General features: G+C 64.5%; 36 protein-coding genes and 2 pseudogenes. 25 read left to right on the plus strand and 13 right to left on the minus strand.

The window, feature by feature from the left end; all coding sequences use genetic code 11:
• The 6 genes and pseudogenes from GCT19_RS35380 to GCT19_RS35405 form a co-directional block, all read right to left on the minus strand.
• Window positions 1-225 (minus strand): annotated as a pseudogene (locus tag GCT19_RS35380) (ISL3 family transposase); the annotation flags it as partial.
• A gap of 60 nt (window positions 226-285) precedes the next feature.
• A pseudogene (locus GCT19_RS35385) lies at window positions 286-732 on the minus strand (ATP-binding cassette domain-containing protein); the annotation flags it as partial.
• Window positions 733-764: 32 nt separating this feature from the next.
• Window positions 765-1,478 (minus strand): ABC transporter permease, encoded by a 714-nt coding sequence (locus tag GCT19_RS35390; RefSeq protein WP_018434773.1) that lies wholly within the window; start codon window positions 1,476-1,478, stop codon window positions 765-767.
• Window positions 1,475-2,164 carry an ABC transporter permease gene (locus GCT19_RS35395; protein ID WP_018434772.1) on the minus strand — a complete coding sequence of 230 codons (690 nt, stop codon included), beginning with the start codon at window positions 2,162-2,164 and terminating at the stop codon, window positions 1,475-1,477. The genes GCT19_RS35390 and GCT19_RS35395 overlap by 4 nt, the downstream gene beginning before the upstream one ends.
• A gap of 87 nt (window positions 2,165-2,251) precedes the next feature.
• The gene (locus tag GCT19_RS35400; RefSeq protein ID WP_152854488.1) at window positions 2,252-3,025 is read right to left on the minus strand and encodes an ABC transporter substrate-binding protein; all 774 of its coding nucleotides are present in this window, start codon (window positions 3,023-3,025) and stop codon (window positions 2,252-2,254) included.
• Window positions 3,026-3,313: 288 nt separating this feature from the next.
• Window positions 3,314-4,231: a LysR family transcriptional regulator gene (locus tag GCT19_RS35405; RefSeq protein WP_018434770.1), complete on the minus strand. Its 918-nt coding sequence runs from the start codon at window positions 4,229-4,231 to the stop codon at window positions 3,314-3,316.
• Between the two features lie 449 nt (window positions 4,232-4,680).
• Between GCT19_RS35405 and benA the strand changes: the two genes are divergently transcribed.
• From benA to GCT19_RS35430, 5 genes are all read left to right on the plus strand, one after another.
• Window positions 4,681-6,048 (plus strand): benzoate 1,2-dioxygenase large subunit, encoded by a 1,368-nt coding sequence (gene benA / locus GCT19_RS35410; protein WP_018434769.1) that lies wholly within the window; start codon window positions 4,681-4,683, stop codon window positions 6,046-6,048.
• On the plus strand, window positions 6,045-6,536 hold the full coding sequence (gene benB, locus GCT19_RS35415; protein ID WP_152854489.1) for a benzoate 1,2-dioxygenase small subunit: 492 nt from the start codon (window positions 6,045-6,047) through the stop codon (window positions 6,534-6,536). The genes benA and benB overlap by 4 nt, the downstream gene beginning before the upstream one ends.
• 25 nt (window positions 6,537-6,561) lie before the next feature.
• Window positions 6,562-7,584, plus strand: coding sequence for a benzoate 1,2-dioxygenase electron transfer component BenC (gene benC / locus GCT19_RS35420; RefSeq protein ID WP_152854490.1), 1,023 nt, complete (start codon window positions 6,562-6,564; stop codon window positions 7,582-7,584).
• Window positions 7,581-8,372 carry a 1,6-dihydroxycyclohexa-2,4-diene-1-carboxylate dehydrogenase gene (locus GCT19_RS35425; RefSeq protein ID WP_013093827.1) on the plus strand — a complete coding sequence of 264 codons (792 nt, stop codon included), beginning with the start codon at window positions 7,581-7,583 and terminating at the stop codon, window positions 8,370-8,372. The genes benC and GCT19_RS35425 overlap by 4 nt, the downstream gene beginning before the upstream one ends.
• Window positions 8,373-8,512: 140 nt before the next feature.
• On the plus strand, window positions 8,513-9,733 hold the full coding sequence (locus GCT19_RS35430; RefSeq protein ID WP_152854491.1) for a benzoate/H(+) symporter BenE family transporter: 1,221 nt from the start codon (window positions 8,513-8,515) through the stop codon (window positions 9,731-9,733).
• A gap of 12 nt (window positions 9,734-9,745) precedes the next feature.
• Here GCT19_RS35430 and GCT19_RS35435 read toward each other — a convergent pair whose 3' ends face one another.
• Genes GCT19_RS35435 through GCT19_RS35455 form a run of 5 tightly spaced genes read right to left on the minus strand, consistent with a single transcriptional unit; the run spans window position 9,746 to window position 15,064 of the window.
• The gene (locus GCT19_RS35435; protein ID WP_152854492.1) at window positions 9,746-11,263 is read right to left on the minus strand and encodes an efflux transporter outer membrane subunit; all 1,518 of its coding nucleotides are present in this window, start codon (window positions 11,261-11,263) and stop codon (window positions 9,746-9,748) included.
• Window positions 11,264-11,275: 12 nt separating this feature from the next.
• Window positions 11,276-12,391: an ABC transporter permease gene (locus tag GCT19_RS35440; protein WP_018434763.1), complete on the minus strand. Its 1,116-nt coding sequence runs from the start codon at window positions 12,389-12,391 to the stop codon at window positions 11,276-11,278.
• Window positions 12,392-12,423: 32 nt separating this feature from the next.
• Window positions 12,424-13,410 (minus strand): ABC transporter ATP-binding protein, encoded by a 987-nt coding sequence (locus tag GCT19_RS35445; protein WP_018434762.1) that lies wholly within the window; start codon window positions 13,408-13,410, stop codon window positions 12,424-12,426.
• Entirely contained in the window at window positions 13,407-14,372 is a 966-nt protein-coding gene (locus tag GCT19_RS35450; protein WP_152854493.1) for an HlyD family secretion protein, read from the minus strand. Before GCT19_RS35450 ends, GCT19_RS35445 begins: the two co-directional genes overlap by 4 nt.
• Window positions 14,369-15,064, minus strand: coding sequence for a TetR/AcrR family transcriptional regulator (locus tag GCT19_RS35455; protein WP_018434760.1), 696 nt, complete (start codon window positions 15,062-15,064; stop codon window positions 14,369-14,371). The genes GCT19_RS35450 and GCT19_RS35455 overlap by 4 nt, the downstream gene beginning before the upstream one ends.
• A gap of 345 nt (window positions 15,065-15,409) precedes the next feature.
• Here GCT19_RS35455 and GCT19_RS35460 point away from each other — a divergent pair, with 345 nt between their 5' ends.
• From GCT19_RS35460 to GCT19_RS35510, 11 genes are all read left to right on the plus strand, one after another.
• A complete protein-coding gene (locus tag GCT19_RS35460; protein WP_152854494.1) occupies window positions 15,410-17,326 on the plus strand; it encodes a potassium transporter Kup in 1,917 nt (638 codons plus the stop codon).
• A 183-nt stretch (window positions 17,327-17,509) separates the two neighbouring features.
• Entirely contained in the window at window positions 17,510-19,003 is a 1,494-nt protein-coding gene (locus tag GCT19_RS35465; protein ID WP_152854495.1) for an alkaline phosphatase family protein, read from the plus strand.
• 338 nt (window positions 19,004-19,341) lie between these two features.
• A complete protein-coding gene (gene treA, locus GCT19_RS35470; RefSeq protein WP_321576923.1) occupies window positions 19,342-21,159 on the plus strand; it encodes an alpha,alpha-trehalase TreA in 1,818 nt (605 codons plus the stop codon).
• 115 nt (window positions 21,160-21,274) lie between these two features.
• Complete coding sequence (locus GCT19_RS35475; protein WP_018434756.1) at window positions 21,275-22,570, plus strand: MFS transporter; 1,296 nt, start codon at window positions 21,275-21,277, stop codon at window positions 22,568-22,570.
• A 261-nt stretch (window positions 22,571-22,831) separates the two neighbouring features.
• On the plus strand, window positions 22,832-23,695 hold the full coding sequence (locus tag GCT19_RS35480) for an ABC transporter permease (protein WP_018434755.1): 864 nt from the start codon (window positions 22,832-22,834) through the stop codon (window positions 23,693-23,695).
• Between the two features lie 2 nt (window positions 23,696-23,697).
• Entirely contained in the window at window positions 23,698-24,750 is a 1,053-nt protein-coding gene (locus tag GCT19_RS35485) for an ABC transporter ATP-binding protein (protein WP_018434754.1), read from the plus strand.
• Window positions 24,751-24,761: 11 nt separating this feature from the next.
• Entirely contained in the window at window positions 24,762-25,823 is a 1,062-nt protein-coding gene (locus GCT19_RS35490) for an extracellular solute-binding protein (protein WP_018434753.1), read from the plus strand.
• A gap of 3 nt (window positions 25,824-25,826) precedes the next feature.
• Window positions 25,827-26,714 (plus strand): ABC transporter permease, encoded by an 888-nt coding sequence (locus tag GCT19_RS35495; protein ID WP_152854497.1) that lies wholly within the window; start codon window positions 25,827-25,829, stop codon window positions 26,712-26,714.
• A 72-nt stretch (window positions 26,715-26,786) separates the two neighbouring features.
• Entirely contained in the window at window positions 26,787-27,977 is a 1,191-nt protein-coding gene (locus tag GCT19_RS35500; protein WP_018434751.1) for a M24 family metallopeptidase, read from the plus strand.
• Between the two features lie 66 nt (window positions 27,978-28,043).
• The gene (locus GCT19_RS35505) at window positions 28,044-29,291 is read left to right on the plus strand and encodes a metal-dependent hydrolase family protein (protein WP_018434750.1); all 1,248 of its coding nucleotides are present in this window, start codon (window positions 28,044-28,046) and stop codon (window positions 29,289-29,291) included.
• Window positions 29,292-29,365: 74 nt separating this feature from the next.
• A complete protein-coding gene (locus GCT19_RS35510) occupies window positions 29,366-30,286 on the plus strand; it encodes a LysR substrate-binding domain-containing protein (RefSeq protein ID WP_018434749.1) in 921 nt (306 codons plus the stop codon).
• A 256-nt stretch (window positions 30,287-30,542) separates the two neighbouring features.
• On the opposite strand, the gene GCT19_RS35520 is transcribed toward GCT19_RS35510, so the two are convergent.
• On the minus strand, window positions 30,543-31,253 hold the full coding sequence (locus tag GCT19_RS35520) for a FadR/GntR family transcriptional regulator (RefSeq protein WP_013093807.1): 711 nt from the start codon (window positions 31,251-31,253) through the stop codon (window positions 30,543-30,545).
• Window positions 31,254-31,524: 271 nt separating this feature from the next.
• On the opposite strand from GCT19_RS35520, the gene GCT19_RS35525 reads away from it, so the two are divergent.
• The 9 genes from GCT19_RS35525 (at window position 31,525) to GCT19_RS35565 (ending at window position 41,129) form a co-directional block, all read left to right on the plus strand.
• Complete coding sequence (locus tag GCT19_RS35525; RefSeq protein WP_176135021.1) at window positions 31,525-32,547, plus strand: zinc-binding alcohol dehydrogenase family protein; 1,023 nt, start codon at window positions 31,525-31,527, stop codon at window positions 32,545-32,547.
• 20 nt (window positions 32,548-32,567) lie between these two features.
• On the plus strand, window positions 32,568-33,701 hold the full coding sequence (locus GCT19_RS35530; RefSeq protein ID WP_152854500.1) for a mannitol dehydrogenase family protein: 1,134 nt from the start codon (window positions 32,568-32,570) through the stop codon (window positions 33,699-33,701).
• A gap of 117 nt (window positions 33,702-33,818) precedes the next feature.
• Window positions 33,819-35,105, plus strand: coding sequence for an MFS transporter (locus GCT19_RS35535; RefSeq protein WP_013093804.1), 1,287 nt, complete (start codon window positions 33,819-33,821; stop codon window positions 35,103-35,105).
• Window positions 35,106-35,153: 48 nt separating this feature from the next.
• On the plus strand, window positions 35,154-36,701 hold the full coding sequence (locus tag GCT19_RS35540; RefSeq protein WP_152854501.1) for a UxaA family hydrolase: 1,548 nt from the start codon (window positions 35,154-35,156) through the stop codon (window positions 36,699-36,701).
• A gap of 67 nt (window positions 36,702-36,768) precedes the next feature.
• Entirely contained in the window at window positions 36,769-38,028 is a 1,260-nt protein-coding gene (locus GCT19_RS35545; protein WP_018434743.1) for an alpha-hydroxy acid oxidase, read from the plus strand.
• 17 nt (window positions 38,029-38,045) lie between these two features.
• Window positions 38,046-39,464, plus strand: a complete 1,419-nt coding sequence (locus tag GCT19_RS35550) for an FAD-binding oxidoreductase (RefSeq protein ID WP_013093801.1) — start codon at window positions 38,046-38,048, stop codon at window positions 39,462-39,464.
• A gap of 132 nt (window positions 39,465-39,596) precedes the next feature.
• Window positions 39,597-40,133, plus strand: a complete 537-nt coding sequence (locus GCT19_RS35555) for a DUF4142 domain-containing protein (protein WP_018434741.1) — start codon at window positions 39,597-39,599, stop codon at window positions 40,131-40,133.
• Window position 40,134: 1 nt separating this feature from the next.
• On the plus strand, window positions 40,135-40,440 hold the full coding sequence (locus tag GCT19_RS35560; RefSeq protein WP_018434740.1) for a cupredoxin domain-containing protein: 306 nt from the start codon (window positions 40,135-40,137) through the stop codon (window positions 40,438-40,440).
• The gene (locus GCT19_RS35565; protein ID WP_152854502.1) at window positions 40,437-41,129 is read left to right on the plus strand and encodes an RNA polymerase sigma factor; all 693 of its coding nucleotides are present in this window, start codon (window positions 40,437-40,439) and stop codon (window positions 41,127-41,129) included. Before GCT19_RS35560 ends, GCT19_RS35565 begins: the two co-directional genes overlap by 4 nt.
• Here GCT19_RS35565 and GCT19_RS35570 read toward each other — a convergent pair.
• Entirely contained in the window at window positions 41,124-41,504 is a 381-nt protein-coding gene (locus GCT19_RS35570) for a sensor histidine kinase (protein ID WP_227749408.1), read from the minus strand. The genes GCT19_RS35565 and GCT19_RS35570 overlap by 6 nt on opposite strands.
• Window positions 41,505-41,822: the final 318 nt, after the last annotated feature.

Here is a 41,822-nt window from a genome sequence, read left to right on the forward strand (position 1 = left end):
CACTTCGAGGTAGCAGTCATGCTGGAAAAAGTTCAGGTGCCGGTAACGCTTGACGATAGTGTCATGCACGGGATGCGCGCCGGCCACCTCAGGATGCGCGAAGCGGCTTCCGGCAGTGAAGTCGATCTGGATCGTCAGCAGCTTGGTGGCCGCGTCGAAATCGACGCCGCTCACGAACCACGGATCACTTACACCCAATGCGGCTTCGAACAGCTTGCTGTGCATGACCTGCCTTCGTCTTGATTATGCAGAAACCGGGACGATACCACCCACTGGAAATTCAACAGAGGCATATTTTTTTTCCGTGCTGGCCGGCAAACCCACCTTGGTCAGATACTTGCGAGCGCGTTCTTCCGCTTCGGCGCGGCTCAATCCCAGCACGCTGATCGGCGCCTCGATGATGTTATCGAGCACCGTCATGTGCGCCCACAGATTGAAATGCTGGAACACCATCGCGAGACGCGTGCGCATCGCTTGCAACTGCTTCGGATGGGTCACGCGTAGCGAGCCGTTGCGATCCCTGCTCGTGTTGATTTCCTCGCCGTTCAGCGTGATGCGGCCGGAGCACGGCGATTCGAGAAAGTTGATGCAGCGCAGGAAGGTGCTTTTCCCGGAGCCGCTGGACCCGATGAGGCTAATCACGTCGCCCGCCTTCGCCTTCAGCGAGACGCCCTTCAGTACCTCGTTGTCGCCGAACTTCTTGTGCAGGTCGTCGACTGTCAGCTTGTACATGCTCGTATGCTCCATCATGGCGCGAATGCGCTTTAATGCCCTTGCGGTTTCAAATAAGCCAGCAAACGGATTTCCATCTTGCGGAAGCCCCAGATCAGCGCGAACACGATCGCCGCGTACAGAATCGCGGCGATGCCGTACGCCTGGAACGTCGCGTAGGTTGCTGAATTGACGTCGCGCGCCACTTTCAGAATGTCGGGGACGGTCGCCGTGAACGCGAGCGTGGTCGCGTGCAGCATCAGGATCACCTCGTTGCTGTACGAAGGCAGGGCCCGGCGCAGCGCCGAAGGCAGGATGATGCGCGTGTACAGCTTGAACTTCGACATGCCGTAAGCCTGGGCCGCCTCGATCTCGCCGTGCGAGGTCTCGCGGATCGCGCCTGCGAAGATCTCGGTGGCGTACGCGCATTCGTTCAGCGCGAACGCGAGCAGCGTGCAGTTCATCGCATTGCGAAAGAAGCTGTCGAGCATCGCATACGAATGGACGAAATGCAGACTGTAGAGCCCCGTGTAGATCAGCAGCAGCTGAACGTACAACGGCGTGCCGCGGAACACATAGGTGAATAGCCAGACGGGTCCGCAGATGTAGCGATTGCGCGACGCGCGCGCGATCGCGAGCGGCACGGCCAGCACGAAACCCAGCACGATCGACGCAACCAGCAGCCAGAGCGTGATGACGAGGCCGGTGTAGTTGAAGCCGTCCGTGAAAATGTAGTTCTGCCAGTATTGACGAATCAGTTCGATCACAGCGCGGCCCTCCGTACGCCGATCGAGTAGCGTTTCTCGAGGCGGATCAATACCAGGTTCGAAATGGTCGTGATGGCGAGGTAGATCGCCCCGGTCGCCAGCGTGAAGAAGAAGAACGACTGCGTGCTCTTGCCGGCATCCTGCGATGCCTTGACCACGTCCGCGAGACCGATGATCGACACGAGCGCGGTGGCCTTCACGAGCACCTGCCAGTTGTTGCCGATGCCGGGCAGCGCGAAGCGCATCATCTGCGGGAACAGAATGCGGGTGAACACGCGCCGCGCGCTCATGCCGTATGCGAAGCCCGCTTCGATCTGCCCGCGCGGCACCGACAGAAACGCGCCGCGGAAGGTTTCGGTGAAGTAAGCGCCGTAAATGAAGCCCAGCGTAATCACACCCGCGAGAAACGGATCGATGTCGATCTGCTCCATGCTGAACATGTCGGTCAGCTCATTGAGCCAGATCTGGATGCTGTAGAACAGCAGCAGCATCAGCACGAGGTCGGGCACGGCGCGGATCAGCGTCGTGTACATCGTGCCGATGCGCGAAAGCACGCGGTTGGTCGACAGCTTCGCGGCGGCGCCGAGAAGTCCCAGTGCGAACGACGCCGCGAGCGACAGCACCGCGAGTTTGATGGTTACCCACGTGCCCGCGAGGAGCAGCGGACCGAAGCCTTGAAACAGCATGGGAGTGTCCTTGTCGAAGGAGCGAACCGCGCATGCGCGCGGGGCCTGGCGATCGGGTGAAGCGGGCTCGTGGTGTTGCGCGCGGGCTTAGCCGCCGTACACGTCGAAGTCGAAGTACTTCTGCTCGATCTTCTTGTAGGTGCCGTCCTTGATCATGTCGGCGATCGCCTTGTCGACCTTGATCTTCAGATCTTCGTCTTCCTTGCGCATGCCGATGCCCGCGCCGTTGCCGAGGATCTGCGGATCATCGATGTTCTTGCCGACGAAGTCGAAGCCCGCGCCGCGCGGCGTCTTCAGGAAGCCCTGGTCAGCCTGCACCGCGTCTTGCAGCGCTGCGTCCAGACGGCCCGACTGCAGGTCGGTGTAGACCGCGTCCTGGTTCTGGTACGGCACGACCTTCACGCCCTTCGCCTCCCAATAGGTCTTCGCGTAGGTTTCCTGGATCGTGCCCTGTTCGACGCCCACCGTTTTGCCCTTCAGCGAGTCGGCGGTCGGCATGATGCCCGAGCCCTTCTTCGCGACGAGTCGTGTGGGCGTGTTGAACAGCTTCGACGAGAAAGCGATCTGTTCGGCACGTTTCGGCGTCATCGACATCGACGACAGCACGCCGTCGAACTTCTTTGCCTTCAATGCCGGAATCATGCTGTCGAAGTCCTGCTCGACCCACACGCACTTCGCATTCAGACGGCGGCAGATTTCGGTGCCGAGGTCGACGTCGAAGCCGACCAGCTTGCCATCGGTCGCTTTCGACTCGAACGGCGCATAGCTTGCATCCACACCGAAGCGGACCGTGGACCAATCTTTGGCGAAAGCGCCGGTGGCGGCGAGTGCGAGGGCGAGGGACAGGGCAAGTTTCTTCATGAAAGTCTCCGGGAGGGATGCTGCGAGGCGTGATGTTGTATAGACAAATTATCCCGTACGGCCGATGAGCGGCAATCAGGGTTAGTGCTTACGGGTACCGGGAAAGGAGAAGAAGAATAGGCGTAATAGCCTTGGTAGATAAGCCTTTTAAGGCTGATTGAAAGGCTGCCTGTGCAGCCAGATTTTTCGCGTATACCCGCGGTCTATACCGGTGCGGATATCTTGTCCATACAACTTCGTTACGGCGACGCCCGCCGGGGTGTCGAGCCGTGAACCGCCCGATCCGCGCTACTGATGCGAAGGCGGCAGATAGGTCATGTGCTGTTCGTCGTACAGCGCGTAGATCAGTTCGAGCATGCGCTGGATGTCGGCCGATTCGTCGAGCATGCGGATGCTCATGATGATCGGCGACACGAGGTTCTGATCGTCGAGGTCCTTGTAGGCGATGTCGCCGCGCTGCAAGCCATACACGCTGGCAGGCACGATCGAGATGCCTTCGCCCGCGGCAACGAGGCCGAGCGCGATCTGCAACTCGCGCGTCTCGTAGAGCCGCTGAGGCTTCAGGCCGCGATCGTGAAACGCGGCCAGCACCTGGTCCGCGTAACTGGGCCGCGGCGCCTTCGGGAAGATGATCAGCGTTTCGCTGGTCAGGTCGTGCAGCGACAGCACCGGCTTCGCGTCGCTCAGCGGATGGCCGAGCGGCAGCGCGACGATCATCCGTTCTTCGCGCAGCACCACGCGCTTGATGCTCGGGTCTTCGTGACGAATGCGGCCGAAGCCGACGTCGATGCGGCCTTCCTTGAGCGCCTTGATCTGATCCATCGTCGACATCTCGTGCAGGCTCAGCTCGACGGTGCTGTTCTCGGTGCGAAAGCGCCGGATGATTTTCGGCAGCATGCCGTACAGCGTCGAGCCGACGAAGCCCACCGACAAACTGCGCTCGATCTTGCCGACGCGCCGCGTCATCGCCTCGATTTCGGTCGTTTGCGCGAGCAGCTGAACCGCGTGCGAGTAGAAGAAGCGGCCGGCCTCGGTCAGCTTCAGCGGCCGCGAGTTGCGCTCGAACAGCTGCACGCCGAGCGTGTCTTCGAGCTGCTGGATCTGCCGGCTCAGCGGCGGCTGCGCAATATGCAGACGTTTGGCGGCCTTGGTGACGTTGCATTCCTCGGCAACGGCCACGAAGTAGCGCAGATGGCGCAATTCCATAAAAATACCTTTTAAGTATCGTCGCGATACTAAATCAGTGTTGGACGATCCAAATGGCGGACAACTATCCTTCAGTTACCGTAGACGCCCCGAAAAATTATACCTCCCGAGCATTGACGACTCGGCCCGGTCTGAAGCGTCGGTCGGCCCCACGGAGACGGCGCAGGCACATCCTCGCGCCTGGGATGATCCAAGACTTAGAAAGAGTTCAGGAGCAGCAATGAAACACGCTGAAATCGAAACCCTGTCGAAAGGGTTGCCCACCGATATCCCGCCTCTGGTGCCGAAGGTCCAGCCCTTGCGCGCCGCGACCTGACGCAACCGCGGAGGCCCACCGCCTCCACTCCCCGACGTGAAAGACCAACCGGCCAGCCGGCGTCCCGGCAGGCAGGCCGCTCCCTACACGCGTGCTTCGCACGCATATCGACAGTCCGTACCAGGAGACACGCATGATTCCGATCTACCCGGATCACACTCCACAACTGAAGAACATCGACGACTTTCTCGTCGAAGACCGCGAGCGCGGCGATTACCGCCTGCATCGCAGCGCGTTTACCGACGAGCGTCTGTTCGAACTCGAAATGCAGCATATTTTCGAGGGCAACTGGATTTATCTCGCGCACGAAAGCCAGATTCCGAACAACAACGATTACTTCACGACCTATATGGGTCGCCAGCCGGTCGTGATCGCGCGCAACCGTCAGGGCGAGTTGAACGCGTTCATCAATTCGTGCACGCACCGCGGCGCGATGCTGTGCCGTCACAAGCGCGGCAACAAGGCCACCTATACGTGCCCATTCCACGGCTGGACCTTCAACAACAGCGGCAAGCTGCTGAAGGTCAAAGACCCCTCGGACGCGGGCTATCCCGACTGCTTCAACAAGGAAGGCTCGCACGACCTGAAGAAGCTCGCGCGCTTCGGCAACTATCGCGGCTTCCTGTTCGGCAGCCTGAGCGATGACGTGCCGCCGCTCGAGACGTTCCTCGGCGAGGCGGCGCGCATCATCGACATGATCGTCGACCAGTCGGAAGACGGTCTCGAAGTGCTGCGCGGCTCGTCGACCTACACGTACGAAGGCAACTGGAAGCTGACCGCGGAAAACGGCGCGGACGGCTACCACGTGTCGGCCGTGCACTGGAACTATGCGGCGACGACCAATCATCGCAAGGAAGAGAACGCGCGCGAAGACAAGATCCGCGCGATGGATGCCGGCAGCTGGGGCCGCCAGGGCGGCGGCTTCTACGCGTTCGAGCACGGCCACATGCTGCTGTGGACGCGCTGGGCGAATCCCGAAGACCGTCCGAACTTCAGTCGCCGCGACGAATTCGCCGCGCGCTGCGGCGCCGAGCGCGCTGACTGGATGATCCAGAACTCGCGCAATCTGTGCCTCTACCCGAACGTGTATCTGATGGACCAGTTCGGCTCGCAGATTCGCGTGCTGCGGCCGCTGTCGGTCAACAAGACCGAGGTGACGATCTACTGCATCGCGCCGAAGGGCGAGTCCGACGAAGCGCGCTCGCGCCGCATCCGTCAATACGAGGACTTCTTCAACGTGAGCGGCATGGCCACGCCGGACGACCTCGAGGAATTCCGCGCCTGCCAGCTGGGTTACGCGGGCCGCGCGGTCGAATGGAACGACATGTGCCGCGGTTCGAAGCACTGGATCGACGGCGCGGACGAAGCCGCGCAGAAGATCGGCCTGAACCCCGTGATGAGCGGCGTGAAGACCGAGGACGAAGGCCTCTACACGGTGCAGCACCGCTACTGGATCGACACGATGAAAAAGGCGCTGAACGCGCCGGGGAGCCGCGCATGAGCAACATCGCCATCACCGATATTCAGGCTTTCCTGTTCCGCGAAAGCCGCCTGCTCGACGACGAGCAATGGGACGAGTGGCTCGCCTGCTATCACCCGGACGCGTCGTTCTGGATGCCTTCCTGGGACGACGAGGACAAGCTCATCACAGATCCGCAGCGCGAGATCTCGCTGATCTACTACCCGAACCGCCAGGGTCTCGAAGACCGCGTGTTCCGCATCAAGACCGAGCGCTCGAGCGCGACGATGCCCGATACGCGCACGAGCCACAACGTCGCCAACGTCGAAGTGGAGAGCGCTGAGAACGGCGTGTACACGGTGCGCTTCAACTGGCACACGCTGAGCCATCGCTACAAGACCAACTACAGCTACTTCGGCATGTCGCGCTACGTGATCGACTTCAACGGCGCCGAGCCGCAAATCCTGAGCAAGTACGTCGTGTTGAAGAACGACTACATCAATCAGGTCATCGACATCTACCACATCTAGCCGGTGCGGTTGCAGGAGACAGGTCATGGAACACACTATTGCACTTCAGTTCGAAGACGGCGTCACGCGCTTCATCAGCTGCCGTGAGAACGAAACGCTGTCGGATGCCGCGTACCGGCAGAAGATCAACATTCCGCTCGATTGCCGCGAAGGCGCGTGCGGCACCTGCCGCGGGCTGTGCGAATCGGGCGCGTACGACATGCCCGAGGAGAGCTACGTCGAAGATGCGTTGACCCCCGAAGAAGCGGGCAAGGGCTATATCCTCGCGTGCCAGACGCGGCCGCGCTCGGATCTGGTGATTCGCGTGCAGGCGTCGTCGGCGGCGTGCAAGACCGGCGTGTCGCGTTTCGAAGGCACGCTCGCGGCGGTCGAACGGCTGTCGGATTCGACGATCCATTTCTCGATCGATATCGACGGCGCGAGCGCGCCGAGCTTTCTCGCGGGTCAATATGTGAACGTCGAGATTCCGGGCGCGAGCGGCGAGAGCCGGTCGTACTCGTTCAGCTCGGCGCCGGGCGCGGCGCGCGCGGCGTTCGTCGTGCGCAACGTGCCGGACGGCAAGATGAGCGGCTTCTTGAGCCGCGATGCGCAGCCTGGTCAGCGGATCGGCTTCACGGGTCCGTATGGCAGCTTCTATCTGCGCGATCCGCAGCGTCCGGTGCTGTTCCTCGCGGGCGGCACCGGCATCGCGCCGTTCCTGTCGATGCTCGACGTGCTGAAGGCGGGCGGCAACACGCAGCCGGTGCGCCTCGTGTACGGCGTGACCCACGACATCGATCTGGTCGCGCTCGAACAACTCGAAGAAGCGCAGCGCACGCTGCCGAATTTCAGCTATCGCACCTGTGTCGTCGACGCCGCGAGCAGCCACGAGCGCAAAGGCTACGTGACCGCGCACGTCGACAGCGAATGGCTGAACGACGGCGACGTCGACGTCTACCTGTGCGGCCCGGTCGCGATGGTCGAAGCGGTGCAGGGCTGGCTGCGCGACAGCAGCGTCGAGCCCGCGAACTTCTACTACGAAAAATTTTCGGCGAGCAACGTAGCATGACTTCGACCTTTACCGATCGCTTCAAGGACAAGGTGCTCGTCGTGACCGGCGCGGGCCAGGGCATCGGCCGCGGCGTCGCGTTGCGCGCGGCGCGCGAGGGCGCCGCGGTGGTGCTGGTGGACCGTTCGCCGATCGTGCACGAGGTGACCGAAGAGATTACGCGCGCCGGCGGCGAGGCGCGCGCGTTCATCGCCGACCTCGAAACCTATGCGGGCGCGACGGCGATGACGGCCTTCGCGATCGAGGTGTTCGGCCGCATCGACGCGCTCGTCAACAATGTCGGCGGCACGATCTGGGCGAAGCCGTACGAGGAATATGAAGCCGAGCAAATCGAGGCCGAGGTGCGGCGTTCGCTGTTCCCGACGCTGTGGTGCTGCCACGCGGTGTTGCCCGCGATGCTGAAGCGCGCGAGCGGCGCGATCGTCAACGTGTCGTCGATCGCGACGCGCAGCATTTATCGCGTGCCGTATGCGGCGTCGAAGGGTGGCGTCAATGCGCTGACCGCGAGCCTCGCGTTCGAGCATGCGGAACACGGCATCCGCATCAACGCGGTCGCCACCGGCGGCACCGAAGCGCCGCCGCGCCGCGTGCCGCGCAACACCGCGCCGCAAAGCGAGCAGGAAGCGACGTGGTATCAGGGCATCGTCGATCAGACGATCGCGTCGAGCCTGATGCATCGCTACGGCACGATCGACGAACAGGTCGGCGCGATCCTGTTCCTCGCTTCCGATGAAGCGTCGTATATCACCGGCACCGTGCTGCCGGTCGGCGGCGGCGATCAGGGCTAACGGGCGGCGGGCCGAACGACGCCGATAGGCCGCGCGGCGATTGTCCTTCATACTATCGGCCCGGAATGACTCCGCTGCTGGGCGGTGACATGCGCCGCCAGGCGCGTGTCATCAACAGCGGGCCGCCACGACCCACATCGATGATGAATCCCACCCCTAGCCAGGCGCCGACCGCGCGCGCCATTGCGGCCGACTGGTCCGTGTCCGCCATCGTGGCCGGCTTTCTGGCCGTGCTGATCTCGTACGCGGGCCCCCTCGTGATCTTCTTCCAGGCGGCGCAAGCGGCCCACATGCCCAACGAGATGGTTGCGTCGTGGGTATGGGGCATCTCGATCGGCGCGGCCGTGTCCGGCATCTTCGCGAGCTGGAAGCTGAAAGTGCCGGTCGTGACCGCGTGGTCCGCGCCCGGTACCGCGCTGCTGGTCGGACTGTTTCCCGCGTTGACGCTGCATCAGGCGGTCGGCGCGTATCTGAGCGCTGCCGTGATCATTCTGCTGATCGGCATATCGGGCTATTTCGACCGCATGGTGCGCAGCATTCCGAAGGGCATCGCCTGCGGGATGATGGCCGGCATTCTGCTGCAGTTCGGCACGCATGCGTTCAAGGCGGCGGCATCGATGCCGGCGCTGGCGTTCGGCATGATCGGCGCGTACATCGTGTTCAGGCGCCTGCTGCCGCGCTATTGCATCGTGCTGGTGCTGCTGACCGGCACGGCGCTCGCCATCGCGCTCGGCGCCGCGCACCTGGGCCCGCTGCCGCTGCAAGTCACGCGGCCGATCTTCATCCAACCCGAATGGACGCTGAGTTCGACGCTGAGCCTTGCGTTGCCGCTCGTGGTCGTCAGTCTGACCGGGCAGTTTCTGCCGGGCATGGCGATTCTGCGCGTGTCCGGCTATCACACGCCGGCTCGGCCGATCATCACCGCGACGAGCATCGCGTCGATCGGCGTGGCGTTTTTCGGCGGCATCACGATCGTGATCGCCGCGATCACGGCGGCGCTGTGCACCGGCAAGGACGCGCACGACGACCCGGACAAGCGCTATATCGCCGGCATCGCCAACGGCGTGTTCTATCTGATCGGCGGCACCTTCGCCGGCGCGATCGTCGCGCTGTTCACGATGCTGCCGAAGGAATTCGTCGCGATTCTGGCGGGCCTCGCGTTGATCGGTGCGATCACGTCGAACGTGATGGGCGCGATCCAGGACGAAGACCATCGCGAGGCCTCGGTCATCACTTTTCTGGCGACCGCATCCGGTATGACCTTCCTCGGGCTCGGCTCCGCGTTCTGGGGCATCGTGATCGGCTCGTTCGCCTACCTCGTGCTGAACAAGGTGCGGCGCGAGACGTCGGCAAACCAATGATGAAGCAGTAAGTCAAGGCCGCGCACCGAGCGCCTGAAACAGCGCGGCGGTATCGGCATAACGCTGCGCCGCGGCTTTGGTGCGATCGAGTCCTGTCTGCAATTCCTGGCGCTGCGTATCGAGCAGCGTCAATTGACTGATGCCGCCCGCCGCATAACGCTGACTCGCGATACCGGCGCTGTGCTGCGCGCTGCGCTGCGCTGCATCGAGCGCCTGCAACGCGATTGCGTCCTGATCGAGCGCGCGCAGCGCGTCGGCGACCTGTTGCAGTCCCTGCAGCACGGTTTGCTTGTAGACGGCGAGCGCGGCCTGGTAGGCCGCCTCGGACGAATGTTTGCGCGCCAGCAGTTCACCGCCATGAAACAGCGGCTGCGTGAGACCCGCGCCGAAACTCCACACGTTGAATCCCGTCAGCAGATCGGACACGTTGACGCGTTCGGTCGCGGCGCTGCCCGACAGCGTGATGCGCGGATACAGGTTCGCGGTCGCGACGCCGATGTTCGCGCTCGCCTGATGCAACAGCGCTTCGGAGGCGCGAATGTCCGGCCGCTGCTGCGCGAGCGTCGACGGCAAGGTTACCGGCAGGTCGGCCGGCAGCACGAGCGTATCGAGGTCGAGCGCGGCAATGTCGTGTGCGGTGGTCAATTCCGCTGGCGCGCGTCCCAGATAGATCGCGAGCTGATGGTCGGTCTGTGCTAGCTGCGTGCGCAACGGCGGTAGCGTCGCACGGGTTTGTTGCACGAGCGTGCGCTGGCTCAGCAGATCGACCTCGGAGATGCCGCCCGCGCGAAAGCGGCGTTCGGCGATATCGAGTTGCTGCATCTGATTCGCGAGCAGCGCTTCTGTGAGCGCGATCTGCCGCGCCAGCGATGCACGCCGGATCGCCGCCGTCACCACATTGCCCGCGACCGTCAAACGTGCGGCTTCGAGTTCGTATTGCTGATAGTCGACCTGCGCGGCCACCGCTTCGAGCGCGCGGCGATTCGCGCCGAACAGATCGAGCGTGTACGACACGGTGACTTGCGCGCTGTACAGCGTGAATGGCGCGAACGCGCGGCCTTGCGTCAGCTGGCCGAAGCCGAGCGCCTCGGGATCGATCCTCTCGCGCGTGGTCGACAGGTTCGCATCGACCTGCGGCCACAGCGTGCCGCCCGCCTGCGCGCGATAGTCCTGCTGCGCCTGGTCGAGTTTCGCGCGGGCTTGCGCGAGGGTCGGGCTGTCGTCGAGCGCCTGCTGCACGAGCGCGTTCAGCGCCGGCGAGCCGAACGCGCGCCACCAGCCGTCGCGGGGTTGGTCAGTCGGCACGAAGTGTTGCGCGCCGCCGCCCGGACCATCGGCTGCGACGGTGCTTGCCGCAAGCGGCGCGGCGGTATAGCTCGACACGCTGGTCACGTCGGGTCGATGGAAATCCGGGCCAACCGTACACGCGCACATCGCCGCACTTGTGCAGAACGCGGCGAGCCGGCGCGTAGCGGATAAACAGGCCGCGCGATGAAAAGCCACGTCACGAAAGCGAGGAGCGGAACACATTGCAAGCCTTCCTCAATCGAGCGTGCGTCGATAGAACTTCACGGCGACACCCATCACGACGACCAGAAAGATCAGCAGCGGCCACACATGCGGCCACATGTCGGTCCAACCGACGCCCTTGAGCAGAATGCCGCGCACGAGCCGGTTGAAGTAGGTGAGCGGCAACAGATTGCCGATGTACTGCGCCCACTTCGGCATGCCCGCGAACGGGAACATGAAACCGGACAGCAGAATGTTGGGCAGAAAATAGAACATCGTCAGCTGCATGGCCTGCAACTGGTTCTGCGCGAGCGACGACAACGTAATGCCGATCGTCAGATTGGCGGCGACGAACAATAGCGCGGACAGATACAGCGCGATCAGACTGCCTTCGAACGGCACGTTGAACACGAAGCGCGCCGCCGCGACGATGATGCTGACCTGCACCAGACCGATTGCCACATACGGCACGATCTTGCCGGTCATCACTTCGAGCGGCAGCACGGGCGTAGCGAGCAGATTTTCCATCGTGCCGCGCTCGCGTTCGCGCGTGATTGCGAGGCCCGTCATCATCACCATCGTCATCGTCAGGATCACGCCCATCAGGCCCGGCACCACGTTGTACTGAGTGATGCTTTCGGGGTTGTAGAGCCGGTGCAATTGAACATCGAAAGCGGTGGGGCCGGCCGCGAGCGACGACAGCGGACCCGTGAGGTCCTTCTGCAATACCGACTGCGTGATCGACGGCAACGCGCCGAGCGCGGTGCCCACCGCCATCGGGTCCGTCGCGTCGGCTTCGACGAGCAGCGAGGGCCGCGCGCCCTTGGCCAGCTCGCGCGTGAAACCGACCGGAATATTCAGCACGAACAGCACCTTGCCTTGCGCGAGCGCGCGGCGGCCGGACTCTTCGTCGGGCAGCGTCGACACGATGTCGAAGTAATCGGAGTTGCGCATCGCCATCAGGAAGCTGCGCGTGAATTCGCTGTGGTCGGCGGCGATGACGGCGGTCGGCAGATGCTTCGGGTCGGTATTGATCGCGAAGCCGAACAGCGCCATCTGCATGATCGGCAGCACGATCATCATCGCAAACGTGATGCGGTCGCGCTTCAACTGCAAAAACTCCTTGCGCACGATGCTCCACCAACGCATCAGCGAAAAGCGCGGAAGTCGGCGCGCGGAATTCACGATGCTGTGCCCGCGGAAGGCGTTGCGTAATTGTCCGTCGAGCGGTTCATCATGAAGATGAACACGTCCTCGAGGCCGGTGTCCTGTCTTTCGATTCGCAGTGTCGGGTTCGAGCGTTCCAACTGGTCGATGCTCGCGTGGAGCTCGGGCGTGTCGGGCCCGCTCACGTGCAGCGACGAACCGAACGCCACCGTCTGCTCGACGCCGGGCGAGCTGCGCAGCCGGTCGCCGAGCTCGACGAGATTCTGGCCGTACACGGCCCACGTCACGAGCCCTTGAGAGTCGATGACCTGTTTCGACGTGCCCTGCGCGAGCAGCTTGCCGTACGCGATATAGGCGAGCTTGTGGCAGCGTTCCGCTTCGTCCATATAGTGCGTGCTGACGAGCACCGAGATACCACGCGCCGCGAGGCGGTGCAGCTCTTCCCAGAAGTCGCGGCGCGCGCTCGGGTCGACACCCGCGGTTGGTTCGTCGAGCAGCAGCAGCTGTGGCTCATGCAGCATGCACGCGGCCAGCGCGAGACGTTGCTTCCATCCGCCCGACAGTGCGCCGGCCAACTGCTTCGCACGGCTTTGCAGGCCAAGCTGTTCGAGCGCGCGATCCACCGCCTCGCGGCGGTTCTTCATCTCGTAGATGCGGGCGACGAAGTCGAGGTTTTCGCGGATCGACAGATCTTCCCAATAGGAAAAGCGCTGCGTCATATAGCCGGTGCGGCGTTTGATCTGCGCGCTGTCCTGCACGATGTCGTAACCGAGACAGGTGCCGCTGCCGGAGTCCGGCGTCAGCAGTCCGCACATCATGCGAATGCAGGTCGTCTTGCCGCTGCCGTTCGGGCCGAGAAAACCGAAAATCTCGCCGCGCTGCACCTGCATCGTCACATCGTTGACCACGTGCTTGGTGCCGAAATGCTTGTTCAGCCCGTGCACGTCGATCGCGTATACGGGATCGCTGGCGTTGGCGGGGGGCGGCGCGGGCGCACTCATTGCAGCGTGACCGTGACGGGCTGGCCGGGCCGCAGCTTCGGCGCATCGGCGGTCCGCGGTCTCGCCTCGACCATGAACACGAGCTTCGCGCGGCTTTCGTTGCTGAAGATCACCGGCGGCGTGTATTCCGCCTGGTCCGAGATAAAGCTGAGCACGGCCGGCACATCGGCGGCGCAGCCGTCGCAATGAATCGATACGCGACGGCCCGGCGCGAGCGAACCGACCACACCCTGGGGCACGAAGAAGCGCACCTTGACGTTCTCCGGCGGCAGCATGCGCACGACGGGGCTGCCCGCCGGCACCCATTCGCCACTCCGATACATCGTGTCGAACACGAGGCCCGCGTGCGGCGCGTGCACGCTTTTCTGATCGAGCTTCCATTGGGCCTGGCCGAGTTGGGCCTGCGCCGCATCGACTTGCGCCTGCTGCGCGCGAATCTGTTCGATCCGCCCAGGCAGACGCGCGACGGCAAGCTGACTTTGCAACTCGCGCACGTGCGCGGCGCTCGACAACGCGCTCGCGCGCGAGTCGTCGAGCTGGCCTTGCGCGATGCCGCCGGCGTCGAATTGCTGTTGGTCGCGGCGGAACTGGGTCGCGGCGCGCGCCGCATCGGCTTCGGCCTGTACGAGTTGCGCGCGTGTCACGTCGACTTCCGGCGGACGCTTGCCGGTTCCAAGGTCGGCGAGCTGGGCGCGGGCCGAGCGCAGCTGCTCGTTGGCCTGCGCCACGGCGTCGGTTTCGTTCTGCGCTTCGAGCGCGAACAGCGGCGTGTTCTGCGCGACGGTCTGCCCGCGCGAGACCGCGAGTTCGGTCAGCTGCCCCGCCTGCGACGACGCAAGGTAGAGGAACTCGCCTTCCACATAGCCTTGCCACGTGTTCGCCGGTTGTTGCGAACAGCTCGCGCACGCGATGCCCAGCGCGAGCGACGCGACACGTGTGGATGAGCGGGCGGACGGAATCATGACGGCTTTCCTTTCGCGCGGCGTGCGCTCGACGTCGCCCGGGTCCTGGTCTTGGCGCTGGTCTTGAGCGCCGTGGTTGCGCTCATGCCCTGCGTGAGCAGCGCGACGACGTGGCGTTCGAGCGTCGCGCGATCGAACGAGCTGCGCGGATTCAGGCGCTGCCAGATCCTGGCGGTTGCCTGCGGCAGCATCACGAGCGCGAGCACGGAGTTGAACAGCAGCAACGGTTCGAGCTGCGCGTTCAACTGACCCGACGCACAACCGCGTGCGATGTTCTGACCGAACGCGGCGACCTTTTGCACGGGGATATGCGCAAACGCGCGCTCGCGCAGCAGGCCGCCTTCGTTGATGATTTCGCGCAGCCATAGCGAAGGTAGCCACGGCATGGTTTCGGTGACGTCGAACATGCGTTTGACGATGCCTTGCGTCAGCGCGAGCGGATCGTCGTGTTCGGCATCGACCGGGTCCCAGATCGCGCCGAACGCCGCGACCAGCTTTTCCTCGAACAACGCGTCGAGCAGCTTTTCGCGGGTCTGGAACCAGTAGTGCACCATCGCGGACGTGACGCCGCTCGCTGCCGCGATCTGCGCCACCGTCGTGTTGGCGATGCCGCGCTCGGCGAACAGCGCCACCGCGACATCGAGCAGATGTTCGCGTGCGTCGAAGTCCTGCGGATGAGGACGGCGACCCATTCTGGAGCGGGCGACTTGTGGCATGGGAAACCCGACTAACTGATGAGTTAGTTAGTTTTAACTGCTTGATAGTAGGACAAGTTTTGATGTGCTGAAGGAGGGGAAACCCTGACCGCTATCGAATTCGATACTGAGCGTTATCGCGCGTCAAAAGCGAAGGCTCGGTTTCCGCGCATATCACACCGCGCGAAGCGCATTTTCGCCGGAAATTTCTATACTTCTGTAGCGCACCAGGCACGATCCAGACGAATTCAAGACGAATTAAAGTCAACCAAACGAAAGAATCGAAGCGAACCCGCGGCGCGGCCATCACGGCTCACGCGCGATTCGTATGAGGAGGGAGACATGGCACATTCCGCAACCGCCGGGTCGGCGAAGGAAGGCCACGGCGAAGCCTCACCGGCTCTTCCAGCGCTCGCGCTGGCCGCGCTCGGCGTGGTCTATGGCGACATCGGCACGAGCCCGCTCTATACGCTTGCCACCGTGTTCGATCCCGCCAACGGTCTCACGCTCAATGCTTTCAATATCGTCGGCATCGTTTCGCTGATCTTCTGGTCGCTGGTGATTGTGGTTTCGCTGAAGTACGTCGTGCTGATCCTGCGGGCGAATAATCACGGCGAAGGCGGGATCATGGCGCTGCTCGCGCTCGCGGCGTCGTCGATCGCGTCGCGGCCTCGTTTGCGGCGTGGGCTCCTCGTGGTGGGTGTGATGGGCGCGGCGCTGTTCTTCGGCGACAGCGTGATCACGCCGGCCATTTCCGTGCTGAGCGCCGTCGAAGGGCTCGAAGTCGTCGAGCCCGGGCTCAAGACCTATGTGGTTCCGGTGACGCTCGTCGCGCTGATCGTGCTGTTCGTCACGCAAAAGCACGGCACGGGCGGCATCGGCGCAGTGTTCGGGCCGGTGATGGTGCTCTGGTTCGTCGTGATCGCCGTGGCCGGCGTCGCGAACATCATGGCCACGCCGGTCGTGCTGTACGCGCTCAATCCGCTGGAAGGGCTCCGTATGGTCATGCATCACCGCTGGCTCGCCTTCGTCGCGCTCGGCGCGGTGGTGCTGTCGCTGACGGGCGCCGAGGCGCTCTACGCCGACATGGGCCATTTCGGCAAGCGACCCATTCGTCTTACGTGGTTCGGCGTCGTTTTTCCCGCGCTCGCGCTGAACTATCTGGGCCAGGGCGCGCTGCTGCTGGCGAACCCCGGCGCGGTGCAAAACCCGTTCTACCGGCTGTTCCCGCAGTGGGCCATCGTGCCGATGATCGTGCTGGCGACGATCGCCACCGTGATCGCGTCGCAAGCCGTTATTTCCGGTACCTATTCGATGACGATGCAGGCCATGCAGCTTTCCTTCCTGCCGCGCATGAACATCGTGCATACGTCGGAGCGCGAGATCGGGCAAATCTACGTGCCCGGCATCAACTGGATTCTGCTGATCGCGGTGGTCGCGGCGGTGTTGGGCTTCCGCTCGTCCACGGCGCTCGGGGCCGCGTATGGCATCGCCGTGACCGGCACGATGCTGATCACCACGTTCCTGACGTTCTTCGTCGTGCGTTACGCGTGGCGCTACAACTGGCTGCTGTGCGTGCTGTCCACCTCGTTCTTCTTCGTGATCGACGCGCTGTTCTTCTCGGCGAATCTGCTCAAGATCGTCGATGGCGGCTGGTTCCCGCTCGTGGTCGGCGCGATCGTGTTCACGATCATGGCGACGTGGGGACGCGGCTGGGAAATGATGCTGGCCGAAGCGCGCGTGCGCGCGGGAAAAACGCCGCTCAAGCCGTACCTCACCGCGCTGCTCGAAAGTTCGCCGACGCGCGTGGGCGGCACGGCGATCTTCCTGACGCCGGACGCCGAAGCGGTGCCGCACGCGCTCGTCAACAACCTGCGGCACAACCGTGTGCTGCATGAGCGCACGGTTTTCCTGAGCGTGATAACGAAGAACGTGCCGTGGGTGGCCGACAGCGAGCGCGTGCAGATCAGACCGCTGTGCACGGGCTGCTGGCATGCAACGGTGAGTTATGGATTCAAGGATGAAGTGGACTTGCCGCGCACGCTGGCCGCCTACAAGTCGCCGGAACTCACCTTCAACCTGGACGACACCTCCTGGTTCCTGAGCCGCGCGGCCGTCGTGCCCAAACGCGTGCACGGCATGGCGCTATGGCGTGAGCGGCTTTTCGCGGTAATGCTGCACAACGTGGGCAATATCGCGGCTTTCTTCAAACTGCCGGCCAATCGCGTGATCGAAGTCGGCGCGCGCGTGGAGATCTAGGCAGACCAAGCGTCATATACCTTTGAAGTAACGCGATAGACATACCAGTTCGCCACGACCCTCCACTCCGTCGGGTTCGAAACTTGCTGCCAACGACCGACCGCCGCTCCAATCGGCGCGCGCGTGTTGCTTCGCGGCAGGCATGGACCAATGCCCGCGCCGCATCCGATCAGGAGGCGTGTGATGGGCGACGAGACTCAAAAGAATCACGGATGCGATCGCCGCCGCTTTCTTGCTGGCGTCGCCGCGGTGGCCGGCAGCGTTGCGCTCTCGGGTTGCGGTGGCGGCGGATCGGGCGGAGACGACGCACCGGGCGCAGGGAACGGCGGCGACCCCGCGCCCTCGATTACCGACATCCCGTCGCCCAACGCCGCCGACCGCTATAGCTTGCCGCGCCCGGCGTTGCCCGCGCCGGCCAGCTCGGGCATCGACTTCATCGTGCTGGTCACGATGGAAAATCGTTCGTTCGACCATTTCCTCGGCTGGGTGCCGGGCGCCGAGGGCATGCCCGCGAACCAGCAATTCAAGGACGCCTTCGGCGCGACGCAAACGCCGTTTTCGCTCGTGGCGAATGCCGCGTACGGCTATCAGGCGTGCGCCTACATAGACCCCAATCACAGTTTCTCGGGGGGCCGCACGCAACTGGCATCGGGTGCGATGAATGGCTGGCTGCTCACGCCGGGCACGAGCCTGCACCCGGGTGACCTGCTGCCTATCGGCTTCTACACATCGGCCGACCTGCAATTTTTCAACGCCGTGGCCAGCAGTTACACGATCGGCGACTTCTACTTCAGCGGCATCCTGACCAGCACGTTTCCCAATCGGCTCTATCTGCATAGCGGTGCAACGGATCGGCTCGACGACAGCGCCGACACGTCGTCGCTCGCGACGATCTGGGACAAGCTGAGCGACGCCGATGTCGACGCTCGCTACTACTACCACGACGTGCCGGTCACGGCGCTTTATGGCACGCGGTATGTCGGCATTTCGCGCCCGTTTGCGGATTTCCTGGTGAATGCCGCGGCGGGGACGCTGCCGCCATTCTGCATGATCGATCCGTCTTTCACGGGCGAGCCCGAAGGCGTTTCGGCCGACGATCATCCGCATGCCGACATCCGCGACGGCGAGGCGTTTCTCGCGCGGGTCTACGAGGCGCTGCGCACCAGCCCGACGTGGAGCCGCACGCTGATGATCGTCGTCTACGACGAATGGGGTGGGTTTCTCGAGCACGTGGTGCCGCCCACCAGGCCGATCAGCAAGAGTGAGCTCACGCTCGGCAACGACGGCAAGCTCGGCTTTCGCGTGCCGCTCGCGCTGCTGGGCCCGCGCGTGCGCGCGGGTTCGATCACGCGCTATCCGTTCGATCCGAGCTCGATTCACGCGCTGCTGCAATGGCGCTTCGGCTTGCAGCCGCTCGGCGTGCGCGGCAGCGATCCGGCGACGTTCAATCTCGCCTACGCGCTCGATTTCAACGACGCGCCGCGCACTGACGCCCCCGCGTTCACGGTCGCCCAGGGGCCGTTCGGCGGAACCTGCCTGGGGGCGCTCGCGCCTTCGCCGTCAAACTCTTTGTCGGCGATCGATCAGTCGCAAAAGTGGGCGATCAACCCGACGGCGGATCGCTTCGCGGATCTGCGCGTGAAGGCGGCGTCCTTAGGATTCGCGATCGGAGGCTAACGCCGGTTTCCGCCTAGAATGAGCGGGCCGCAAGCCGGCGCCGGACCGGGCCGTGCGGCCTGATGGAGGCTCATGTCTCGAGCGCAGTTCGGTAAGCACCTGGTCAGCACCTGGTAAGGAGCGCTTGCGCGCGACATCGTTTTGCGAAGCGGGCCCCGCATTTGCTAGCGAGACCCTCTCGAAGCCCCGCGGCAGCGTGTGCAGATGATCGGCACGCGCGGCGGGCCGCCTACGTCGACGTCACCGCGTCGTCCTCAACGGGTCCGCCGATGCCATCTCGTTCCGATCTTCCCGTTTGGTCTTCCCGCGAGCGGCCGTACCGCTGCGTTGTAGCCTCCGTGGCCACCGCGCTGGCGCTCGCCGCCAGCACCAGCGTCATCGCGCAATCGGCGCCGACGGTCGCGCCGACCCTGCCGACTCTGCCGGCCGTTACGCTGCCCGCATCGGCCGCATCGGCCGCATCGGCGAATGCCGGCAGCAGCGCAGCGATCCGCCACGTCGACAACACGGATCACGCGCAGTCGTCGCCGGTCGTGCCGACGCCGCCGTCCGAGCTTTACGGCGAGCTGTATCGCGACGTCGAACTCGCGCATCTGTACCCGGACAGCAAGACGTTCGCCGACATGTCGCCAAACGAGCCGCCGCCGCAAGTCATCGCCGACTACGACAGCCAGCGCGCTCAGCCGCGCTTCGATCTGAAGCAATTCGTCGAACAGCGCTTCACATTGCCCCCGCGCGAGCCGAAGCGCTATGTGTCCGATCCGAACGAAAGCGTCACCGCGCATATCGATACGCTATGGAGCGTGCTGCGCCGCGAACCGGATTCGAGCGCCAGCCCGTACGCTTCGCTGTTGCCGCTGCCATCGTCGTACATCGTGCCGGGCGACCGCTTCGACGAGATCTACTACTGGGATTCGTACTTCATCCTGCTAGGGCTCGACGCGAGCGGCCAGCATGCGCTCGTCGCCGAGGAGCTGAACAATTTCTCGACGTTGATCGACCGCTATGGCCACATTCCCAACGGCAATCGCACGTATTACCTGAGCCGTTCGCAGCCGCCGTTTTTCGCGCAGATGGTGCAGCTCGTCGCGCGCAAAGAGGGTGATCAGGTCTACGCCCGCTATCTGCCCGAGCTGCGCCGTGAATACGCGTACTGGATGGCCGGCAGCGATCGTCTGTCGCCCGGCAACGCGGCGCGCCATCTGGTGCGCCTCGCCGACGGCACGCTGCTCAATCGCTACTGGGACGAGCGCGCGGCGCCGCGCGACGAGTCGTACCGTGAGGATGTGATGACGGCGCAGCAGATGCTGCAGCGCGACGCGCAGGATTTGTGGCGCAACCTGCGCGCGGGCGGCGAAACCGGCTGGGATTTCAGCTCGCGCTGGTTCGCCGACGGCAGGACGCTCGCGACCATCGACGTGACCTCGCTCGTGCCAGTGGACCTGAACTGCCTGATGGTGGAGCTCGAGCGCACGCTCGCGAAAGCCTACCGGGTGACCGGCGATGCAGGCCATGCGGAGAATCTCGAACTACGCGCCCGCGTGCGCGCCGATGCGATCCGCCGGATGCTGTGGGATCCGCAGCTGCACGCATTCGCCGACTACGACTTCGTGCACCGCACGCTTACGCACCGGCTCACTGCCGCGACCGTGTACCCGCTTTACACCGGCGTCGCGACACGCAACGACGCGCGCGAAGTGGCGCAGACGATCCGGCGCGATCTGCTGCGCCCGGGCGGTCTCGCGACGACTGAGGCCAACACCGGCCAGCAGTGGGACGAACCGAACGGCTGGGCGCCGCTGCAGTACCTCTCGGTGATCGGACTGCGCCGCTATAGCGAGCCGGAGCTCGCGCGCGATATCGCGACACGCTGGATTCGCACCAACGTCGCGTACTACCAGCGCACCGGCCGGCTGGTCGAGAAGTACGACGTCGACGCGAGCGACAAGTCGGCGGCCGGCGGCGAGTATCCGCTACAGGACGGCTTTGGCTGGACCAATGGTGTGCTGCGCGTGCTGATGCAGCTCTATCCGGATGCGGTGAGTTCGACGAAGCCGGCCGATCTGCCGGGCGGTGCGGTAGGGGTGTCGGACGCGGCGGCATCGGCGGCGGCCGCGCCGCAGACGTCGCACAGCACGTCGCCCGCGGGCCGCTAGCGGGAAGAGGTAGTAGCGATACCAGGATGATGGGTTGACTGCCTGACGGCGACGCAGCCCGTTAGCATGCTTCGGATAGCTCGAACGGCCCCTAGTCACCTGGAAAGTCTCGAAGATGAATCGCAAGCTCGACATCCCATCGGCCGAACCGGTGCCGCCACAGGCGCAGGCCACGGCGGCTGCCAAGCCCGCCCCGGCGGCCGGCGATGAAGCCGCCGCGCATTGGCAGCGCAACCTGTGCGTGTGCGTGTTCGGCTCGTTCACGACCATCGTCGCGATGACGCTGCTGCTGCCGTTCCTGCCGCTCTACGTCGAGCAGCTCGGCGTGAAGGATCATGCGGCGATCGTGCAGTGGTCCGGCGCCGCGTTCGGCGCGACCTTCTTCAGCGCCGCGCTCGTCGCGCCGCTGTGGGGCAAGCTCGCGGACCTCTACGGCCGCAAGCTGATGCTGATCCGCTCGAGCCTCGGCATGGCGGTCGCGATGTCGCTGATCGGCATGGCGCACTCGGCCTGGCAGCTGGTCGCGTTGCGGCTGCTCGCCGGGCTGCTCGGCGGCTATGCGTCGGGCTCGATGATCCTCGTCGCGACGCAGACGCCGAAGGCGCGCTCGGGCTGGGCGCTCGGCGTACTGTCGTCGGGGATCATGGCGGGCAATCTGGTCGGCCCGCTGATCGGCGGCTTCCTGCCGCCGCTGATCGGCATCCGCGCGACCTTCTGGGCCTCGGGCGCGGCGATCTTCGTGGCCTTTCTTGCGACCGCGTTTCTGATTCGCGAGCAGCCCGTCCGCAAGCGCGCGGACAACGCGTCGAAGAAGGGCGCGTGGGCCTCGGTCGACGACAAGCGGCCGGCCATCGCGATGCTTGCCACCGGCCTGCTGCTGATGGTCGCGAACATGTCGATCGAGCCGATCATCACCGTCTACGTCGCCCAGCTCACGAAGCCTCAAAGCGTGACGATGGTCGCGGGCTTCGTCATGTCGGGCGCGGCGCTCGGCAGCGTGATCTCGTCGTCGCGGCTCGGCAGGTTCGCCGATCGCGCCGGGCACTGGAACGTGATCGTCGGCTGCCTCGCGGTATCGGCGGTGTTGCTCGTGCCGCAGGCGTTCGTCACCGCGAGCTGGCAATTGATCGTGCTGCGTTTCCTGATGGGGATCGCACTCGGCGGCCTGTTGCCGTGCATCGCGAGCGTGATCCGCCACAACGTGCCGGCGAGCGTGACGGGCGCGATTCTCGGCTACTCGGTGTCGTCGCAGTACGCGGGGCAGGTGGCCGGTCCGCTGCTGGGCGGTTTCGTCGGCGGCCACGTCGGGATGCGCGCGGTGTTTCTCGGCACCAGCGTGCTGATGGCGCTCGGCGCGCTCGCAAACTGGCGCGTGAAGTCGCGCGGCGCACGGCCAGCGGTGGCGCGCTGATACAAGCCGCGTCGACGGTCGAGACGTTTCCCATTCCCGCGTAAACACCCTTCCTCTGGTCGGCCAGCGCCCGCGTAAACCCCAGCGCGCGTCTGGCCAGAACCCGCTTTGCGCCTTTTTTTATTCATGCTACTGTGAATCGCAGTTCCCAAGGCTATGCAAATTTACATTGCAGCCAGCCGAGGCGGAACTGGGATGGCCTGAGGTCGCCACCCCGCCGGACACACCCCAACGTGTAATCCTGAGCAAGGAGAAAGCGCGGTGACGCAGGTTCCGATCGACCGTAGCACCATCGTTGCCGCGCACGCTTTGTCCCGCCCTCGTCTGGCTCCGGCGAAATGGTTCGTCAGGGCGGGCGTCGCGCTCGTCTATCTGTTCATGCTGAGCCCGCTGATCTTCGTGATCTGGCTGAGCTTCTTCAAGGACGCGATCATCACGTTTCCGCCGTCCGGCTACACGCTGTCGTGGTACGTCAATGCATGGCGTAACGACGCGTTCGCGAATGGCTTCGTGCTGTCGCTGAAGCTCGCGGCCGGCGCGGCGCTCGGCGGCGTGGTGCTCGGCGTGGCCGCCTCGCTCGCACTGGCGCGCTACCGCTTTCCCGGGCGGCGCCTCGTCGCCAACACGCTGCTGCTCCCCTTGGTCGTGCCGGGCATCGTCGCCGGCATTGCGACCTATCTGTTTTATCTGCGCGCCGAGAACGCGCTCGACACCGACATCGTCGGCACGTTCGGCGGCCTGCTGCTCGCGCATATCTGCCTGACGATCCCATGGACGATCCGGCTCGTCACCGCGAGCCTGAGCCAGATCGATACCACCGTCGAGGAAGCGGCGCGCAATCTCGGCGCCGGCGCATGGCGCACGCTGTGGCGCGTCACGTTGCCGATGCTGCGGCCGGCAATCGTCGCGTCCACGCTGTTCGGCTTCATCGTGTCGTTCGAGAACCTCGAAATGACCTTGCCGCTCGTCGGCCCCGGCAAGACGACATTGCCGATCGCGATCATGCAGTACCTCGAATTCAATCTCGACCCAACCATCGCGGCGGTATCGGCCGCGCAGATCGTGCTGCTTGGCATCGTGATGCTGATCACCGATCGATTCGTGAAGCTCGGCAAGGTGATCTGAATATGGCTCAGGTATCCCTGCGCAATCTGCGCAAGCAGTACGGTGCGACGACCGCGGTCGCCGACGTGTCGTTCGATATCGCCGAGGGCGAGCTGGTCGCATTCCTCGGCCCGAGCGGCTGCGGCAAGACGACGACGCTGCGCATGGTGGCGGGCTTCGTCGAGCCGAGCGACGGCGAAATCTGGATTGGCAACACCGAGGTCACGCGGCTCGCGCCCGACAAGCGCAATACCGGCATGGTGTTTCAGCGCTATGCGCTGTTTCCGCACATGACCGTCGCGCAGAACGTCGCGTTCGGTCTGGAAATGCGGCGCGTGCCGAAGGGGGAGCGCGACACGCGCATTCGCGAGGCGCTCGACATGGTGCGGCTGACGTCGCTCGCCGAACGCTATCCGCGGCAGTTGTCGGGCGGGCAGCAACAGCGGGTGGCGATTGCGCGCGCGCTCGCGATCCGGCCCGACGTGTTTCTGCTCGACGAGCCGTTGTCGAACCTCGACGCGAAGCTGCGCGTCGAGGTCCGCGAAGAAATCCGCGCGCTCCAGCAACGCCTCGGTCTCACGACGATTTTCGTCACGCACGATCAGGAAGAAGCACTCGCGATGGCCGACCGCGTGGCCGTGATGCATGACGGACGCGTGCAGCAGATCGGCAGCGCCGACGAGTTGTACGAGCGGCCCGCGAATCCGTTCGTCGCGAGCTTCCTGGGGCGCATGAATTTCCTCGCGGGCCACGTCGACAACGGCCAATTCATCACGGCGAACGGCGAGAAGATCGCGCTCAACGCCGCCTCGCGCAATGCCAACACGCTCGGCATTCGCCCCGAGCGCCTGCGTCTCGCCGCGGCGCCCGAGCACAGCGAAGTATCGATTCCGGTCCGGCTCGCCGACCGCATCTATCTCGGCGCGACTGTCGAATTACGTCTCACGAGCGAGCGTGGCCAGAGCCTCGTCGCGCTCGTGCCGAACACCGCGCACGCGGGTGCCGGCGGATGGTCGCCGGGCGACACGCTGCACGCGTGCTTCAGAACCGAAGATTGCCTGCTTTTTTCCGCCTGAAGGACCATCAAATGAGCCATCCCATCACGCGCCGCACGTTTCTGAAAGCTGCATCCGGTCTGCTCGTCGCTCCGTCGCTCGGCTTCGATCCGCGCGCGGCATTGGCGGCCGACGCTTGTCCCAGTGTCGTCATCGGCACGTGGGGCGGCGATTATCTGAACCTGCTCGAACAGAACATCGGCAAGCCGATCATCGCGGCGGCCGGCGGTCGCGTCACCTACGACTCGGCGGATCAGATCGGCCGCATGACCAAGCTGCGCGCGGAAAAGATGTCGCGGCACGGTTCGCTCGACGTCGCCTGTCTGGCCGACATCGACATGTTCGACGTCAACCGTTCAGGCGTGCTCGAACCGCTCGACACCAAACTGGTGCCGAACTCGGCGCGCACGATCGAAGCGCTGCGCCGCCCGTATTCGATTCCGCACATCTTCAGTGCGATGGTGATCGTCTATAACCCGGAGAAGTTTCAGGCGAAGCCCGACTCGTTCGCGGTCGCGCTCGATCCGAAACTGAAGGGACGGGTGGGCTTTTCCGACATTCTGTACAACTTCAACGTGCTGCAATCCTCACTCGCGGCCGGTCAGCACAATTGCGACACGACGGCCGGCATTCAGTTTCTGCGCGAGGTGCGCAAGCAGCAGCCGAAGGTCTATCCGTCGAACGAAGCGGTCGCGGCGGCGCTGAAAAGCGGCGAAATCTGGATGACCTGCATGTGGAAGGCGCGCGCGTTGCAGTGGAAGAAAGGCGGCGTGCCGGTCGATTACGCATTCCCGAAAGAGGGCGGTGTGCCGGTCACGTTCGAAGCCGCCGTGGCGAAGAATGCCCCATCGCGCGCGTGCGGCTTCAATTATCTGAACGCGATGCTGGATGCGCGTGCGCAGATCGGCTTCGCTGAGACGATGGGCTATGCGCCGACCGTCACCGATGCGGCCTTGCCGCCGACGCTGCAACAGAGCGTCGGCTTCACCAATGCCGAACTCGATCGCCTCGTGAAAGTCGACTACGCGCGTTTCACCGCGGGAAAACCGGCGCTGCTCGATTTCTGGAACAAGGAATTCAAGCCGGGACTTTGAACCATGACGACGAGCGCACTGAATGCCGCGCCGCGGCGCCGCGATTACGCCGGGGGCCTGCTCGCAACGCCTGCCGTGTTGGTCGTGTTATTCGTGATCGTGCTGCCGGGCGTGCAACTGGTGCGCTACAGCTTCAATCATTTCGACTCGGTCCAGATGATGCAGGCGGCGTTCACGCTCGACAACTACGTCCAGTTTCTGACCGATCCGTACTACCACGCGGTGCTGTGGACCACGATCAAGGTGGCCGCGCTGTGCACGGCGCTGTCGCTCGTGCTCGGTTTTCCGGTCGCCTATGTGCTCGCTAAAACGCAGAGCCGCTACAAGAGCCAGCTGGTGATGCTGCTGGTGTTTCCGCTGCTGGTCGGCAACGTCGTGCGCGCGGCGGGTTGGATGGTCATGCTCGGCAACGCGGGTTTCGTCAATGCGACGCTGATCGCGCTCGGCGTCGTCGATCAACCGGTGCGGCTGCTGTATACGCCGTTCGCAGTGGTGGCCGGCACCACCGCCGTGGTGTTGCCGTACATGATCCTGACGTTACAGAGCGTGCTCGAAGGCCTCGATTTTTCGATCGAGGAAGCCGCACGCAATCTTGGCGCGAGCTTCGCTCAGACGCTCGCGCGCGTCGTGCTGCCGATCGCGGCGCCCGGCGTCGCGGCCGGCACGATGCTCGTGTTCATTCTGTGCATGAACGCATACGCGACGCCGGTTCTGCTCGGCGGCACCGGCATCACGATGATGACGCCGGCGATCTACGACCAGATCGCCAAGGCCAACAACTGGCCGTTCGGGGCCGTGCTGTCGCTCGTATCGATGGTCGTCACGTTTGCGCTGGCGCTGTTGTCGCACTGGATCATCCAGCGGCGCTACGCGAAGACGATGATGACCTGAACTGGCAGGGCGCGCCGCGGGCTCGTGTGTGGATGCGCCTCTCTTCAATTCTTTTTACTGAAGGAATCATAGATGCCGATCCTCACCGAAAAGACTCGCGCTTACCGTCATGACCTGATGCAAAAACTGATGCAACGTCAGCGGGTCGATGCGCTGATCTTCACGTCCGCCGACTTCTTCCAGTGGGCGACCAATTTCCATGTCGACGTGCAGACCTGGGAGCGGCCGATCGCGGTGTGCGTGCCGCTGTCCGGCGAGCCGTTTGCGATCATGAACGAGCTGTCGACACATCACGTGATGATGGCGCGCGAGCGCGGGCATCTGTGGCTCGACGATATCTCGTTCTATTCCGAGCATCCGCGCGTGGTCGAGCGGCAGCCGCTGCTCGCGGAAGTCCCGGAGCTGATCGCCGCGCGTTTGCGCGCCGCCGGGCTTGGCGCATCGCGAATCGGCGTCGAAGCCGCGGGTGGTCCGCTCGGCCGTGCGGCATCGCTGTTGCCGGACGCGAAATTCCTGCCGATGCTCGCCGAGCTGCGCTCGTTGCGCTGGGTCAAGCACCTGGAGGAGATCGCCGTGATGCGGGCCGCCGCGAGCCTCGCCGATTGGGTGCAGGAGCAATATCGCGAGAACATCCGCCCCGGACGGCTCGTGCAGGAACTCGACTATCAGATGGCCGCGCTGATGGTGACCGAAGGCGCGCGCCGCTTTCCCGGCGAGAACCTCGAAGTGATGCGTTGCTGGACCTTGTCGGGACCGGCATCGGCGTCGCCGCATGGCGACGGTGCGTCGTGCGGCGCGAAGATCAAGGCGGGCGACGGTCTCGTCAATATCGTGATTCCGCGTTTGAACGGTCTCGTGATCGAGAACGAGCGCACCTGGTTCTGCGGCAAGCCGAGCACCGAGCAGGCGCGTTTTCATGAGGTCGCGCGCGCGGCCAACGAGGCGGCCGTCGCGGCGGCCGTCACCGGTCAGCCGGTGTCGGGTATCGATGCGGCCGCGCAGGCGGTGATCGAGCAGGCCGGCTGCGCGAAGTACATCCGGCATCGCACCGGGCATGGCATGGGCATCATCGGTCACGAGTATCCGGACGACATGGCGTTCAATCACCGCGCGCTGCTCGACAACGAGGTCTACTCGGCGGAGCCCGGCATCTATGTGTACGGCCTCGGCGGCTTCCGGCTCGACGATTCGGTCGTAACCGGTCCTACGCCCGAGCTGCTGACGAAGACCCCGCGCACGCTCGCGCACGCGACCATCGATTGAGTCGCGCGGCTCGCGACACCCTTCAACGTTGCAGATGCCCCGGACCTGGAACCGGGAGGAGAGATGATGGAGTCGATTCTGTTCTCGCACTGCGCGCTGCTCGACCCGGTTGCCGGCGAGTTGCGCGACGACCACGCGGTGCTGGTGGAAAACGGACGCATCAAGGAAGTCTCGGATCGGCCGATCCGTACCGCGTCCGCGCGCGAAATCGACGTGCGCGGCAAGACGCTGATGCCTGGCCTGATCGATTTGCACGTGCATGTGCATGCGACGCAGCTCAATCTCGCGGCACAGGTGAACCTGCCGAACGTGCTGGTCACGCTGAAGTCGTTGCCGTTGTTGCAAGGCATGCTAAGACGTGGTTTCACGACGGTGCGCGATGCGGGCGGCGCGGGTTTCGCACTCAAACAGGCGTTGGAACAGGGGCTGGCGGAAGGTCCGCGGCTCTTCGTGTCGGGCCGCGCGATCAGCCAGACCGGCGGACACGGCGACATGCGCGGCCGCAGCGACTATATCGGCACCGATAGCCCATGCGCGTGTTGCGCGCGGGTCGGCGCGATATCGCGTGTCGCTGACGGCGTCGATGCGGTGCGTCGCGCGGTGCGTGAAGAACTGCAGATGGGCGCCGACCAGATCAAGATCATGGCGTCGGGCGGCGTCGCGTCGCCCACCGATCCCGTTGGTGCATGGGGCTATTCGGAAGACGAGATCAGGGCGATCGTCCACGAGGCGCGGGCGCGCGGCACCTACGTGCTCGCGCATGCGTACACGGCCGAGGCGATCGCGCGCGCGGTCCGCTGTGGGGTCCGTACGATCGAGCATGGCAACCTGGTCGACGAAACGGCCGCGCGCGTGATGGCCGAGCACGGCGCGTTCGCGGTGCCGACGCTCGTCACCTACGACGCGCTCGCGAACGAAGGCGAAGCGCTCGGTCTCCCCGCCGACAGCGTCGCGAAGATCGAGAGCGTGCGTCAGGCGGGCCTGCGTTCGCTCGAAATCTTCCGCGCGGCAGGGGTGCCGATGGGCTTCGGCAGCGATCTGCTGGGCGAATCGCAGCGTCTGCAAAGCGATGAATTCCGCTTACGCAGCGAAGTGCTGTCGCCGCTCGAGATCCTGCGCAGCGCGACGGTGGTCGGCGCGCAGGTGCTCGGTCAGGTCGGGCAGCTCGGGCAGATCACGGCAGGCGCGCACGCCGACATGCTGGTCGTCGACGGCAATCCGCTTGCGTCGCTCGACTGTCTGCTGGGGCAGGGTGAACGCATTCCGGTCGTGATGAAGGGCGGTAAAATCCACGCCTTTGATTTGCCGGCGTGACATGCGCAGCGCTGCCTTGCGAGCGAGGTTGACAGCGGGGGGCGCCGGCGGCCCATGGAATCCGGAGAGAACGGATGGACTTTCGGCACATCGACGCATTCAGGGCGCTGATGCTCACCCGCACGACGACCCGCGCCGCGCAGGTCATCGGCACTTCGCAGTCGGGCATCAGCCGTCTGATTACCGACCTGGAGCGCTTGACCAGTTTGACGCTGTTCGATCGCAGCCGCGGACGGCTCGAACCGACCGTCGAAGCGCTGGCGCTGTTCGAGGAAGTCGAGCGGCGTTATGCGGGGCTGAACAACATCCGCGAGTTCGCGCTGAGCTTGCGCAATCCGTCGACCGCGGTGATTCGCGTGGGTTCGGTCGTGTCGTTCGGGCTCGGCTACTTCGCGCGTGTCGTCGCGAACTTTCATCGGCGGCATCCGGCCGTGCAGATTGCGTTGACGACTGGCGCGTCGTCGCTGATTCGCGATCAGGTGGTGTCACGTCAACTCGCGCTCGGTCTCGTCACGAATACGGTCGACGTGACCGGCACCGATTCGACCGCGTTCGCGCAGCTCGACGCGATCTGCGCGTTGCCGGCCGGTCATCCGCTGGGCAAGCGCAAGGTCATCAAGGTGTCCGATCTGCGGAATCAGCCGATCGTGTCATACGATCTGCCCGACCTCGTGCGCTGGGGCATGGATCAGGTGTTCGCGACCGGTCAGTTGCAATCGCAAGTGGTGGCGATCGCGCCGTATTCGGTCAACATCGCGACGATGGTCAAGGAGGGGCTGGGCATCGGTTTGCTGCATCCGGTGTCGGCGTACGACTTTCTCGACTCGAATCTGATCCTGCGCCGCTTCGAGCACGCGATGCCTTTCTACACGCTGAAGATCACGCCGCATGGCGCCGCACCGGCTCCGCATCTCGACGAATTGTCGAAGGTGATGGAGCAGACGCTCGAAGAAGTGCTGGCGGCCGTGAATGCGCGTTTGACTGCCGCGAGTTGAACTCCGGTCGACTACGTGTTCCCGAAGGAGGGCGCATTGCCGGCCACGTTCGAGGCCGCCGTCACTGCTGGCAGCAAGTCGTCCGCGTGCGCGTTTCCGTATGGACGCCAGGCATGACGCAGCCGGAGCGCCATGCTTGCGAGCTGATCCAGATCTCGGAGCGCGCGCCGCAGAGCAAGCGGATCGCGATGCAGATTTATACCGACGTGTGAGGGTGACGAGCACCAATGCATCAGCCGTATCCCAGCAGCGCCGCCTAAGGCGTGCGCTGCCCGCCCGTAATCACCCGCTCCAACGACAGCTTCAAGTGGCGCTGCATCGCCGCCTGCGCCTGCAGCGGATCATGCGCTTCCAACGCTTCCAGAATCACCAGATGTTCTTCAGGCACGGCGCCCCAAGTCGTTTCGTTTTCGAAGTGGCCGCGAAGCTTTTCCGACAGCGGACTATGCCGCGCATCGAATAGCGAGCTGACGGTGCGCACCAGCACTTCGTTGCCGGACATCTGCGCGATTGCCAGATGGAACGCACGATCGGCCGCGACTGGAATTCTGCCGGCCTTCACTTCGCGCTCCATCTCGTTGTAGATCGCGCGCAGCATCTTCAGGTCCTTCGGTTTGCAGAACGGTGCGACGCTCGCGATGATCGAGCCTTCGATCAGGCAGCGCGCGCCGAGGATGTCGAGCAGGCTATCGCCGAGTTCGGCCTGCGACAGCGACGCATCACTCTGCGCGGACGGCGTCGCGCACAGATAGACGCCCGAGCCCATGCGAATCTCGACGAGCCCCTCCAGTTCCAGCGCGACCAGCGCCTCGCGCACCGACGGCCGCGATACGCCGAGCGTCTCCGCCAGCGCGCGCTCGGGCGGCAGGCGGCCGTTGGGCGCGAACTGCGGCTGAGCAATCAGAACGCGCAATTTTTCCGCGATCTGAAGATAGAGACGGCGCGTGTCGGCAGGTTTGGTGTTCACGAAACAAATTCCCGGCAATGGAGCTTGTGCAAGCCCGATAGGGCGAGCGCCGATTGTAGATCGAAGCGCCCGGTGCGCAAATCGCGCGCGTTCGGCGGCGCCCTGGCAGCATTCGGGGTTTCCCCCAACTCCGTGCAAATTGGCTTGACCAGTATCGCATGTGCCGTTACTTTTGCAAATTGGTAAGGCCAGATTGACGCCAAGTAGACGCCAGGCGAGCAGCCCTGCGGGCCGCTCCGCTCCCCGATACCCGATCAATTCCTCCATGACGATGAAGACAGTCATTTGCGAACAACCCGGCCAGCTCGCGCTCACCGAGCGCGCGATGCCGAACGCCGGCCCTGACGACGTGCTGATCCGCATCCGCCGAGTCGGCATCTGCGGCACCGACTTCCATATCTTCACCGGCAATCAGCCGTACCTGTCGTATCCGCGCGTGATGGGCCACGAGCTTGCCGGCATCGTCGAAGCGGCGCCGGCCGGCGCGCGCGTCGCGGCCGGCGACCAGGTGTACGTGATGCCGTATCTGTCGTGCGGGCGCTGCGTGGCCTGCCGCGCGGGCAAGGGCAACTGCTGCGTGAACATCCGCGTGCTCGGCGTCCATACCGACGGCGGCATGACCGAGTACCTTGCGGTACCGCAGGCGTTCGTCTTCAAGGCCGACGGCGTGACGCTCGACCAAGCCGCGATGCTCGAGTTCCTGGCGATCGGCGCACACGCGGTCGCGCGCGCCGACGTGCAGGCCGGGCAGCGCGTGCTGGTAGTTGGGGCCGGGCCGATCGGCATGGCCGCGACGATCTTCGCGAAACTGCGCGGCGCCGAGGTCAGCGTGCTCGATGGCCGCGCCGACCGCCTGTCCGTGTGCGCCGGCGCATTGCAGGCGGATCACACGGTGCTGCTCGACACCACGGAGGCCGCGACCGATGCCGCCCAACTCGCGGCACTGACCGACAACGAGTTTTTCGACGTGGTGTTCGACGCGACCGGCAACGTGAAGGCGATGGAGCGCGGGCTGCAGTTCGTCGCGCATGGCGGCAAGTACGTGCTGGTGTCGATCGTCAGCGAGCGCATTTCGTTTGCCGATCCCGAGTTCCACAAGCGCGAGACGACCTTGCTCGCGAGCCGCAACGCGACCGTCGCCGACTTCGAAACGGTGCTCGAAGCGATGCGCGCCGGCAAGATCCCGACGGCCGCGCTCAATACGCACGTGGTCGAACTCGCCAATCTGCCGGGCGAATTTCCCAAGCTGCTGAAACCGGATGCCGGCGTCATCAAGGCGCTGGTGGCCTGTTGAGCGAGCGGGGATAACGGACGATGGGTAACCCGATTCTTCAATTCGGCACGAGTCGCTTTCTGCAGGCGCACGCTGATCTGTTCGTGTCGGCGGCGCTCGATACGGGCCGCGCGCTGGGTCACGTGACCGTCGTGCAGACGACGGCCAACCCCGAGAGCCTCGCGCGCATCGACGCGTTACGCGCGCATCGGCAGTACGAGGTGCGCATTCGCGGTCTGCGCCGCGAAGCGGTGATCGATACGACCACGCAATGTCATGCGATCAGCGAGGCATTGAATGCGAATACCGATTGGCCAACGGTGGTGGAGCGCTTTGCGCGCGACGCGCGCGTCGTGATCTCGAACACCGGCGACCGAGGCTACGAGTGTTTCGCCGACGACACCGCCGAGCTATTGCGCGATGACACGAGCGTGCCGCGCGGATTCGCGGCGAAGCTCGTGGTGCTGCTGCATGCGCGCTTCAAGGCCGGCGCGGCACCGCTGACGCTGCTGCCATGCGAACTCGTGTCGGGCAACGGCGATACGCTGCGCGGTCTCGTCGTCGATATCGCGCGCGGCTGGGGTGCCGGGATCGAGTTCTTGCGCTACATCGAGCACACGTGCATCTGGGTCAATTCGCTGGTGGACCGCATCGTGTCCGAGCCGATCCGGCCGGCCGGCGCAGTTGCCGAACCCTATGCGTTGTGGGCGATCGAGCGGCGTGCCGGCATGGTGCTGCCATGCGAGCACGAAGCGATGATCGTCACCGACGATCTGTTGCACTACGAGCGCCTGAAGCTGCTGCTGCTGAATCTCGGGCATACGTGGCTTGCCGAGCGCTGGCAGACCGACGCGCGCGATCCCGACGAGAACGTGCTGCACGCGATGCGCGATCCGCTGCTACGTGCCGATCTCGAATCGCTGTGGCGCGACGAGGTACTGCCGGTCTTCGATGCGCTCGGTCAGGGCAGCGACGCGCGCGCCTACCTCGACGACGTGCGCGAGCGTTTCGAAAACCCGTTCCTCGATCATCGCCTCGCCGACATCGCTCGCAATCACGAGCAAAAGAAAGAGCGGCGCTTCAAACCGGTCATCGACCTTGCGCGCCAGCTCGGCGTGCGTGTCGAGCAACCGCGCCTGAATGCGGCGCTTGCCGCGTGCGCGCAACGCGGATAGCGGCGCGGGCCGCAAATCCGCAGTCAGTCTGTAGCAACCCCGGCAGCACACCAGCGGCCACGTGGCCGCATGATTCATCCAAATAGATCAGATGCCAGCCTTGGAGGAGACGTTTTTATGAAGAAGATGCGTTGGGTAGTGATTTTCCTGTGCTTTCTCGCGATCGCGGTGAACTACATCGACCGTGCGAATCTCGCGGTCGCCGCGCCGCAAATCGAAAAGGCGCTCGGCATCGGCCCCGCCGAGATGGGCTTCATCCTGAGCGGGTTCTTCTGGACCTACGCATTGATGCAGATGCCGTTCGGCTGGTTCGTCGACCGTGTCGGCGCGCGCATCGCGTTGCCGCTCGCGGTCGGCTGGTGGTCGTTGTTTACCGCGGCCACCGCGGTCACGAGCAGCGTCGCGGGCATGTTCGGCTGCCGGCTGTTGCTCGGCGTCGGCGAGGCCGGCGCGTATCCGTCCTGCACGAAGCTCGTCAGCCAATGGTTCCAGCCCAAGGAGCGCGCGCTCGCAACGAGCATCTTCGATAGCGGCTCGCGGGTCGGCTCCGCGCTGTCGATTCCGGTGGTCGCGCTGATCATCGGCACGCTCGGCTGGCAGGCGGCGTTTATCCTGACCGGCTTGCTCGGTGCGGTGTGGATCGTCGGCTGGTTCGTGATCTATCGGAATCCCGTGCAGGACGCGATGGAGACCGCGCACAAAGCCGCGCCGGCGGTTCGAGCACGTGGCGGTCAGGACAACGTGACCTGGGCATCGCTGTTTCGCCACCGCACGCTGTGGGGCATGATGCTCGGCTTCTTCTGCCTGAACTTCGTGATCTATTTCTTCATTACGTGGTTTCCGAGCTACCTCGTGCAGACGCGTGGATTCTCGCTGAAATCGCTCGGCACGCTCGGCATGATTCCGGCGCTGATCGCGATTCCGGGCGGCTGGCTCGGCGGCTATGTGTCCGACGCGCTGTTCCGTCGCGGCTGGAGCCTGACGGCCGCGCGCAAGACCTGCATGGTCGGCGGCATGCTGCTGTCGTCGGTGATCACGCTGTCGGCGTTCACGGAAAACACGTATCTGATGCTCGCGTTCTTCGGCATCGCCTACGGCAGCCTCGCGTTCGCCGCGGCGAGCATCTGGTCGCTGCCCTGCGACGTCGCGCCGACGCCGCGCCATGTCGCGTCGATCGGCGGCATCCAGAACTTCGCGTCGAACCTGGCGGGTATCGTGATTACGACGTTCACCGGCGTGATGGTCGCGATGACGAAAGGCTCGTTCACGATTCCGCTGGTCGTCGCGGGCGGCTTCTGCTTTCTTGGCGCGTTCAGCTATCTTTTCATCGTGGGACGCATCGAGCCGCTGTCGCTGGAAACGGACAGCCGCGATTTGCCGAAGGGCGCGGGCTCCACGATCTGACCTATTCTGTTTGAACGCATACGGCTAACCCTGTCTTCGAGGTTTTTCATGTCGACTCAAGCTAGCGTTGCATCCGCGATCATCCGCCTGCATCCCGCCGACGACGTCATCATCGCGACCCGGCAGTTGTTGCCGGGCACGCGCATCGACGCGGAACAACTGGTCGTCGCCGGATTGATTCCACCCGGGCACAAGATCGCGACGCGCGACATCGCGCAGGGCGAGCCGGTCAAGCGCTACAACCAGATCATCGGCGTAGCGCGTGAGGCGATCGCGCGCGGCCAGCATGTTCACACGCACAATCTCGGCATGTCCGAGTTCGCGCGCGAGCACGCGTTCGGCGCCGATGCGCAGCCCACCGTCTACGTCGACGAGCCCGCGCACTTCATGGGCATTCGCCGCGACGACGGCCGCATCGCGACGCGCAATTACATCGGCATTCTGACCAGTGTGAACTGCTCGGCGACGGTCGCGCGCGCGATCGCCGATCATTTCCGGCGCGACGTGCGTCCCGACGCGCTCGCCGACTATCCGAACGTCGACGGTGTGGTCGCTCTGACGCACGGGCTCGGCTGCGGCATCGACAATCAGGGCGAGGGCATTGCGATCCTGCGTCGCACGCTCGCCGGTTACGCGGTGCATCCGAACTTCGCGTCGGTGCTGTTCGTCGGGCTAGGCTGCGAGACCAATCAGATCGACGGTGTGCTCGCGGCGGGCGGCCTCGACGCCAGCACGACGAAGCTGCGCAGCTTCACGATCCAGGACAGCGGCGGCACGCGCAAGACGATCGAACGCGGAATCGCGATGGTGCGCGAGATGCTCGCCGACGCGAACCGCGTGCAGCGCGTGCCGGTGCCGGCGGCGCATCTATGCGTCGGTCTGCAATGCGGCGGCTCTGACGGCTACTCCGGCATCTCCGCGAATCCGGCGCTCGGCGCCGCGGTCGATCGGCTCGTGCGGCATGGCGGCACCGCGATCCTGTCGGAGACGCCGGAAATCTACGGCGCCGAGCATCTGCTGACGCGCCGCGCGGTGAGCGCCGCGGTCGGCGACAAACTGCTCGCGCGCATCGCATGGTGGCAGGACTATTGCGCGCGCAATGGCGGCGCGATGGACAACAACCCATCGGCGGGCAACAAGGTGGGCGGCCTGACGACGATCCTCGAAAAATCGCTCGGCGCGGTCGCCAAGGGCGGCACGACGAATCTGGTCGACGTCTACGAATACGCGCAGCCGATCGCCGCGAAGGGCTTCGTGTTCATGGATTCGCCCGGCTACGACCCGGTGTCCGCGACGGGACAGGTCGCCTCGGGCGCGAACCTGATCTGCTTCACGACCGGGCGCGGCTCCGCTTACGGCTGCGCGCCGTCGCCGTCGTTGAAGCTGGCGACCAACACCGCGTTGTGGGAGCGCCAGCAGGACGACATCGATATCAATTGCGGCGGAGTGATCGACGGCAGCGCGAGCATCGACGAACTCGGCGAAGCGATCTTCCGCATGATGCTCGACTGTGCGTCCGGTACGCGTACCAAGAGCGAACTGCACGGCTATGGGCAGAGCGAGTTCGTGCCCTGGCAGGTCGGCGTGGTGACATGAGCGGGTGCATTGCAGCGACACAACCAACAACCAGATAGACAAGTAAACCACGCACTGGAGGATGTAATTGGAACGCCGCCTTTATGCAGGCCGCGACGTGAAGCGCGCGCACAGCATCGATGATCTGCGCGCGATGGCCCGCAAGCGTCTGCCGAATTTCTGTTTCGAGTATGTCGAGGGCGGTGCGGAAGACGAAGCGACACTGCGCCGCAATCGCGACGTGTTCCGCGAAATCGCTTTTCTGCCGCGCACGCTGGTGAACGTCGAAAAGCGCAAGCAGAGCGTGACGTTGTTCGGCGAGCGCAGCGCGTCGCCGTTCATGATCGGCCCGACCGGCTATAGCGGCCTGATGTTTCGCGAAGGCGACGTCAAGCTCGCCAGTGCCGCGGCGGCGGCCGGTATTCCGTTCGTGCTGAGCAACGTGTCGACGGTCTCGCTGGAGGACGTCGTGCAGCGCGCGGGCGGCCGCGTGTGGATGCAGGTCTACATGTACCGCACTCGGGAATCTCTCGCGAAACTGGCGCAGCGCGCGAAGGCCGCGGGTATCGAGGCGCTGGTCGTCACGACCGATAGCGCGGTGTTCGGCAAGCGTGAATGGGACCTGCGCAACTACATCGAGCCACTGAAGCTCGACTGGCGCAACAAGTTCGACGTGCTGCGCCATCCGGGCTGGATGGCCAACGTGCTGTGGCCCAACGGCATGCCGCGCTTCGCGAACCTCGGCGACCTGCTGCCGCCGGGGCAGGACAGCGTGAAGGGCGCGACGATCACACTGGGCCGGGAACTCGACCCGTCGTTATCTTGGGACGATATCCGCTGGCTGCGCGATCTGTGGCCGCGTCGGCTGATCGTCAAAGGCGTGCTCGGTGCGCCGGATGCGCTGAAGGCGCTGGAGGCCGGCGTCGACGGCATCGTGCTGTCGAACCACGGCGGGCGCCAACTCGACAGCGCGGTATCGGCGATGGACGTGCTGCCCGAAGTCGTCGAGCAGGTTGGGGGTAAGCTGTGCGTGATGCTCGACGGCGGATTTCGCCGCGGCTCCGAGATCCTGAAGGCGGTCGCGCTGGGCGCCGACGCGGTATTGCTCGGACGCGCGACCACCTATGGTCTGAGCGCGGGCGGTCAGCCGGGTGTCGAGCGGGCCATCGAGATTCTGCAGACCGAGATCGACCGGGCGCTCGGCTTGCTGGGCTGCTGCGATATCGCCGGGCTCGACCGCAGTTATCTGCGTTGGCCAGGGCAGCAGGCGCCGCTGTCGCGCGCGCAAGCGCAAGCGCAAACGCAATCCCAAACGGTGCAGGCGCGCGTAGCGGCTCTGTCCGTCTGACGAACCGGAGATATCTGATGCAGCAACAACCGAACGCCGCGACCCGCGGTAACGAAGCCGTCGCCGCGCTGCGCGAAGCGCTCGGCGCGGACATCGTGAGTCTGCCGGCCGAATTTGGCGGGCGGCAGTTCGCGGACTGGAGCGGCACGCCATCCACCGATCCGATCGCGCTGATTCGCCCGCGCACGACCGAAGAGGTCGCCACCGCGCTCAGGATCTGCCATCAATTCCGCCAGCCGGTCGTCACGCAAGGCGGCATGACCGGGCACGCGGGCGGCGCCTGCGTGCTCGGCGGCGAAGTCGCGCTGAGCGTCGAGCGGATGAGCGGCGTCATCGACATCGATCCGGTCAGCGCGACGCTGACCGTGTTCGCGGGCACACCGCTGCAGGTCGTGCAGGAAGCGGCCGATCACGCCGGCTTCATGTTCGCGCTCGACCTCGGCGCGCGCGGCAGTTGCACGATCGGCGGCAACATCGCAACTAATGCGGGCGGCAATCGCGTGATCCGCTACGGGATGATGCGCGACCAGGTGCTCGATGTCGAAGCGGTGCTCGCGGACGGCAGCGTGATCGGCGGCGAGCGCAAGATGATCAAGAACAATACCGGCTACGACCTGCGCAACCTGCTGACCGGCAGCGAAGGCACGCTCGGGGTCATCACGCGCGCGGTGCTGCGCCTGCGCGCCAAACCGCGCGCGATCTCGACCGCATGGTGCGGCATGCCGGACTACGCGGCGGTGACCACGCTGCTCGGCCGCGCACAGGAACGGCTGCCGGCCGGCGTGTCCGCGTTCGAGGTCATGTGGCCCAGCTATTGCGACTTCGTGCGGGAACGCCTGCCCGAACTGCGCGTGCCGCTCGGCAGCGATCACGCTTACTACGTATTGCTCGAGACTTGCGGCGCGGACCCGGAGCGGCAGTCGGCGGCGTTCGAGGACTTTCTCGCCGACATGCTCGACGACGGCGTGATCGCCGACGCCGCGATCGCGCAATCGGACGCGGACGCCGCGGCATTCTGGGCGATTCGCGACGCGCCGGCCGAATATCCACGGCTGATCCCGGGACGCATCTCGTTCGACATCAGCTTCGCGGTCGCGCAGGCGGGCGACGCGGCGCAGCGTTGCGACGAGCGGCTGCGCGCGCGCTGGCCGCAAGCGACGATCCTCGTGTACGGGCATCTCGGCGACGGCAATCTGCACGTGGTGGCGCAGGAACCCGGCTGGACCGACGCGGACATCGACGACGTCAAGCGCGTCGTCTATGAACTCACCGGGGAAATGGGCGGCTCGGTATCGGCCGAGCATGGGATCGGCGAGGAGAAGCTGGGCGTGCTCGGCCTGTCGCGCTCGCCGGCCGAACTCGCCGCGATGAAGGCGATCAAGCTTGCGCTCGATCCGCACAATATCCTGAACCCTGGCAAGGTGATCGCGATGTAGGGTGCGGTGGTTTTTCGCTTCACGCGTCAATGTGGCGCGCGCAATCCTGGCGCGTTCCTGGTCGATCGGGAACGCGCTTCTTCGACGTGACATCCAATCCCATATCCGCAACGGAGTATAGGGAGATGTCATATGAAACTCATCATCCACACAGTGCTGGCGGCGGCGCTTGCGTTAGCGAGCATCGCGTCTGGTGCGCAAGGCACCGGACCGAGCGATCCGCAGATCGCCGCGATCGTCGTGACCGCAAATCAGGTCGATATCGACGCGGGTAAGCTCGCGGAAACCAAAACGAAATCGAAGGACGTGAAGGCTTTCGCGCAGCAAATGGTCACCGATCACACCGGCGTCAACAAGGCCGCGACGGATCTCGCGAAGAAGCTCAACGTGACTCCCGAGGACAATCCGACGAGTCAAAACATAAAGCAGGGCGGGGACGAGAACATCGCCAGGCTGAAGACGCTTGCGGGTGCCAGCTTCGATAAAGCCTATATCGATCACGAGGTCACCTATCATGAAAGCGTGATTGACGCGCTCGACAAGACGCTGATTCCGAGCGCGAAGAACGACGAACTGAAGGCGCTGCTCGTGAAAGTGCGCCCGGCGTTCGTCGCGCATCTCGAACATGCGCGCCATGTGCAGGCGGAACTGGCGAAGAGCGGTGCGTGATATGCGCCTGCTCGTTTGTCTGATGGGCGTGCTCGTGTTGCACGTCGATGCGATGGCGGCGACGTACGTCGTCGTGATCGAACAGATGCGGTTCAATCCGTCCGCGTTGACGGTCGCGCGCGGTGATCGCGTGGTGTGGATCAACAAGGACCCGTTTCCGCACACCGCGACCGCTGATGCGAAAGCGTTCGATTCGCATGACATCGCGCCGGATGCATCGTGGAGTTACGTGGCGGCCAAGGGGGGACGCTACGTGTATTCGTGCACGCTGCATCCGACGATGCACGCAGTTCTGAACGTACGATGAAAGCGATGATGAATCTTCCTGTTGAGACCACTGACGACGACCTCGGCATCGCGCGCCGCATCGCCGCGGGCGAGCGTGACGCGTTCGAGCTGCTGATGCGAAGGCATAACCGCCGGCTCTACCGCATCGCGCGCGCGACCTTGCGCAACGACGCCGAGGCGGAAGATGCGCTACAGGATGCGTATCTGCACGCGTACAGAGCGATCAGCCAGTTTCGCGGTGATTCGCAATTGTTCACGTGGCTGTCGCGGCTCGTGCTCAACGAATGCTTTGCGCGATTGCGGCGCTCGGCGCGGCGCCAGAATGTGATTCCGATCGTGGACGCGCCCGAATACATCGAACATGACGATGCAATGACCCCACACGACGACGATGCCCCCGACCGGGCGCTTGCGCGTTCGCAAGTGCGCGCGCTGCTCGAACGCAAACTCGATGAATTGCCCGAGCCGTTTCGCGTCGTATTCGTGCTGCGCGCGATCGAGGAAATGAGCGCCGAGGAGACTGCGCAGTGTCTGAACATTCCCGAAGCGACGGTGCGGAGCCGGCATTTTCGCGCGCGCAGCATGCTGCGCGAGTCGCTCGCTCAGGCGCTCGATGTCGCCGAGCGCGACGTGTTCGAATTCGGCGGGGCGCAGTGCGATCGCATCGTTGCGAGCGTCCTGGCGAAAATATCCGGTGGCGCGTCATAGCATTGGCGACGCGTGCAGGGGCACCGTGAACTGAACGGCCGCACCGCGCGGCGTGGATTCACCTACCCACAAGCGGCCGCCATGGGCGTCGATAATCGAGCGGCAGATTGACAGTCCCATGCCCAGGCCCGTCGCCTTCGTTGTATAGAACGCGTTGAACGCGTGCTCCGCACCGTTCGGGCCGAAGCCCGGCCCCGAGTCGCGCACGGTCACGACCACGCCGGCACCGTCTGCCTCGCCCGTGCTGACCTGCACGTGTCGAGTCCCCTCGAGACTGCCCATCGCCTCCAATGCATTGATGATCAGGTTGAGCAGCACCTGCTGCAATTCCACCCGGTCGCCTTCAATGGACGGCAAATCTTCCGCGAGTTGCATCTCCACTCTGGCGCCACTCTTTGATATGACTCCCGGTGTCAATCGGGATCGGTTTTGAACTTTGCATTCACTGTCATTTCCGATGTTTCCAAATTCCCTGAGGGCGGCGTAGCAGTAACTCTCGACGGTGGATCACGCTGATATTCGCGGGTTGGGTACCGCATTACGGTGGTCCGTCTCATGAGCCTGCCGCTGACTTGCTTCGCAAGCCGACCTGATGTCGTTGCTAAAAGAGGACGCGGGTTGCTCGAATACCGGGCTGCGCCGCTCTCAGGAAACTCTCCGCCTGCTGTATGAGTTCCATGCTTCGCGGATGTC

It is taken from the genome of Paraburkholderia atlantica (assembly GCF_009362785.1).
GTDB lineage: Bacteria > Pseudomonadota > Gammaproteobacteria > Burkholderiales > Burkholderiaceae > Paraburkholderia > Paraburkholderia atlantica.

Bases quoted from the DNA above. Each gene is read 5' to 3' on its own strand.
- GCT19_RS35460 (WP_152854494.1), top strand. From the start codon at position 15,410: ATGGCACATTCCGCAACCGCCGGGTCGGCGAAGGAAGGCCACGGCGAA.
- GCT19_RS35445 (WP_018434762.1), bottom strand. From the start codon at position 13,410: ATGAGTGCGCCCGCGCCGCCCCCCGCCAACGCCAGCGATCCCGTATAC.
- GCT19_RS35455 (WP_018434760.1), bottom strand. From the start codon at position 15,064: ATGGGTCGCCGTCCTCATCCGCAGGACTTCGACGCACGCGAACATCTG.
- GCT19_RS35540 (WP_152854501.1), top strand. From the start codon at position 35,154: ATGTCGACTCAAGCTAGCGTTGCATCCGCGATCATCCGCCTGCATCCC.
- GCT19_RS35475 (WP_018434756.1), top strand. From the start codon at position 21,275: ATGAATCGCAAGCTCGACATCCCATCGGCCGAACCGGTGCCGCCACAG.
- GCT19_RS35555 (WP_018434741.1), top strand. From the start codon at position 39,597: ATGAAACTCATCATCCACACAGTGCTGGCGGCGGCGCTTGCGTTAGCG.
- GCT19_RS35425 (WP_013093827.1), top strand. From the start codon at position 7,581: ATGACTTCGACCTTTACCGATCGCTTCAAGGACAAGGTGCTCGTCGTG.
- benB (WP_152854489.1), top strand. From the start codon at position 6,045: ATGAGCAACATCGCCATCACCGATATTCAGGCTTTCCTGTTCCGCGAA.
- GCT19_RS35565 (WP_152854502.1), top strand. From the start codon at position 40,437: ATGAAAGCGATGATGAATCTTCCTGTTGAGACCACTGACGACGACCTC.
- GCT19_RS35485 (WP_018434754.1), top strand. From the start codon at position 23,698: ATGGCTCAGGTATCCCTGCGCAATCTGCGCAAGCAGTACGGTGCGACG.
- GCT19_RS35525 (WP_176135021.1), top strand. From the start codon at position 31,525: ATGAAGACAGTCATTTGCGAACAACCCGGCCAGCTCGCGCTCACCGAG.
- GCT19_RS35400 (WP_152854488.1), bottom strand. From the start codon at position 3,025: ATGAAGAAACTTGCCCTGTCCCTCGCCCTCGCACTCGCCGCCACCGGC.
- GCT19_RS35550 (WP_013093801.1), top strand. From the start codon at position 38,046: ATGCAGCAACAACCGAACGCCGCGACCCGCGGTAACGAAGCCGTCGCC.
- GCT19_RS35440 (WP_018434763.1), bottom strand. From the start codon at position 12,391: ATGCGTTGGTGGAGCATCGTGCGCAAGGAGTTTTTGCAGTTGAAGCGC.
- GCT19_RS35465 (WP_152854495.1), top strand. From the start codon at position 17,510: ATGGGCGACGAGACTCAAAAGAATCACGGATGCGATCGCCGCCGCTTT.
- GCT19_RS35570 (WP_227749408.1), bottom strand. From the start codon at position 41,504: ATGCAACTCGCGGAAGATTTGCCGTCCATTGAAGGCGACCGGGTGGAA.
- GCT19_RS35395 (WP_018434772.1), bottom strand. From the start codon at position 2,164: ATGCTGTTTCAAGGCTTCGGTCCGCTGCTCCTCGCGGGCACGTGGGTA.
- benA (WP_018434769.1), top strand. From the start codon at position 4,681: ATGATTCCGATCTACCCGGATCACACTCCACAACTGAAGAACATCGAC.
- GCT19_RS35530 (WP_152854500.1), top strand. From the start codon at position 32,568: ATGGGTAACCCGATTCTTCAATTCGGCACGAGTCGCTTTCTGCAGGCG.
- GCT19_RS35560 (WP_018434740.1), top strand. From the start codon at position 40,135: ATGCGCCTGCTCGTTTGTCTGATGGGCGTGCTCGTGTTGCACGTCGAT.
- GCT19_RS35510 (WP_018434749.1), top strand. From the start codon at position 29,366: ATGGACTTTCGGCACATCGACGCATTCAGGGCGCTGATGCTCACCCGC.
- GCT19_RS35535 (WP_013093804.1), top strand. From the start codon at position 33,819: ATGAAGAAGATGCGTTGGGTAGTGATTTTCCTGTGCTTTCTCGCGATC.
- GCT19_RS35405 (WP_018434770.1), bottom strand. From the start codon at position 4,231: ATGGAATTGCGCCATCTGCGCTACTTCGTGGCCGTTGCCGAGGAATGC.
- benC (WP_152854490.1), top strand. From the start codon at position 6,562: ATGGAACACACTATTGCACTTCAGTTCGAAGACGGCGTCACGCGCTTC.
- GCT19_RS35500 (WP_018434751.1), top strand. From the start codon at position 26,787: ATGCCGATCCTCACCGAAAAGACTCGCGCTTACCGTCATGACCTGATG.
- GCT19_RS35505 (WP_018434750.1), top strand. From the start codon at position 28,044: ATGGAGTCGATTCTGTTCTCGCACTGCGCGCTGCTCGACCCGGTTGCC.
- GCT19_RS35435 (WP_152854492.1), bottom strand. From the start codon at position 11,263: ATGTGTTCCGCTCCTCGCTTTCGTGACGTGGCTTTTCATCGCGCGGCC.
- GCT19_RS35495 (WP_152854497.1), top strand. From the start codon at position 25,827: ATGACGACGAGCGCACTGAATGCCGCGCCGCGGCGCCGCGATTACGCC.
- GCT19_RS35450 (WP_152854493.1), bottom strand. From the start codon at position 14,372: ATGATTCCGTCCGCCCGCTCATCCACACGTGTCGCGTCGCTCGCGCTG.
- GCT19_RS35430 (WP_152854491.1), top strand. From the start codon at position 8,513: ATGATGAATCCCACCCCTAGCCAGGCGCCGACCGCGCGCGCCATTGCG.
- GCT19_RS35490 (WP_018434753.1), top strand. From the start codon at position 24,762: ATGAGCCATCCCATCACGCGCCGCACGTTTCTGAAAGCTGCATCCGGT.